The sequence below is a fragment of the Vibrio sp. CAU 1672 genome, assembly GCF_029223195.1.
GTDB lineage: Bacteria > Pseudomonadota > Gammaproteobacteria > Enterobacterales > Vibrionaceae > Vibrio.
Genome location: NZ_JARHUF010000021.1, coordinates 1 through 57,671 on the forward strand (window position 1 = coordinate 1; position 57,671 = coordinate 57,671).

Annotated in this window: 51 protein-coding genes; 32 read left to right on the forward strand and 19 right to left on the reverse strand. The window is 48.8% G+C overall.

Going from position 1 to position 57,671, the window contains the following annotated elements; all coding sequences use genetic code 11:
• Nucleotides 1-156: 156 nt before the first annotated feature.
• Complete coding sequence (locus P2G85_RS16380) at nucleotides 157-1,554, reverse strand: peptide MFS transporter (RefSeq protein WP_275865139.1); 1,398 nt, start codon at nucleotides 1,552-1,554, stop codon at nucleotides 157-159.
• 330 nt (nucleotides 1,555-1,884) lie between these two features.
• Here P2G85_RS16380 and rfaH point away from each other — a divergent pair, with 330 nt between their 5' ends.
• Complete coding sequence (gene rfaH / locus P2G85_RS16385) at nucleotides 1,885-2,382, forward strand: transcription/translation regulatory transformer protein RfaH (protein WP_275865140.1); 498 nt, start codon at nucleotides 1,885-1,887, stop codon at nucleotides 2,380-2,382.
• 92 nt (nucleotides 2,383-2,474) lie between these two features.
• On the opposite strand, the gene asnB is transcribed toward rfaH, so the two are convergent.
• From asnB to nagA, 4 genes are all read right to left on the reverse strand, one after another.
• Entirely contained in the window at nucleotides 2,475-4,139 is a 1,665-nt protein-coding gene (gene asnB, locus P2G85_RS16390; RefSeq protein WP_275865141.1) for an asparagine synthase B, read from the reverse strand.
• Nucleotides 4,140-4,368: 229 nt separating this feature from the next.
• Nucleotides 4,369-5,955: a cation:proton antiporter family protein gene (locus P2G85_RS16395; RefSeq protein WP_275865142.1), complete on the reverse strand. Its 1,587-nt coding sequence runs from the start codon at nucleotides 5,953-5,955 to the stop codon at nucleotides 4,369-4,371.
• Nucleotides 5,956-6,036: 81 nt separating this feature from the next.
• Nucleotides 6,037-7,251: an ROK family protein gene (locus P2G85_RS16400; RefSeq protein WP_275865143.1), complete on the reverse strand. Its 1,215-nt coding sequence runs from the start codon at nucleotides 7,249-7,251 to the stop codon at nucleotides 6,037-6,039.
• A gap of 2 nt (nucleotides 7,252-7,253) precedes the next feature.
• A complete protein-coding gene (nagA, locus tag P2G85_RS16405; protein WP_275865144.1) occupies nucleotides 7,254-8,390 on the reverse strand; it encodes an N-acetylglucosamine-6-phosphate deacetylase in 1,137 nt (378 codons plus the stop codon).
• 487 nt (nucleotides 8,391-8,877) lie between these two features.
• Here nagA and nagE point away from each other — a divergent pair, with 487 nt between their 5' ends.
• Together nagE and glnS are read left to right on the forward strand one after the other, a co-directional pair.
• On the forward strand, nucleotides 8,878-10,371 hold the full coding sequence (gene nagE, locus P2G85_RS16410) for an N-acetylglucosamine-specific PTS transporter subunit IIBC (RefSeq protein WP_275865145.1): 1,494 nt from the start codon (nucleotides 8,878-8,880) through the stop codon (nucleotides 10,369-10,371).
• A 230-nt stretch (nucleotides 10,372-10,601) separates the two neighbouring features.
• Nucleotides 10,602-12,269 (forward strand): glutamine--tRNA ligase, encoded by a 1,668-nt coding sequence (glnS, locus tag P2G85_RS16415; protein ID WP_275865146.1) that lies wholly within the window; start codon nucleotides 10,602-10,604, stop codon nucleotides 12,267-12,269.
• A 299-nt stretch (nucleotides 12,270-12,568) separates the two neighbouring features.
• Here the strand turns inward: glnS and fcrX are convergent, their stop codons facing one another.
• On the reverse strand, nucleotides 12,569-13,018 hold the full coding sequence (gene fcrX / locus P2G85_RS16420) for a ferric iron uptake transcriptional regulator FcrX (RefSeq protein ID WP_275865147.1): 450 nt from the start codon (nucleotides 13,016-13,018) through the stop codon (nucleotides 12,569-12,571).
• Nucleotides 13,019-13,215: 197 nt separating this feature from the next.
• On the opposite strand from fcrX, the gene P2G85_RS16425 reads away from it, so the two are divergent.
• A complete protein-coding gene (locus tag P2G85_RS16425; RefSeq protein WP_275865148.1) occupies nucleotides 13,216-13,719 on the forward strand; it encodes a DUF4442 domain-containing protein in 504 nt (167 codons plus the stop codon).
• A 56-nt stretch (nucleotides 13,720-13,775) separates the two neighbouring features.
• Here the strand turns inward: P2G85_RS16425 and fldA are convergent, their stop codons facing one another.
• From fldA to P2G85_RS16440, 3 genes are all read right to left on the reverse strand, one after another.
• Nucleotides 13,776-14,309, reverse strand: a complete 534-nt coding sequence (gene fldA, locus P2G85_RS16430) for a flavodoxin FldA (RefSeq protein WP_275865149.1) — start codon at nucleotides 14,307-14,309, stop codon at nucleotides 13,776-13,778.
• A gap of 52 nt (nucleotides 14,310-14,361) precedes the next feature.
• Complete coding sequence (locus tag P2G85_RS16435) at nucleotides 14,362-14,583, reverse strand: DUF2788 domain-containing protein (protein WP_275865150.1); 222 nt, start codon at nucleotides 14,581-14,583, stop codon at nucleotides 14,362-14,364.
• Between the two features lie 112 nt (nucleotides 14,584-14,695).
• On the reverse strand, nucleotides 14,696-15,463 hold the full coding sequence (locus P2G85_RS16440; protein WP_275865151.1) for an alpha/beta fold hydrolase: 768 nt from the start codon (nucleotides 15,461-15,463) through the stop codon (nucleotides 14,696-14,698).
• Nucleotides 15,464-15,555: 92 nt separating this feature from the next.
• Here P2G85_RS16440 and seqA point away from each other — a divergent pair, with 92 nt between their 5' ends.
• Both seqA and pgm read left to right on the forward strand, forming a co-directional pair.
• The gene (gene seqA / locus P2G85_RS16445) at nucleotides 15,556-16,098 is read left to right on the forward strand and encodes a replication initiation negative regulator SeqA (RefSeq protein ID WP_275865152.1); all 543 of its coding nucleotides are present in this window, start codon (nucleotides 15,556-15,558) and stop codon (nucleotides 16,096-16,098) included.
• An 88-nt stretch (nucleotides 16,099-16,186) separates the two neighbouring features.
• The gene (gene pgm / locus P2G85_RS16450) at nucleotides 16,187-17,833 is read left to right on the forward strand and encodes a phosphoglucomutase (alpha-D-glucose-1,6-bisphosphate-dependent) (protein WP_275865153.1); all 1,647 of its coding nucleotides are present in this window, start codon (nucleotides 16,187-16,189) and stop codon (nucleotides 17,831-17,833) included.
• A 59-nt stretch (nucleotides 17,834-17,892) separates the two neighbouring features.
• On the opposite strand, the gene P2G85_RS16455 is transcribed toward pgm, so the two are convergent.
• Nucleotides 17,893-18,669: a DUF1853 family protein gene (locus tag P2G85_RS16455; protein ID WP_275865154.1), complete on the reverse strand. Its 777-nt coding sequence runs from the start codon at nucleotides 18,667-18,669 to the stop codon at nucleotides 17,893-17,895.
• A 140-nt stretch (nucleotides 18,670-18,809) separates the two neighbouring features.
• Between P2G85_RS16455 and P2G85_RS16460 the strand changes: the two genes are divergently transcribed.
• Nucleotides 18,810-19,568, forward strand: coding sequence for a Nif3-like dinuclear metal center hexameric protein (locus P2G85_RS16460; RefSeq protein ID WP_275865155.1), 759 nt, complete (start codon nucleotides 18,810-18,812; stop codon nucleotides 19,566-19,568).
• Between the two features lie 65 nt (nucleotides 19,569-19,633).
• Here the strand turns inward: P2G85_RS16460 and P2G85_RS16465 are convergent, their stop codons facing one another.
• Nucleotides 19,634-20,923, reverse strand: a complete 1,290-nt coding sequence (locus tag P2G85_RS16465; protein ID WP_275865156.1) for a citrate synthase — start codon at nucleotides 20,921-20,923, stop codon at nucleotides 19,634-19,636.
• A gap of 395 nt (nucleotides 20,924-21,318) precedes the next feature.
• On the opposite strand from P2G85_RS16465, the gene sdhC reads away from it, so the two are divergent.
• The 8 genes from sdhC (at nucleotide 21,319) to sucD (ending at nucleotide 30,941) form a co-directional block, all read left to right on the forward strand.
• A complete protein-coding gene (gene sdhC / locus P2G85_RS16470; protein ID WP_275865157.1) occupies nucleotides 21,319-21,711 on the forward strand; it encodes a succinate dehydrogenase cytochrome b556 subunit in 393 nt (130 codons plus the stop codon).
• On the forward strand, nucleotides 21,705-22,049 hold the full coding sequence (sdhD, locus tag P2G85_RS16475; protein WP_275865158.1) for a succinate dehydrogenase, hydrophobic membrane anchor protein: 345 nt from the start codon (nucleotides 21,705-21,707) through the stop codon (nucleotides 22,047-22,049). Before sdhC ends, sdhD begins: the two co-directional genes overlap by 7 nt.
• On the forward strand, nucleotides 22,050-23,816 hold the full coding sequence (sdhA, locus tag P2G85_RS16480; RefSeq protein ID WP_275865159.1) for a succinate dehydrogenase flavoprotein subunit: 1,767 nt from the start codon (nucleotides 22,050-22,052) through the stop codon (nucleotides 23,814-23,816).
• Between the two features lie 15 nt (nucleotides 23,817-23,831).
• Nucleotides 23,832-24,542 carry a succinate dehydrogenase iron-sulfur subunit gene (locus P2G85_RS16485; protein ID WP_275865160.1) on the forward strand — a complete coding sequence of 237 codons (711 nt, stop codon included), beginning with the start codon at nucleotides 23,832-23,834 and terminating at the stop codon, nucleotides 24,540-24,542.
• Nucleotides 24,543-24,634: 92 nt separating this feature from the next.
• On the forward strand, nucleotides 24,635-27,460 hold the full coding sequence (gene sucA, locus P2G85_RS16490) for a 2-oxoglutarate dehydrogenase E1 component (RefSeq protein WP_275865161.1): 2,826 nt from the start codon (nucleotides 24,635-24,637) through the stop codon (nucleotides 27,458-27,460).
• A 28-nt stretch (nucleotides 27,461-27,488) separates the two neighbouring features.
• Nucleotides 27,489-28,697: a 2-oxoglutarate dehydrogenase complex dihydrolipoyllysine-residue succinyltransferase gene (gene odhB, locus P2G85_RS16495; protein ID WP_275865162.1), complete on the forward strand. Its 1,209-nt coding sequence runs from the start codon at nucleotides 27,489-27,491 to the stop codon at nucleotides 28,695-28,697.
• 205 nt (nucleotides 28,698-28,902) lie between these two features.
• Complete coding sequence (gene sucC / locus P2G85_RS16500) at nucleotides 28,903-30,069, forward strand: ADP-forming succinate--CoA ligase subunit beta (RefSeq protein ID WP_275865163.1); 1,167 nt, start codon at nucleotides 28,903-28,905, stop codon at nucleotides 30,067-30,069.
• Entirely contained in the window at nucleotides 30,069-30,941 is an 873-nt protein-coding gene (gene sucD / locus P2G85_RS16505; RefSeq protein WP_275865164.1) for a succinate--CoA ligase subunit alpha, read from the forward strand. The genes sucC and sucD overlap by 1 nt, the downstream gene beginning before the upstream one ends.
• Nucleotides 30,942-31,005: 64 nt before the next feature.
• Here sucD and znuB read toward each other — a convergent pair whose 3' ends face one another.
• A complete protein-coding gene (gene znuB, locus P2G85_RS16510) occupies nucleotides 31,006-31,791 on the reverse strand; it encodes a zinc ABC transporter permease subunit ZnuB (protein WP_275865165.1) in 786 nt (261 codons plus the stop codon).
• Complete coding sequence (gene znuC / locus P2G85_RS16515) at nucleotides 31,784-32,569, reverse strand: zinc ABC transporter ATP-binding protein ZnuC (protein ID WP_275865166.1); 786 nt, start codon at nucleotides 32,567-32,569, stop codon at nucleotides 31,784-31,786. The genes znuB and znuC overlap by 8 nt, the downstream gene beginning before the upstream one ends.
• A gap of 78 nt (nucleotides 32,570-32,647) precedes the next feature.
• On the opposite strand from znuC, the gene znuA reads away from it, so the two are divergent.
• The 5 genes from znuA (at nucleotide 32,648) to P2G85_RS16540 (ending at nucleotide 40,924) form a co-directional block, all read left to right on the forward strand.
• Entirely contained in the window at nucleotides 32,648-33,529 is an 882-nt protein-coding gene (znuA, locus tag P2G85_RS16520) for a zinc ABC transporter substrate-binding protein ZnuA (RefSeq protein ID WP_275865167.1), read from the forward strand.
• Nucleotides 33,530-33,729: 200 nt separating this feature from the next.
• Nucleotides 33,730-37,119, forward strand: coding sequence for an AraC family transcriptional regulator (locus P2G85_RS16525; RefSeq protein ID WP_275865168.1), 3,390 nt, complete (start codon nucleotides 33,730-33,732; stop codon nucleotides 37,117-37,119).
• Between the two features lie 1,077 nt (nucleotides 37,120-38,196).
• Nucleotides 38,197-38,424: a FeoA family protein gene (locus tag P2G85_RS16530; RefSeq protein ID WP_275865169.1), complete on the forward strand. Its 228-nt coding sequence runs from the start codon at nucleotides 38,197-38,199 to the stop codon at nucleotides 38,422-38,424.
• Entirely contained in the window at nucleotides 38,424-40,697 is a 2,274-nt protein-coding gene (gene feoB, locus P2G85_RS16535; RefSeq protein WP_275865170.1) for a Fe(2+) transporter permease subunit FeoB, read from the forward strand. The genes P2G85_RS16530 and feoB overlap by 1 nt, the downstream gene beginning before the upstream one ends.
• Nucleotides 40,694-40,924 carry a FeoC-like transcriptional regulator gene (locus P2G85_RS16540; protein ID WP_275865171.1) on the forward strand — a complete coding sequence of 77 codons (231 nt, stop codon included), beginning with the start codon at nucleotides 40,694-40,696 and terminating at the stop codon, nucleotides 40,922-40,924. The genes feoB and P2G85_RS16540 overlap by 4 nt, the downstream gene beginning before the upstream one ends.
• 73 nt (nucleotides 40,925-40,997) lie before the next feature.
• Here P2G85_RS16540 and P2G85_RS16545 read toward each other — a convergent pair whose 3' ends face one another.
• Together P2G85_RS16545 and argS are read right to left on the reverse strand one after the other, a co-directional pair.
• The gene (locus P2G85_RS16545) at nucleotides 40,998-41,426 is read right to left on the reverse strand and encodes an HIT domain-containing protein (protein WP_275865172.1); all 429 of its coding nucleotides are present in this window, start codon (nucleotides 41,424-41,426) and stop codon (nucleotides 40,998-41,000) included.
• Nucleotides 41,427-41,554: 128 nt separating this feature from the next.
• Nucleotides 41,555-43,288, reverse strand: a complete 1,734-nt coding sequence (gene argS / locus P2G85_RS16550; protein ID WP_275865173.1) for an arginine--tRNA ligase — start codon at nucleotides 43,286-43,288, stop codon at nucleotides 41,555-41,557.
• Nucleotides 43,289-43,509: 221 nt separating this feature from the next.
• Between argS and P2G85_RS16555 the strand changes: the two genes are divergently transcribed.
• Nucleotides 43,510-44,106, forward strand: coding sequence for a VOC family protein (locus tag P2G85_RS16555; protein WP_275865174.1), 597 nt, complete (start codon nucleotides 43,510-43,512; stop codon nucleotides 44,104-44,106).
• Between the two features lie 69 nt (nucleotides 44,107-44,175).
• On the opposite strand, the gene purU is transcribed toward P2G85_RS16555, so the two are convergent.
• Entirely contained in the window at nucleotides 44,176-45,009 is an 834-nt protein-coding gene (gene purU, locus P2G85_RS16560; RefSeq protein WP_275865175.1) for a formyltetrahydrofolate deformylase, read from the reverse strand.
• A 195-nt stretch (nucleotides 45,010-45,204) separates the two neighbouring features.
• Here purU and P2G85_RS16565 point away from each other — a divergent pair, with 195 nt between their 5' ends.
• The 8 genes from P2G85_RS16565 (at nucleotide 45,205) to rnd (ending at nucleotide 53,071) form a co-directional block, all read left to right on the forward strand.
• On the forward strand, nucleotides 45,205-45,402 hold the full coding sequence (locus P2G85_RS16565) for a hypothetical protein (protein WP_275865176.1): 198 nt from the start codon (nucleotides 45,205-45,207) through the stop codon (nucleotides 45,400-45,402).
• Nucleotides 45,403-45,580: 178 nt separating this feature from the next.
• Complete coding sequence (locus tag P2G85_RS16570; protein ID WP_275865177.1) at nucleotides 45,581-47,491, forward strand: ATP-dependent DNA helicase; 1,911 nt, start codon at nucleotides 45,581-45,583, stop codon at nucleotides 47,489-47,491.
• A gap of 59 nt (nucleotides 47,492-47,550) precedes the next feature.
• Nucleotides 47,551-48,252 (forward strand): tRNA (adenosine(37)-N6)-threonylcarbamoyltransferase complex dimerization subunit type 1 TsaB, encoded by a 702-nt coding sequence (gene tsaB, locus P2G85_RS16575; protein WP_275865178.1) that lies wholly within the window; start codon nucleotides 47,551-47,553, stop codon nucleotides 48,250-48,252.
• Between the two features lie 59 nt (nucleotides 48,253-48,311).
• On the forward strand, nucleotides 48,312-48,617 hold the full coding sequence (locus P2G85_RS16580; RefSeq protein WP_275865179.1) for a chromosome partitioning protein ParA: 306 nt from the start codon (nucleotides 48,312-48,314) through the stop codon (nucleotides 48,615-48,617).
• Nucleotides 48,618-48,639: 22 nt separating this feature from the next.
• Nucleotides 48,640-49,197 carry a Slp family lipoprotein gene (locus P2G85_RS16585; RefSeq protein WP_275865180.1) on the forward strand — a complete coding sequence of 186 codons (558 nt, stop codon included), beginning with the start codon at nucleotides 48,640-48,642 and terminating at the stop codon, nucleotides 49,195-49,197.
• A 12-nt stretch (nucleotides 49,198-49,209) separates the two neighbouring features.
• A complete protein-coding gene (locus P2G85_RS16590; RefSeq protein WP_275865200.1) occupies nucleotides 49,210-50,064 on the forward strand; it encodes an alpha/beta hydrolase in 855 nt (284 codons plus the stop codon).
• A gap of 105 nt (nucleotides 50,065-50,169) precedes the next feature.
• Nucleotides 50,170-51,861: a long-chain-fatty-acid--CoA ligase FadD gene (gene fadD, locus P2G85_RS16595; RefSeq protein ID WP_275865181.1), complete on the forward strand. Its 1,692-nt coding sequence runs from the start codon at nucleotides 50,170-50,172 to the stop codon at nucleotides 51,859-51,861.
• 91 nt (nucleotides 51,862-51,952) lie between these two features.
• The gene (gene rnd / locus P2G85_RS16600; protein ID WP_275865182.1) at nucleotides 51,953-53,071 is read left to right on the forward strand and encodes a ribonuclease D; all 1,119 of its coding nucleotides are present in this window, start codon (nucleotides 51,953-51,955) and stop codon (nucleotides 53,069-53,071) included.
• 158 nt (nucleotides 53,072-53,229) lie between these two features.
• On the opposite strand, the gene minE is transcribed toward rnd, so the two are convergent.
• The 3 genes from minE to minC are packed head-to-tail and all read right to left on the reverse strand — an operon-like array spanning nucleotide 53,230 to nucleotide 54,989.
• Nucleotides 53,230-53,493, reverse strand: coding sequence for a cell division topological specificity factor MinE (gene minE, locus P2G85_RS16605; protein WP_275865183.1), 264 nt, complete (start codon nucleotides 53,491-53,493; stop codon nucleotides 53,230-53,232).
• 2 nt (nucleotides 53,494-53,495) lie between these two features.
• Nucleotides 53,496-54,308, reverse strand: a complete 813-nt coding sequence (gene minD, locus P2G85_RS16610; RefSeq protein ID WP_275865184.1) for a septum site-determining protein MinD — start codon at nucleotides 54,306-54,308, stop codon at nucleotides 53,496-53,498.
• 18 nt (nucleotides 54,309-54,326) lie between these two features.
• Entirely contained in the window at nucleotides 54,327-54,989 is a 663-nt protein-coding gene (minC, locus tag P2G85_RS16615; protein WP_275865185.1) for a septum site-determining protein MinC, read from the reverse strand.
• Nucleotides 54,990-55,186: 197 nt separating this feature from the next.
• On the opposite strand from minC, the gene P2G85_RS16620 reads away from it, so the two are divergent.
• From P2G85_RS16620 to P2G85_RS16630, 3 genes are all read left to right on the forward strand, one after another.
• Entirely contained in the window at nucleotides 55,187-55,468 is a 282-nt protein-coding gene (locus P2G85_RS16620; protein ID WP_275865186.1) for a YcgL domain-containing protein, read from the forward strand.
• A gap of 47 nt (nucleotides 55,469-55,515) precedes the next feature.
• Entirely contained in the window at nucleotides 55,516-56,487 is a 972-nt protein-coding gene (locus P2G85_RS16625) for a lytic murein transglycosylase (RefSeq protein WP_275865187.1), read from the forward strand.
• Nucleotides 56,488-56,556: 69 nt separating this feature from the next.
• On the forward strand, nucleotides 56,557-57,501 hold the full coding sequence (locus tag P2G85_RS16630) for a LysR family transcriptional regulator (RefSeq protein ID WP_275865188.1): 945 nt from the start codon (nucleotides 56,557-56,559) through the stop codon (nucleotides 57,499-57,501).
• Nucleotides 57,502-57,671: the final 170 nt, after the last annotated feature.

Sequence of the window (57,671 nt, forward strand, 5' to 3'; positions counted from 1 at the left end):
AAACGAACAGGGCGGGCCTCAATAAAAGTGTTATGGGAAGGATGGTTCAAATTACAAACCATCCTTGAGGGCTACGAGTTAGCAATGTCTCTTGATTAGCAAAACTTGTGATCAAGAGACAGGCCATGGCGACCCTTTTTATTTGCAGCTGAGCGGTTAAGCGATTTGCGCCTGTGGCTCTTCAAGCTCTTCATTTTGTGCTGCGCTGCTGTGGGTGTTTTCTGCACCGTGCATCCAGCGAACCAGGGTACCGGCAAAAATCAGCAATAACGCACCACTGATGGTGGCGGTAATCGCGATGCCGCTGAAGATAGCCATTGCACCAAGTTCACCGACTTGAGAGCCGACATAGCCTGCTACGTAGTTGGCTATCGCGTTGAAGCCGAACCAGGCACCCATCATCAGTGACGCCAGGCGTAGTGGTGCCAGCTTGGTGACCAGAGACAGGCCAATTGGCGACAGGCACAGCTCACCCAGAGTGTGGAAGAAAAACGCACCGACTAACCACAGCATTGAGGTTTTCACGCTGGTGTCACCACCTTGCTCCAGTACCGCGCCAATCATGCAAACGAAGCCGAGTGCCAAGAAGAACAGTGCCAGGGCAAACTTAACTGGTGAGTTTGGTTCGCGTTTACCCAGTTTGACCCAAAACGCAGCCAGTACTGGCGCCAGGGTAATGATGAAGAATGGGTTTAAGGACTGGAACCAGGCGGTTGGTACTTCGAAGTTACCAATCATACGGTCGGTGTATTGTTGGGTGTAAATGTTCATCAGGCCACCGGCTTGCTCAAAGCCAGCCCAGAACACGATAACAAACAGTCCCATCACCAGGACAACTTTCAGACGATCGACTTCTTCTTTGGTCAGTGGCTGCTTTTGGTTTGCGTTTTTCAGTGCCATATCGCGTTTTGCCGCCGGCTCCCGACCAATGTCACCCAGCCATGATTGCGCAAAGCTCATTTGCATCACTAAGCTGATCACCATACCGATACCCGCTGCGATAAAGCCAGCTTTCCAGCCAAATGAATCGGTTACCGAGCCAGACACCACGCCCGCGAGCAGGGCACCAATGTTGATCCCCATGTAAAAAATCGTGAATGCACCATCACGGCGATGGTCGCCTTCTGAGTAGAGATCCCCGACCATGGTGGAAATGTTTGGCTTAAACAGGCCGTTACCTGCGATAAGCAGAGCCAGACCAAGGTAAAATGCATGCAGGTTACTCAAGCCGAGGGCATCGGCAGGCAGGGCAAGTGAGAACTGGCCCAGCGCCATTAGTGCACCACCGATCAGAATAGAGCGACGTTGGCCCAGCCAGTTGTCAGCAAGGTAACCACCGATAAGTGGGGTAATGTAGACCAGGCCAGTGTAGATACCGTAGAGATCCAGCGCATCTTTGGTGGACCAGCCCAACCCGCCGTTCATCGTCGTATCTGTCAGGTACAGGACTAGAATGGCACGCATTGCATAATAAGAGAAACGTTCCCAGAGTTCGGTACCGAACAGCAGGAACAAGCCACGTGGGTGGCCGAAGTATTGATGTTGGTTTGACATAAGATCAGCTAATCGTAGTTATTACATTTTCTATCGTGTCCTACATATACATGGCAATGCTGCACGTGACAAATGATAATATGTTGGCTTGAGTTGTCTCGTTACCTATAAGTAACTGCTTTGTCCCCATTTTATGGGGCTTATGACTACTTTTGATGTAATTTACAAACTTAATTTCCAATTTTGGTTCTGTATAATTTTTGTGTCTTTTTGAAGGAGTTGGGGTGGGCATGCATTTCCGTGCGCCGTTTCGGATTATTGAGCGGATTGTTCATGACTGAGGTAGTCGATGATGCTAGGATTAATCCAAAACAGAATTGGCTAGTATAAATGAAACGTTGGTACCTCCTTTATTGTAAGCGTGGTGAGCAAGCACGGGCTGTCGCGCATTTAAGTAATCAATCGGTGGAGTGCTTTTACCCCACGATAGATGTGGAAAAAATTTCGCGCGGGAAGAGAACTAAGGTCAAAGAGCCGCTTTTTCCTTCGTATGTGTTTGCCCGGTTTGATTATGAACAGGGCCCCAGTTTTACTTCGGTACGTTCAACCCGGGGGGTGATTGATTTTGTTCGTTTTGGAGCATTACCCAAAGAGGTGGACGAGGGGTTGGTTACTGAGTTGCTGCAGTTAGAGGCCAGCAGTGAAGACGCTGCCGTGGAAAGTATGCCCAAATGCGGTGATGTGGTTCGGGTCAAAAGTGGCCAGTTTGCCGGCATTGACGCCATATTTCAGGAGCAGGATGGCGAGAAGCGGTCAATTATGCTGGTCAAAATGATCTCCCAGAGTGTACCGGTCAGCATCGATAACCGGAACTTGGATTTAAACTGAATGCGGATTGAAAGATGTAAAAAAAGGTGCCATTGGCACCTTTTTTGATGGTTTTGCACAGGCCGCCTGCTTGGGCAGGTGGCCTGTACTGCTTAGTAAGAATCGTTATGCACGGTTTGTACCGCACGTCCTGATGGATCAACGCAGTTCTGGAAAGACTCATCCCACTCAATTGCTTTCGCGGAAGAACACGCCACAGACGGGCCGCCTGGTACACACTCTGCCGCTGAAGGTAGCGGGAACAACTCTTCAAAGATTTCACGGTATACGTAACCTTCTTTGGTTGTCGGTGTGTTGTAAGGGAAACGGAACTTCGCGGTCTCCATTTGCTGGTCAGAGATTTTTTGTTCTGCCACCTCTTTCAGGGTATCAATCCAGCTGTAGCCGACCCCATCAGAGAACTGCTCTTTCTGGCGCCATGCAATTGAGTCTGGCAGGTAATGTTCAAAACACTCACGCAGGATGTGTTTTTCCATCTTGCCGTTGCCACACATTTTATCTTCCGGGTTGAGTCGCATTGCCACGTCGATGAACTCTTTATCCAGGAAAGGCACCCGACCTTCGACACCCCATGCCGCCAGTGATTTGTTTGCCCGGGCGCAGTCGAACATGTTCAGGGCAAGCAGTTTACGTACCGTCTCTTCATGGAACTCTTTGGCGTTTGGTGCTTTGTGGAAGTACAGGTAGCCACCGAAAATCTCATCGGCACCCTCGCCAGACAGTACCATCTTAATGCCCATCGCTTTGATTTTACGTCCCATCAGGAACATTGGCGTTGAAGCACGGATTGTGGTGACGTCGTAAGTTTCAATGTGGTATATCACATCGCGGATCGCATCCAGGCCTTCTTGAATGGTGTAAGTCATTTCATGGTGCACGGTGCCGATTTTCTCTGCCACTTCGCGGGCGGCTTTTAAGTCTGGCGCACCCTCAAGCCCGACGGCGAAGGAGTGCAGTTGTGGCCACCACGCTTCTGACTGTTCGTCGTCTTCAATGCGCATTGCCGCAAAACGTTTGGCTACCGCAGACGTAATTGAAGAATCGAGGCCACCGGAGAGTAATACGCCATAAGGCACGTCAGTCATTAGCTGACGTTTTACCGCCGCCTCTAACGCTTCGGTCAGCTCTTCTTTGCTGGTGGTGTTGTTCTGCACTGCTGCGTATTCGTTCCAGTCACGAACATAGTAGCGGTGAGGTGCGCTGTCTCCAGAGGCGTAGTAGCAGCCCGGAGGGAACTCGCTGATGGTCTTACACACTGGCGTCAAGGCTTTCATTTCTGATGCTAAGTAGTAGTTACCATGCTCATCATAGCCTTGGTACAAAGGAATAATACCGATATGGTCACGACCCACCAGGTAGAGATCTTTTTCTTCATCATAAAGGATGAAAGCAAAAATACCGTTTAGTTCTTCAAGTAGCTTGGGACCCATTTCTTGGTAAAGCGCTAAAATCACTTCACAATCTGAGTCAGTCTGGAAATCGTATTTGTCCGCATAGCGGGCACGCAGCTCTTTGTGGTTATAGATTTCGCCATTTACTGCCAGGATGAGTTTGTTACAAGGGCTATAAAGAGGTTGGGCACCGCTGTTCAAGCCAACGATCGCCAAACGCTCGTGAGCCAGAATTGCACGATCTGAGGCGTAGATACCAGACCAGTCCGGGCCACGGTGGCGAAGCTTTTTCGACATCTCCAGTGCAATTGGACGCAATGCCGCTGCATCACTTTTAATATCTAAAATGCCAAATACTGAACACATACAACATCCTTTTTAAACTAAACACTATTTAATCGGTATGGCTTCAATTTGCCACTATGAGTAAAAAAAGCAACGTTTAGTACCGATAAAAATGATAAAAGGACTTGTTGGGTAAATATTATTTAATTTATTGCTTGTTTTGGTGAATAAAATCAAGGTTTGGTATGAATAACGCACAAAAAAGCCTTCTCTAAGAGAAGGCTTGGCGGTGACGGGCGAATTCAGGCGATTAGTTTGGCGAGAAGCTGGGATGCAACTGATCACACACATGACGGGCAAAACCGCTCCCGGCCTCGCTGTAGATATTGAATGCTGCGTCAGCGCCATTCTCGAGTAACTCGTCGCGCTGGTCCGGGTACTCGGCAATGGCGGCAATTTGGCCTTTATAATGACGTCGTTTGAGCTGCGCTAAGGCTACTTGATTTCCTTGGTGATGAGGCATGGCCAACAGCACCAGTTTGACATGGCCGGTGTCTAAGATACGTTCCCAGAAATCAGGGTCAGTGGCGTCACCGGCAATCACGTTGCGTCCTTCGTTTCGATGCTGGAGGGCGGTTTCATCCCTTACTTCGACCCCCAGGGAAATCTTACCGTAACGTGCGCGCAGTTCATCATAGGCACCAGTGCCAATCCGGCCCATCCCGAGGATCAATACTTGCGCATGCCCCGGGTTGATGAGTTGGTCACGTTGGTTGAGTTTTTCTGCTGCGGTTTCCTGTAACCACTTGCCGGAGTGCTGGTAAATCTGGTGTCCCAGGCGATTCAGTGGCGCTGCGATGATGAATGATAGCGAAACGGCGACGGCGATAGCGACCAGTATATCGTTTGTCATCCAGCCCATTTTGTAAGCAAGGCCACTGACAATCAGGCCAAATTCGCTGTAGTTAAACAGGGATAATGAGGCGAGCAAAGAAGTGCGAACGCGGAACTTGAAATGATTGATGGTTAAAAAGTACAACACACCTTTGATCGGCAGCAGTAACAGGAACAGCAGCGCTAAGCCCACCCCGGTGCTGCTGAGTGATGCCGAAAGGCCAATGTTGAGGAAAAAGCACACCAAAAACAGCTCTTTCATGTTAAACAGCGCTTTAGACAGTTCTGAAGCTTTCGGGTGGCCAGCCAGGAGCATCCCGAGTATCAAAGCGCCTAAGTCGGGCTTCATGCCGACCAGTTCAAACAAGCCGGCACCGGCGACTAACGCAAAAAAGATACCACACAAAACCAGCATCTCACCGTGGCCTACTTTGTCGAGCAGGCGGTAAGCAAGGGGGCGCAACAGCGGCAGGGCGAATAAGCCGATCGCATACCATTCGGGGATTTTGCCGGTCGAAGCGGTGAGGAAGATCACAGCAAAGATATCCTGCATGACCAGAATGCCAATCGCCAGGGTACCGTATGTGGCGTTCATCTCACCTTTTTCCTGCAGGGTTTTAACGGCAAAGACGGTACTTGAAAATGACAGGGCAAACGCCAGCAGCAAAATTTGCCCACTGTCCATGCTCGCCAGTGATGTAATCCCCAACAGTTTTAAGCCGAAACAGGATAAAGCAAAAAAAGCGGTCGAGAGAAGATTATGCACAGTCGCGCCGGCCCAGATCTCTTTCGAGAGCAGAGTTTTGATCTCGAGTTTTAAGCCGATGGTGAAGAGCAGCAGGGTCACACCGAGATCCGCTAAGGTAATAATGGTTTCGTTGCTTTGGTAGCCAAAGGTGTGTAAACCAAATCCGGCTAACAGGAAGCCAACCAGAGGCGGAAGGTGACATTTGAGAGCAATGAAGCCAGCAATAAATGCTGTGGTTATTAGAATAATTTCCATACTGTTGAGCTATATCCCTGATGTATAAAAACGGGCTGTGAATTCACAGCCCGTAATTGTAACTCAATTAGTTGTATAAACTTAGTCTTCAAGTAACTTTTGTAATAAAACACCATTAAGCATAGCGCGCTTGATCATAGCAAAAGCGCCCATGGTGGGGTGTTTGTCGATCTGAGAAGCGACGATTGGTAACTCATTATGGAATGTTTTGAGTGACTGATTTTCGACATTGCGTTGGATTGCAGGAAAGACAATCTCTTCGGCGGCAGTAATACTGCCGGCAATGACAATTTTCTGTGGGTTAAACAAGTTGACGGTAATGGCTATCGCTTTGCCAAGTTGATTACCAACGCGGACTAAGCTTTGTTTCGCCAGTTCATCACCGTTCATTGCATGGGTACAGATATCTTCAATCGTAATGCTTTCCAGCTGAGTCAGGCTCGACTCATAGCCTTGTGCGATGAGCTTTTTCACTCGTTGTACAATGGCTGGGTTTGCCGCTACGGTCTCCAGACAACCAAAGTTGCCACATTGGCATTGTTCACCCAGAGGGTCGATTTGGATATGACCGATTTCACCGACGTTGCGGTTGAAACCAAGAAATACCTGGCCATTGACGATAATTCCGGCCCCGGTGCCCCGGTGGACACTGACCAGGATGGAATCCTGACAATCCTGGCTGGCACCAAAGTAGTGTTCTGCCAAGGCCATACCGCGGACATCATTGCCGACAAAGCAGGCAGTATTGAATTTTTCCCGGATGATTTCACCCAGCGCCATATTATCGATATCGGTGTTTGGCATGTACTCAACTACGCCCGTCGTCGGGTTTACCAGGCCCGGGAGGGTGATGCCAATGGCGATCAGTTGCGTGATTTTATCCTGGAAGCGGGCGATAAACTCTTTGATGAGTTCAACCAAACCGGCAATAAGATCAGCCTGGTTGGTGTAGTGAAGTTCATGTTGATCTTCTGCCAGTGCGGTTCCACCCAGGTCATAGAGACAAAAATGGACATAATCTCGCCCTAAACGAACCGCAATGGAGTGAAACGGTTTGACTTCAGTGGTGAGCGAGATTGCTCTGCGCCCACCGGTGGATGCTTGCTGCGCGACTTCTTTGATCAGACCGCGCTCGAGAAGCTGGCGGGTGATTTTGGTAACACTTGCGGGGGCAAGTTGACTCACATCTGCCACTTGGATGCGGGAGATTGGACCTTGTTGGTCAATCAACCTATAAACAGCTGCGCTGTTTAGTTGTTTTACTAAATCTACATTACCAATCTGTCCGCCATTCATGCTTATTTTTGCTCGTATTGTCCGTTAACCACCGTCGCTTTAATGTTGAAGTCACGATCGAAAATAGCCAGGTTTGCCACCATACCTTTTCGTACCCGGCCAAGGCGATTCTCAACACCGATTGCGGTAGCAGGATACAGTGTGGCCATTCGTAATGCTTCATCTAAAGCGATGCCTGCGTGCTCAACAGCATTCTGAACTGCTTCTATCATTGTCAGTGCTGAGCCGCCGAGTGTGCCGTTTTCATCAACACACTTACCGTTTCGGTAATATACTTTCTTACCGACAAAAATAAAGTGATCAATGTTTGCACCTGCCGGAGCTGTGGCATCGGTCACCAAAACAAGCTTATCGCCTTTGATTTTATGAGCAATTCGGATGTTGGCATAATCGACATGGAAGCCGTCGGCAATGATGCCGGCGTACACGTCCGGTGTATCGTAGATGGCACCAACAACCCCCGGCTCCCGGCCAACGATCGGTGTCATCGCATTGAACAGGTGGGTCGCAAATGTAATGCCTGCTTCAAAACCGCGGCGGGCTTCGGCATACGTCGCGTTGGTATGTCCAATCGAAACGACGATGCCAGCTGCTTTCAAGCGTGCAATGTGCTCAGGATCGTTTAGTTCTGGTGCCAGGGTTACTTTCGCAATAATGTCAGCGTTAGCGCACATAAGGTCGATCATGGTGTCGTCAGAACGGCGAATGAACTCAACGTTATGAATGCCCTTTTTGGCGACGTTCAGATAGGGGCCTTCTAAGTGTAATCCCAGCGATTGATTTTGATATTTGTCGTGATAGTCACGTGCCGCACTGATGGCGGTGCGCATGTCTTGATCAGAAGAGGTGATTAACGTCGGCAAGAAACTTGTACAACCAGATTTTAAGTTGGCTTCGTGCATTATTTGCATCGTTTCTGGGGTGATTTCGTCATTGAGCATGACGCCACCACAACCATTTAGCTGGAGGTCAATGAAACCAGGACTTAGGTTCGCACCATCCAAATTTTTTGTTTCGATGCCTTCTGGTAGTTCAGTAACTGGCACGATCGAATGAATCTGATCGTGGTTGATGATGACCGCATGATCGGTGAGCACATCGCTACCGGTATAGATTTTACAGTTACTTAGCGCGTACATAGTCAGCTAATCCTTATACTAGAGATTTTCAAGTCTATCTCGTGATCTGGCGCTTGAGTGGCGAAATCAGTAGCGACTTACTTTTTACCACTGAATTAGATCACGAGTTAAATACAGCAAGGTGCGTTATATGGATATTGTTTTTACTATAAGCGCCTGAAAAATATATTATTAATTGGCTTTTACGGTTATTTTCCACAGCAAACTTACTAATTGTTACCTACTAATATACCAAAAAAACGCGGAACATTTTGAGCATTAGGTAGGAAAACCCTATCGCCAAAATGCTATTTTTTCGCATAATAAAATAAGTTTTATGATCTGGCTAGCAAAATCCATGCGGAATGAGCATTTGTGGTGACTGTGATCACAAACGAAGAGGTTTTAATTTGCGGAGCAAAATTAATTTCATAAACTGAAATGGACTAAATTGAACGACTGAAATAAGTCATTCGAAGAAGATTACATCCTATAGGGGGAACTAAAGGTGAACATTCTTGGATACTTTCAGAAGGTAGGTAAGGCGCTTATGGTGCCGGTTGCCACCCTTCCTGCGGCAGCGATACTTATGGGTATCGGTTACTGGATTGACCCAAATGGTTGGGGTGCGAACAGCGCACTTGCAGCATTTCTGATTAAAGCCGGTGCGGCGATCATCGACAATATGTCGGTACTCTTTGCGGTCGGTGTAGCGTATGGTATGTCGAAAGACAAAGATGGTGCCGCGGCATTGTCTGGCTTTGTCGGCTTCCTGGTTGTTACGACTCTGCTTTCTCCGGGGGCAGTGGCGCAAATTCAGGGTATTGATCCATCGTCAGTCCCTGCGGCGTTTTCAAAAATTAACAACCAGTTTGTTGGTATTCTCGTCGGGATTATTTCTGCAGAAATCTACAACCGCTTCTCGCATGTGGAGCTGCACAAAGCGTTGGCATTCTTCTCGGGCAAACGTCTGATCCCAATTTTAACCTCTTTTGCCGGCATTATTATTGCGTTCGCCTTGATGTACGTCTGGCCTGCGATTTACGGTGGTTTGGTTGGCTTTGGTGAGTCAATTCAGGGTTTGGGTTCTGTCGGTGCGGGTATTTACGCCTTCTTTAACCGTCTGTTGATTCCTGTTGGTCTGCACCACGCCCTGAACTCGGTGTTCTGGTTTGATGTTGCAGGTATTAACGATATCCCGAACTTCCTGGGCGGTGCGAAGTCACTGGCTGAAGGCACGGCGACGGTTGGTGTTACGGGCATGTATCAAGCTGGTTTCTTCCCAATCATGATGTTTGGCTTGCCTGGTGCGGCGCTGGCTATCTACCACACATCGAAAGCGAAGAATAAAGAAAAAGTAGCATCGATCATGTTGGCGGCAGCATTTGCATCCTTCTTTACCGGTGTTACTGAGCCACTAGAATTCTCATTCATGTTCTTGGCACCAGCACTGTATGTTCTGCACGCGTTCATGACCGGTGTGTCTGTCTTTATCGCAGCATCGATGCAGTGGATTGCAGGTTTCGGTTTCTCAGCGGGCCTGGTGGATATGTTCTTGTCAAGCCGCAACCCGTTAGCAGTGAACTGGTACATGCTGATTGTTCAAGGCCTGGTTTTCTTCAGCATCTACTATTTCGTGTTCCGCACGGTGATTGTGAAATTCGGTCTCAAAACACCTGGCCGTGAAGATGACAGTGAAGAAGCCGAAGCGGTAAGTGGCTCCGGTAATTCATCTGAGCTGGCGCGCCAATACTTGAAAGCACTGGGTGGTCACCAGAATATCGAGAACATTGATGCGTGTATTACACGTCTGCGTCTGACTATCAAAGACATCAGTGTAGTTAATGAGAAAACCCTGAAAGACTTAGGTGCGATGGGTGTGGTGAAACTGGGTACCAACAACCTGCAGGTTATTCTTGGTCCACTGGCTGAAATTGTCGCGGGTGAAATGAAAAAAATCCCGGCTGACGAAGACCTCAGCAAGGTTCAACTGTCGGTCTAATTGAACGCTTTTTCAACAAACCCTCCTTGGTTAAGGAGGGTTTTTTTGTTTCAGTCGGAGAAGAAGTCACTTTCTAGACTGAATTTCGGCAAAATATAGTAATTAGCGGCCAGAACTTATTGTCTATTTGCTTAGAATTGTGGATCATTAGCAGCAATGCGCTCTGTAAACCGTAAATGGTGGACAGAGCTTCGTTTTCTCTGACAATACTAATTTTTGAGGTGCTATAGATGAGTGAAGCTGATGCTCGTCCATCAAACTTTATTCGCCAGATCATTGACAAGGATCTAGCGGATGGCAAACACACTAGCGTGCATACTCGATTTCCGCCGGAGCCGAATGGTTACCTGCATATCGGTCATGCGAAGTCTATCTGTTTGAACTTTGGTATTGCTCAGGACTATCAGGGTCAATGTAACCTTCGTTTCGATGATACTAACCCTGAAAAAGAAGACATCGAATACGTTGAGTCTATCAAGAAAGATGTAAACTGGTTGGGCTTTGAGTGGGATGGTGAGGTTTGTTACTCATCCAACTACTTTGACAAGCTTTACGAATATGCAATTGAATTGATTAATAAAGGCTTAGCGTATGTTGATGAGCTAAGTCCAGAGCAGATTCGTGAATATCGTGGAACGTTGAAAGCGCCAGGAAAACCAAGCCCATACCGTGAGCGTTCAGTAGAAGAAAACTTAGTCCTGTTCGAAAAAATGCGTGCGGGTGAGTTTGAAGAAGGCAAAGCGTGTCTGCGTGCTAAGATCGATATGGCTTCTTCTTTCATGGTAATGCGTGATCCGGTAATTTATCGTGTCCGTTTTGCGTCTCACCATCAAACCGGTGATAAGTGGTGCATCTACCCGATGTACGACTTCACTCACTGCATCTCTGATGCTCTTGAGGGGATTACGCACTCAATTTGTACGCTGGAGTTTATGGATAACCGTCGTCTGTACGACTGGGTACTGGAAAACATTACGATTGAATGCCGCCCTCACCAGTACGAGTTTAGCCGCCTGAATCTAGAGTACACGGTGATGTCCAAGCGTAAGCTGAACCAACTGGTCACTGAAAAACTGGTTGATGGCTGGGACGATCCGCGTATGCCGACCATCTCTGGTCTGCGTCGTCGTGGTTTCACGCCGGCGTCTATCCGCGAGTTTTGTAAGCGTATTGGTGTCACTAAACAAGAGAACATGATCGAATTCGGTTCACTGGAATCGTGTATTCGTGATGATCTTAACGAAAACGCACCACGAGCTATGGCTGTGCTGGAGCCGGTGAAGATCGTTATCGAGAACTTCGCTGAAGGTGCGGTTGAGACGCTGACGGTTGCGAACCATCCAAACAAACCAGAAATGGGTGAGCGCGAAGTTCCATTTACCCGCGAGATTTGGATTGAGCGTGATGACTTCCGCGAAGAAGCGAACAAGAAGTACAAGCGTTTGGTGCTGGGTAAAGAAGTGCGTCTGCGCGGTGCATACGTGATTAAAGCTGAGCGTATTGAAAAAGACGCGGAAGGCAATATCACCACCATCTTCTGTTCTTACGATGCTGATACGCTGGGTAAAAACCCGGCAGATGGCCGCAAAGTCAAAGGGGTAATTCACTGGGTATCGGCAGATAAAGCTTTACCAGCCGAAATTCGTCTGTACGACCGTTTGTTCACGGTACCTAACCCGGCAGCGGCAGAGGACTTTACCGCAACGATTAACCCAGAGTCACTGGTCGTGCTCAATGGCTTTGTTGAGCCAAGTCTGGCGGTAGCCGAGGGTGAGTCTGGTTATCAGTTTGAACGTACGGGTTATTTCTGTGCGGACTCAAAAGACTCGTCTCCGGAGCATTTGGTGTTCAACCGTACGGTTGGCCTGCGTGATACTTGGGCAAAGATTGACTGTTAATAAGCGAACGACAATCTGATCACATTAAAATGCCAGCGTTTGCTGGCATTTTTTTATACCAATCTGGATAGTTAGGTGGTTAGGTGTCCAGAGAATTGCGCAGGAAAAATCGCCTAGAACAAGGCGTAGGTTTAGGTTACCTAGTTATTCTAATTACCAAATCTACAACACAGTTATCAGCGATTTTAACCATCAAGAATGATCAGAGATTTATGTAGACTGGTAGTAGCGGTGTCGGTAACAAAAAACGTCAGCAAGTGCTGACGTTTTGATGATGTGTTGAATAAAGCAATCGGCGCTTATTTTGCCGGTTTATGTGCGTCTGGGTTGTCTTTGCAAGTGCCATCACCACATTTACCATATAGGTACAAACTGTGGTTGGTTAACTGAACATTATACATTGCCGCAATTTCTTTCTGACGCATTTCGATGACTTCATCTGAGAATTCAATCACTTCACCACAGTCAAGACACACCAGGTGGTCATGGTGGTGTTGGGTCGAGAGTTCAAATACAGATTTTCCGCCTTCAAAATGGTGACGGGTGACGATACCGGCGTCGTCAAACTGGTTCAGAACTCGATAAACGGTTGCAAGACCAATTTCTTCGCCTAAGTCGATAAGTTTCTTATACAAATCTTCAGCGCTAATGTGCTGGCAGTCTGGCTGCTGTAGTACTTCTAAAATTTTTAGTCTTGGAAGGGTTACTTTAAGACCTGCGTCTTTCAGCGCCTTATTGTTGTCTGGCATATACTTTCCCGTTGGATCATCTGCAGCGATTTAACAGAATTCAATAGTTGTCATTATAGGTGAACCGTTGGAAACAATAAACCACGAAGTTCAAAGGGTTAATAGAATAATTTTGTAAATTGGAAATAGGTCGCTTATATTGCAGATCAGACCAGTTACAATCAGGTAACATTTTTCAAGGAAGAGCACGGACGGCAATGAACAAGCGATTAGCTAAGATCTATAAACCCGGGATCGTTAAACTGGCCCTGAATATCTGGCCGCCTTTTTGGGGGGCAGGGATAAAAATAGTTAACATTTCTAATGACTTCCGCAGTGTAAAAGTACGCTTGAAACTGCGTTGGTGGAATAAAAACGCCAATCGTACCCAGTACGGCGGAAGTATCTTTTCGCTGACAGATCCTATTTACTCGTTGATGCTGATGGGAATCTTGCGTGAGGAGTATTACGTGTGGGATAAAGAAGCAAGCATTAACTTCATAAAACCCGGTCACAGTGATCTGTATGCGGAGTTTGAAGTGACGGAGGGGATGTTGCAGGCCATCTATCAGTCGACGCGCAATGGAGAAAAGTGTTTCCCTGAATTTATCACCTATGTGAAAGATCGTGAGGGCAGGGTGGTATCAGAGGTACAGCGTAAATTGTATGTCAGAAAAAAACCGCAATATCGTGAACAAGAGGCGATAGCGCTGGATTCATAAGTGGCAAGGATAAACAAAAAGACCTTCGAATGAAGGTCTTTTGGAATGGTGAAAGGTTAATCTTCCAGCTCAGCCAGGCACATCTCGTCGTAGATTTGCTTAACCCAGTTGTTGACGCGTTCTTCAGTCAACTCTGGTTGACGATCTTCGTCAATACAGAGGCCAACGAACTGGTTGTCATCGCCTTCGACTAGTGCTTTAGAGGCTTCGAACTCGTAGCCTTCTGTTGAGGTGTAGCCAAGAATGGTGCCACCTTTTGATTCGACGATATCGCGAACTGTACCCATTGCGTCACAAAAGTACTCTGCATAATCTTCCTGGTCACCACAACCGAAAATGGCAACGAGCTTAGTCGAGAAGTCGATTTGCTCTAGCTCTGGGAAAAAATCGTCCCAGTCACATTGGGCTTCGCCGTAGTACCAGGTCGGGATGCCCAGCAGCAGCAGGTCGAAGTTGTCAATGTCTTCTTTGCTGCTTTTTGCGATGTCTTGAACATGAACCAGTTTTTTACCGAGTTGCTTTTGAATCATCTTTGCAACGGCTTCAGTATTACCTGTGTCGCTACCGAAGAAGATACCTACACTTGCCATAGAGTCTATACCTTTACATTGTGTCTGTTACTGGCAATGAAGCTGGTGGGGTTTAACCCAAACCAGTACCTTCCCAGCTGAGCTGAATTAATCCTTTGGCGATAAAACCAGCACAGCCTAAGAATAAGACTAACCATACAATACGACGACCAAAAACAGGGACATTACCTTGTTTCAACACATCTTTAATTGCCATCCCGATGAAAAAGAAGATCGCAGCAAAAAGAAGATCGAGCCCGATTGACTCGAGGATATCCATATAGTCGTATAGCATACCTATCCTTCATGCCAAAAATTGTTGCGCGCACTATACCACTGTTAAACGGTAAAGTTAATGCACTGCAAGAGTGGTTCACGCAATAATCACTGTCCATGTGTCGAATTTGTTAACTGGTAATATATTTGCGGATCACGCGTAACACTTCAGCGGGTTTTTCTGCGTGTAACCAGTGCCCGGTGTTGGCAATCACATGTGCTTTGGCGTTGCTGAACTGGCGCTGCACGGCAGCTTGGTGTTGTGGCATCAAATAATCAGAATCGCCCCCTTTTATGAACAGAGTAGGAATGTTCGTTGGGGAGAACTCTTGCCAGCCAATGATATCCGGGTAATTGTTGAGCAGGCTCAACACGTTAAAACGCCAGTCCATCTTGTCGCCGTTTTTGTACAGCGATTTGGATAAAAACTGTCTCACCCCGTCGATTTCGATATGCGCCGCCAAAATGTCCATCGCTTGCTGGCGGTTGGCAGGTCTTTGTTCCAGCACCGCTTCCAGGCCGCGGAAAACAGTATCGTGGCGATTGGTTTGGTAGGCGACCGGAGCCATGTCCAACACCACCAGTCGTTGGACTAACTGTGGCGCGAGGTCAGCCAGTTTCATCGCCACTTTTCCGCCCATTGAGTGGCCAACAATGATCGCCGGTTCTGTGTTGAGGTGCCCCAGTAACGTGGCAAGATCATCTGCCATGGAGTGGTAGTCATGGACGTCAGAGTGGAAAGAGAGGCCGTGGTTGCGCAGATCGACACTGATCACTGAATGATCTTCAGCAAGATCGCGTGCCAACAAGCCCAGATTACTGAAACTACCAAACAATCCATGAATCAAAACAACGGTTTGGCCTTGGCCTTCCTGCTTATAGTTGAGTAATGCTGACATTTTATCTTATTCGTGATGGGTTTAACGTGGAGTATCCGCAAGGATCTCGTTATAATCCCCCAGAGTTTAAACACTGAGAATGTGAAAAGCGAATGAAAACAATTGAGGTTGATGAGGATCTATACCGTTACATCGCGAGTCAAACTCGCCATATCGGTGAAAGTGCCTCGGATATTTTGCGCCGCCTTTTAGATATGGATGGCCAACCGCAGAAACAGACAATCACGACTGTAGCAGAGCAGCCACAAGGAATCGTAGTAAGTAAAGATGCTGGCAAAGCAGCGCAAGTTGATATGGTGAAAGAGATGCGCTCACTGCTTATCTCTGACGAATTTGCCTCTTTGAAGAAAGCAATTGATCGCTTTATGTTGGTATTATCAACCTTACACAAATTAAATCCTGACAGCTTCTCTCAGGCAACCAAAGTCAAAGGGCGTAAGCGGGTTTACTTTGCCGATAATGAGGCTACTTTGCTGGCCAATGGCAACACCACCAAACCGAAAGCTATTCCAGGCACGCCGTTTTGGGTTATCACCAATAACAATACCAGCCGTAAGCGGCAGATGGTTGAGCAGGTGATGGCACACATGGAGTTCCAACCAGACTTAATAGAAAAAGTCACAGGTTCAATCTAAAAACCTGATAGAAGCCTCATAATGTGTAGCAATTTGCAGATATTATGAGGCTTTTTTTTGGGTTATTTTTAAAGAAAGGATGTCAAACATGGCGATGCACCCTCGCGCTGGGCAGAAAGCACAGCAAGAAGATCTTCACAATATCCCGGCACTGGTTGCCAATTACTTCTTGCTACAACCTGATGCAGACAATTCAGAACATAAAGTTCAGTTCGGTACTTCAGGACACCGTGGTACAGCGGACAAGCACACCTTTAATGAAAACCATATTTTAGCGATCGCTCAGGCGGTGGCTGAAGTTCGTGCAGAGCAAGGTACGACAGGCCCATTGTTTGTCGGTAAAGATACTCACGCGCTTTCTGAGCCTGCATTTTCAAGCGTTATCGAAGTTTTGATCGCCAACGGCGTAAAAGTTATTGTTCAGCAGGATAATGGTTATACCCCAACGCCGGGTATTTCTCACGCGATCCTAACCTACAATATCAAGCATGACGCTAAAGCTGATGGCATTGTGATCACGCCGTCACATAACCCACCGCAAGACGGTGGTATTAAGTACAACCCAACTCATGGTGGCCCGGCAGAAGCGGAGTTGACCCAGGCAATTGAAGACCGGGCGAACGCGCTTATTGCTGAAGGCCTGCAGGGGGTGAAGCGCCTGCCATTAGCGGAAGCGAAAGCCTCGGAGCTATTTGTTGAGTTAGATTTGGTTAAGCCATACATCGATGATCTGGTCAACGTTATCGATATGGAAGCGATCCAAAAAGCGAATCTGAAAATCGGTGTTGATCCATTAGGTGGTAGCGGCATTGATTACTGGCGTCAAATTGGTCAGGCGTACAACCTGGACCTGACGTTAGTAAGCGAAGCGATTGATCCATCGTTCCAGTTTATGTCGCTGGACAAAGATGGCGTGGTTCGTATGGACTGTTCTTCTCCTTACGCAATGGCTGGTCTATTGGCACTGAAAGATCAATACGATCTGGCATTTGGTAACGACCCGGACTATGACCGCCACGGTATTGTCACGCCAAAAGGCCTGATGAATCCAAACCACTTCCTCGCGGTATGTATCGACTACCTGTACCGTCACCGTGAGGCTTGGGGTAAAGATGTCGCTGTGGGTAAGACATTGGTATCGAGTGCGTTAATTGACCGCGTGGTTGCTGATCTGGGGCGTGAGCTTTGTGAAGTACCAGTAGGCTTTAAGTGGTTTGTTGATGGCCTTTACACCGGTAAGTTTGGCTTCGGTGGTGAAGAGAGTGCCGGGGCTTCATTCCTGCGTAAAGATGGTACGCCTTGGTCAACTGACAAAGACGGTATTTTGCTTTGTCTACTGGCGGCTGAGATCACGGCTGTAACTGGTAAGAATCCTCAAGAGTACTACGAAGAGCTGGCGGCTAAGCACGGTGAATCGAAGTACAACCGAATCCAGGCGGTAGCCAACGGCCCGCAGAAAGACGTACTGAAGAAACTGTCACCTGAGATGGTGGCGGCTGAAACCCTGGCTGGTGATGCAATCACAGCTCGTTTAACACATGCTCCGGGTAACGGTGCTGCGATTGGTGGCCTGAAGGTGACCACGGAAAACGGCTGGTTTGCGGCGCGTCCGTCTGGTACTGAAGATATCTATAAGATTTACTGTGAAAGCTTCAAGGGTGAAGAGCACCTGAAACAGATTGAAGCGGAAGCTCAAGAGATCGTTAATCAGGTGTTTGCAGCCGCTGGTCTGTAACCAAGATTGATTTACGAGATGTACAATAAACAGGCGGCCATTTGGCCGCCTGTTTTTTTTTATGATTTGGATTGTTTGCCCGGGTTGTTGGGCCAGTCGTCAGGCACGATAAACCAAAATTGACCGTCACGCGTTTGTGCATGGATAAATTCATCATCCGGACAAGATGCCGGGTGAGAATACTGGCTAAGACCCGTTGCCCAGTAGGGTTTCTCCAGCTTAAACACAGGCTCGGCAATGTGCTCCCATTGGCTCCGGAAGCACCAGAACCCGGTTATTTGCTCAGGATCCAAAGCGTAGCCAAGGCATGAGTGTGGTACTGGCTCTGTGAGGAATGGGTTAATGTATAAACGCCCTTGCATCAGCAGCTGCTCTGATGCGACGTTCAGGTGTGGGAAGCGGCGGATAAACTCGTCTGAGGTACTCATTTTTAATTGGTGTGAGAGCATGCGAGCGAGCTTTTTATCAAGCTGATCATGGGCGTTGGGCCCATACCAGCTTCCTTGATACAGTAAATAGAACTTAATCGCCACTTCCCAGTGCTCAAGCTGGTTTAGCCACTGGTTGTTGACGATCAGATCAATCGCGCCCAAGGTTTGCCCGTTTTCGCGGTTGAGTTGCGCTTCCTCCAAGACAATTTCATATTGTTCGGAGTTCGCCAGTAGTTTGCTACATAAGTGCTGATAAACAAAACCAAGGCGTGGGTTACCGGCATAACCTTCTTCGTCCTGGAGCGGGCCCGCCACCAGATCCTGCAAAGAGACAAACGGTCCTTGTGGTTTGAAAATCGGTGCGCTGGATGCGATCCAATGATAGAAGCGTTGTATCTGATTCATCGCTGATTCTGCCCCTGATACGGTTGTGGCTACTCATGTTCATGGTATGGAACAATCGCGGTTAGCGGTGGCGAAAGTCTCTGGTATGATTGAGTGCATTCGACATACTCTTTAGCCACAATAACAAACTGGACGCCAGAATGAATCATTTACAGCTGGAAAAAATACTCAACGAAAAACTGTCTCCTGAGCTGATCAAAGACTACAGCCCTAACGGTTTGCAGGTGGAAGGCAAAACCGAGGTGTCTCGTATTGTGACTGGTGTCACAGCCTCTCAGGCTTTGATTGATAAAGCGATTGAGTTACAAGCTGATGCACTGCTGGTGCATCACGGTTACTTCTGGAAAGGTGAGCCAGAACCAATCCGTGGCATGAAAGGCAAGCGTATCCGCAGTCTGATCAAGCACGATATCAATTTGTATGGTTACCACTTACCACTGGATATTCATCCGCAGTTGGGTAATAACGCGGAGTTAGCGCGCTTGCTCGATATTGACGTTGAAGGTGGTCTGGAAGGCCACCCTCAATCGGTTGCGATGTTTGGTCGCTTGAAGCAGGCCATGACCGGCGGTGAATTTGCTGCCAAGATTAATCGGGTTCTCAAGCGTGAGCCGTTACACATCTCGCCAGATCATGCTGGCAAGCTGATTGAAACAGTCGGTTGGTGCACCGGAGGTGGCCAGGACTATATCGAGCTGGCGGCGCAGCGTGGTCTGGACGCATTTATCTCGGGTGAAATTTCTGAGCGTACCACCTACACGGCACGTGAACTGGATATTCATTACTTTGCCGCCGGGCACCATGCTACTGAGCGCTATGGTATTAAGGCTTTAGGAGAGTGGTTGGCAAGCGAACACGGGATGGCGGTGGAGTTCATCGACATCGATAATCCGGTATAGGGTCAAACAGTAAAAAAAGGTTGGCTAAGGCCAACCTTTTTTAATTCTACTCTGCCGAGCTATGATTATTCGCGTTCGTGCAGCGGTTTAAACTCTCGCTGGCTCTCACCGGTGTATAGCTGGCGAGGACGGCCAATACGGTTGAGTGGGTCGCTGTGCATTTCATTCCAGTGTGCGATCCAGCCGATGGTTCGTGACAGGGCAAAGATCACGGTGAACATTGAAACTGGAATACCGATTGCCTTGAGGATGATACCAGAGTAAAAATCGACATTCGGGTACAGTTTCTTCGATACGAAGTATTCGTCTGAAAGTGCGATGCGCTCAAGTTCCATTGCCACGTCGAGCAAAGGATCGTCAATGTTGAGCTCTTTCAGTACATCGTGGCAGGTGTCACGCATTACGGTCGCACGAGGATCGTAATTTTTGTACACCCGGTGACCAAAGCCCATCAAGCGGAATGGATCATCTTTGTCTTTCGCACGTTCAATGTATTCAGGAATGTTTTCTACGCTGCCGATTTCTTCCAGCATCTTCAGACAGGCCTCATTGGCACCACCGTGCGCCGGCCCCCATAGAGAAGCGATACCTGCAGCGATACACGCGAATGGGTTAGCACCAGACGAGCCAGCCAGGCGGACTGTCGATGTTGACGCGTTTTGTTCGTGGTCAGCATGCAGGGTGAAGATTTTGTCCATTGCGCGGGCTACAACCGGGTTGACTTCGTACTCTTCACACGGGTTAGCAAACATCATGTGTAAGAAGTTTTCAGCGTAGCTCAGGTCATTACGTGGGTAGATAAATGGCTGACCAATAGAGTACTTGTAACACATCGCTGCCAATGTCGGCATTTTTGACAACAGGCGATAAGCGGTGATTTCACGGTGCGTGTCGTTGTTGATATCAAGTGAATCGTGGTAGAACGCCGCGAGAGCACCTACGACGCCACACATGACGGCCATTGGGTGTGCGTCACGTCGGAAACCGTGGAAAAAGCTGGCAATTTGCTCGTGAACCATGGTGTGACGCGTAACCGTGGTTTTGAATTTCTCGTATTTGTCTCGGGTAGGTGCTTCCCCGTACAGCAGGATATAACAGACTTCCAGGTAATCGGCATTATTCGCCAGTTGATCGATCGGGTAACCGCGATGTAACAGGATACCTTTACCGCCATCAATGTACGTGATTGAAGATTCACAGGATGCAGTGGCAAGAAAACCAGGGTCAAAAGTGAAGAATCCATTGGCTCCCAGTTTACGAACGTCAATTACGGGGGTACCTAAAGTTCCGTCCATAATTGGCAGTTCGATTGGCGCTTGACCTTCAATATGAAGGGTCGCTTTCTTATCCGCCATAACAATCTCCTTTGTTAATTATTTAATCCGTCCAGGATGTTTCTGTGCCGTTTTTTTACTGGTGTTAACGATTAAAGTCAATTTTTCTCCACTTTTGTGTGCACTTGTTATGATTTTTCTCATGAAAATCGTTAAAAATCTGTTCTATGTAGCATAATTTGTTACACCAATTGTATTAGAATGTTGCTGACCGTATATTGGCACAGAAAATTTTAGTTAAATCCTTATAAGTTCGGGGCTGGAACAAAAGTGAGGTTTGTTGAAAGTGCCCGGGTGTTAACGGTTTATTTACAATGTATCCGATGTGAATTAGGCTTGTATTGTTAAATAAATGTTAACTTTTGTAGGTTTGGTAGCTGAAATTGGTTATAACAATAAATGCTCAATGGAGCTGAGTGAGCAAGCCCGTGAAAGAAAGAAAGTCAAGACCTGTTAATTTAGATTTACAGACCATTAGCTTTCCCATCACAGCAATCGCATCGATCCTGCACCGTGTGTCTGGGGTGATCACGTTTGTTGCGCTGGGTATCCTGCTTTGGTTACTGTCCATTTCTCTGTCCTCCCCAGTGGGTTTTATGGAAGCCAGCGATATCGTTGACAGCTTCCTGGTGAAATTCGTCCTCTGGGGTATCTTAACTGCATTAGCCTACCACATTGCAGGTGGCATTCGTCATTTATTGATGGATCTGGGCCACTTTGAAGAGTTGGAGTCGGGGGCAATGAGTGCGAAGGTTGCATTCGGTGCCACTGCAGTGTTGTCACTTTTGGCGGGGATTTTGGTATGGTAAAACACGTATCTTCATTCGGCCGTAATGGGGTGCACGATTTCCTCTTAATCCGTGCGACAGCCATCATTATGACCCTCTACACGATTTATCTGGTGAGCTTTTGCACTTTCTCAGATATCTCTTACGCATCATGGACGCAGTTTTTTGGCGGCACCTTTACCAAAGTTTTCACCATGCTGGCACTACTATCAGTGCTGATCCATGCATGGGTTGGCTTATGGCAGGTGCTAACTGACTATATCAAGTGTGCGAAACTTCGCGGTGGCTTACAGCTGGCCGTAATTGCAGTTTTGTTCGGTTATGTCTTCTCTGGTCTATTTATTCTGTGGGGTGCGTAAGTGTCTATTCCAGTTCGTGAGTTTGATGCCGTAGTAATCGGCGCCGGTGGTGCAGGTATGCGCGCTGCACTGCAAATTTCAGAGCAAGGCTTATCTTGTGCGTTGCTGTCTAAAGTATTCCCAACTCGTTCTCATACTGTATCTGCGCAGGGCGGCATTACTGTTGCTTTGGGTAACTCGCATAAGGACGATTGGCAGTGGCATATGTACGACACGGTAAAAGGTTCTGATTACATTGGTGACCAGAACGCGATTGAGTACATGTGTAAAAATGGTCCTGAGTCAGTTATCGAGCTAGAGAAAATGGGCCTGCCGTTTTCTCGGTTTGATAATGGCTCTATCTACCAACGCCCGTTTGGTGGTCAGTCAAAAGAGTTTGGCGGTGAGCAGGCGGCACGCACAGCCGCAGCGGCAGACCGGACAGGTCACGCGCTTCTTCATACGCTGTACCAACAAAACATTAAACACAAAACCACCATTTTCTCTGAGTGGTATGCGTTAGATTTGGTGAAAAACCAAGACGGTGCCATCCTGGGTTGTACTGCAATCTGCATGGAAACGGGTGAGATTTGTTACTTCAAGTCGAAGGCTACTATCCTGGCGACCGGTGGTGCAGGCCGTATCTACGCTTCGACTACCAATGCCCATATCAATACGGGTGATGGCGTTGGTATGGCACTGCGTGCAGGCGTTCAGATGCAAGACATGGAAATGTGGCAGTTCCACCCAACGGGTATTGCCGGCGCCGGCGTTCTGGTTACGGAAGGTTGTCGTGGTGAAGGTGGTTACCTTCTGAATAAAGACGGTGAACGCTTCATGGAACGATATGCGCCAAACGCGAAGGACCTTGCTGGTCGTGACGTTGTTGCGCGTTCAATGATGATCGAGATCCGTGAAGGCCGTGGCTGTGATGGCCCTTGGGGACCACACATTAAACTGAAACTGGATCACCTGGGTAAAGAAGTACTGGAATCGCGCCTGCCGGGTATTTGTGAGCTGTCACGTACCTTTGCACACGTGGATCCAGTCAAAGAGCCAATCCCAGTAATCCCAACCTGTCACTACATGATGGGTGGCGTTCCAACTCAGGTATCCGGTCAGGCGATTAAACAAACCGCAGACGGTAGCGAGGTTGAAGTTCAAGGCCTTTATGCTTGTGGTGAAATCGCGTCTGTATCGGTACACGGTGCCAACCGTCTGGGTGGTAACTCGTTGCTTGACCTTGTGGTATTTGGTCGTGCAACTGGTCTGCATCTTGGTGAGACACTGGCGGCTCAAGCTGAAGCCCGTCCTGCAACGGAGTCGGATATTGAAGCGTCTCTGGCGCGCACTATGCGTTGGGAGAACAGCACCGGTGGCGAAGACCCAGTGCAAATCCGTAAAGATCTTCAATCGTGCATGCAGAACAGCTTCTCGGTATTCCGTGAAGGTGAGGCAATGGCGACAGGACTGGAAGAGCTGAAAGTGATTCGTGAGCGCCTGAAAGATGCCCACTTAGCGGATAAGTCTTCAGAGTTCAATACCCAGCGCATTGAGTGTCTTGAGCTGGATAACTTGATGGAGACAGCATTCTCAACCGCTGTGGCAGCCAACTACCGTACAGAAAGCCGTGGTGCCCATGCTCGCTTCGACTTCCCTGAGCGCGATGATGAAAACTGGCTGTGCCACTCTATTTATGACCCGGAAACGGAAGCGATGACCAAGCGTGATGTGAATATGACGCCGGTTCACCGTGAAGCTTTCCCACCGAAAGTACGTACATACTAAGAGGAGGATACAACGATGAAACTGAACTTCTCTTTGTACCGTTACAACCCAGATGTGGATACTAAGCCATACATGAAGGACTACAGCCTTGAAGTGGATGAAGGTTCAGACATGATGGTATTAGATGCGCTGATCCTGCTGAAAGAACAAGATCCGAGTATCGCGTTTCGTCGCTCATGCCGTGAAGGGGTGTGTGGTTCTGATGGGTTAAACATGAATGGCAAGAATGGCCTGGCCTGTATTACCCCACTTTCGGTCTTGCAGGGGGACAAAATTATCATTCGTCCGTTGCCGGGTTTGCCTGTGGTGCGTGACTTGATCGTTGATATGACGCAATTCTATGATAATTATGCGAAAGTGAAGCCTTTCTTAATTGATGACGGCGCTCTGCCGCCATCACGTGAAAACTTACAAGCACCAGAAGACCGGGCGCATTTAGACGGTCTGTATGAGTGTATCATGTGTGCATGTTGTACGACTTCTTGTCCTTCGTTCTGGTGGAATCCGGATAAATTCATTGGCCCGGCAGGGCTGCTCGCTGCTTACCGATGGCTGATTGATAGCCGTGATACTGCAACAGAGGAACGTCTGTCTGATCTTGATGATGCATTTAGCGTTTTTCGTTGCCATGGCATCATGAATTGTGTAAGTGTTTGTCCTAAGGGACTAAATCCTACGAAAGCCATCGGTCATATTAAGACAATGCTGGTGAATCGTTCGGTTTAATGTAACAACAAAAATTGCCGGCCCCTGGGGTCGGCTCTTAATAGCTCGGCAAAGACCGCAGCAAACGTGAAAACTACTGGTTAAGGGAAAATATGCACAACGGCGTGATGAAGGCATGGCTCGAGTCTTCACACTTGGCTGGCGCCAATGCAACTTACGTAGAGGATCTCTACGAACTGTATCTAAGTGATCCCGATCTGGTAAGTGAGGAGTGGAAACGTGTTTTTGAAGGCTTACCCAAGCCAACAGAAGAAGTGGTGGAACAGCCACATTCGCGTGTCCGTGACTACTTCCGACGACTCGCTCAAGAAACAAAGCATTACAGTGTCCAAGTCAGTGATCCAGATGTCGATGCTAAGCAAGTAAAAGTTCTACAGCTAATCAACGCTTACCGCTTCCGCGGGCATGAAGCTGCAGAGTTAGATCCATTAGGTTTATGGCAACGCCCTACGGTGGCGGAGCTTGATCCTGAATTCCACACACTCACCGAAGACGATTTCGAAGAGACTTTCAACGTGGGCTCGTTTGCCATTGGTCATGAGACCATGAAGTTGAAAGACATCTACTCATCTCTGAAAAAAATATACTGCGGCTCAATTGGCGCAGAATATATGCACATGACAGACACTGAGCAAAAGCGTTGGATTCAGCAGCGCCTTGAATCAGTTGTCGGCCAACCATCTTTCGATCTGGAAGAAAAACAAACTTTCTTAGCCGAGCTTACCGCAGCAGAAGGCCTGGAGCGTTACCTTGGCGCAAAATTCCCCGGGGCAAAACGTTTCTCGCTAGAAGGTGGTGACGCGTTGATCCCGATGACCAAAGAGCTGATCCGCCATGCGGGTAAAAGCGGCATGCGTGAAGTCGTGATTGGCATGGCACACCGTGGTCGCCTGAATATGTTGGTTAACGTATTGGGCAAAAAACCACAAGATCTGTTCGATGAGTTTGCCGGCAAGCACGATGAAACCTGGGGCACTGGTGATGTTAAGTACCATCAGGGATTTTCGGCAGACTTTGCCACACCGGGTGGTAATGTTCACTTAGCACTGGCGTTTAACCCGTCACACCTCGAGATTGTTAACCCGGTGGTGATCGGTTCGGTTCGCGCACGTCAGGATCGTCTGGTTGATGAAGATGGCAGCAAAGTGTTACCGATCACTATCCATGGTGACTCGGCGATTGCTGGCCAAGGCGTGGTAGCTGAGACGTTTAACATGTCTCAGGCACGCGGTTTCCAGGTTGGAGGTACGGTACGGATCGTGGTCAACAACCAGGTCGGCTTTACCACTTCAAACCCACGTGATACGCGTTCTACCATGTACTGTACTGATATTGCCAAAATGGTACAGGCGCCGATCTTCCACGTAAATGCCGATGATCCTGAAGCGGTGGCGTTCGTGACTCGTTTGGCACTGGATTACCGGAATGAGTTTAAACGCGATGTCCTGATTGATTTGGTGTGTTACCGCCGTCACGGTCATAACGAAGCTGATGAGCCGAATGCGACTCAGCCGCTGATGTACCAGAAAATCAAGAAACATCCGACGCCGCGTAAACTGTACGCCGATGTACTGATCGATAAGCAAGAGTCTGACATCGAAACCGCTACGCAGATGGTTAATGAGTACCGTGATGCGCTAGACAAAGGTGAGGTGGTTGTTAAAGAGTGGCGTCCAATGACGATGCATTCGGTAGACTGGTCGCCATACCTTGGTCATGACTGGGATACAGAGTGGGCATCAAAATTCGATAAGCAACGTTTGGTGGAACTGGGGCAACGTATGTGTCAGTACCCGGAAAGCCACAAACTGCAAAGCCGGGTAAACAAGCTTTATAACGACCGTCAAGCAATGATGACCGGTGAGAAAGCTATCGACTGGGGTATGGCTGAGACGCTGGCTTATGCCACTTTGGTTGATGAAGGCAAGCGCATTCGAATTTCAGGTCAGGATTCCGGCCGCGGAACCTTTTTCCACCGTCATTCAGTGCTGCATAGCCAGACGGACGCCAGTACCTATATTCCGCTGGCAAATATCCACGATAAACAGGGCCCGTTTGAGGTGTTTGATTCGGTACTGTCTGAAGAAGCGGTCCTGGCCTTCGAATACGGGTATGCCACCGCAGAGCCGGGCGGCCTGACCATCTGGGAAGCGCAGTTTGGTGACTTCGCCAATGGTGCACAGGTCGTGATCGACCAGTTTATCTCTTCCGGTGAACAGAAATGGGCCCGCCTGTGTGGCCTGACGATGTTGCTGCCGCATGGTTATGAAGGCCAGGGACCTGAGCACTCTTCCGCGCGTTTGGAGCGTTACCTGCAATTGTGTGCTGAGCAGAACATGCAAGTTGTTGTTCCATCTACGCCAGCCCAGGTTTATCACATGATTCGCCGTCAGGTTGTGCGTCCAATGCGTCGTCCTTTGATTGTGATGTCACCAAAATCGCTACTTCGCCATCCACTTTGTACTTCTGCCATCGAAGATTTGGCGGAAGGTACATTCCAGGCAGCAATTCCAGAAGTGGATGACCTGGAGCCTGGCAAAGTAAAACGTGTTGTATTCTGTTCCGGTAAAGTGTATTTCGATTTGCTTGAGCAGCGCCGCAATAATGAGCAGGATGATGTCGCGATAGTACGTATCGAGCAGCTCTATCCATTCCCGATGGATGCGGTTCAAGAGGCGCTCGCACAATACACCAATGTAGTGGACTACGTATGGTGTCAGGAAGAGCCGCAAAACCAAGGTGCTTGGTATTGTAGCCAGCATAACTTCCGTGCAGCTATTCCTGCCGGTGCTGATTTGAAATATGCGGGCCGTCCAGCTTCTGCTTCGCCGGCCGTCGGCTACATGTCGGTACACTTGAAGCAACAAAAAGCGTTGGTTGAAGACGCTCTGAACGTGAACTTACAAACTTCGAATTAAGAGCTAGAAGTTAAAGGAAGAAACAGATATGACAATTGAAATTCTGGTTCCAGATTTACCTGAATCAGTTGCTGACGCAACCGTAGCGACATGGCACAAACAACCAGGCGACGTAGTCGAACGCGATGAGGTGTTGGTTGATATTGAAACGGACAAAGTGGTCCTGGAAGTACCAGCGCCGGACGCGGGTGTATTAGAAGCCATTGTTGAAGAAGAAGGTGCGACTGTACTTTCAAAACAGTTGATTGCCAAACTTAAACTTGGTGCGGTTGCCGGTGAACCGACGACAGATACGACCGAATCCTCGCAAGCCTCTCCTGATAAGCGCCATAAAGCGGCATTAACGGAAGAGTCCAACGATGCGCTCAGCCCTGCGGTACGTCGTCTTCTGGCAGAGCATGGTCTTGAAGCAAATCAGGTAAAAGGCACAGGGGTTGGTGGCCGTATTACTCGCGAAGACATTGAAGCCCATTTAGCAAAAGCGAAAGACGCACCAGCGGTTGAAGCGCCGGTTGTGGTAGAAGCGCCGGCAGCAGCCCGTAGCCAAAAACGCGTACCGATGACCCGCCTGCGCAAGACAGTGGCAAATCGTCTGCTTGAAGCGAAGAACAATACCGCGATGCTGACGACGTTTAATGAAGTGAACATGAAGCCTATCATGGACCTTCGTAAGCAGTACAAAGATCAGTTCGAAGAGCGTCATGGTATCCGTCTTGGTTTTATGTCTTTCTACGTGAAAGCAGTCACAGAAGCACTCAAGCGCTTCCCTGAAGTGAATGCTTCGATTGATGGTGATGACATCGTCTACCACAACTACTTCGATATCAGTATGGCGGTATCCACGCCACGCGGTTTGGTTACTCCTGTACTGAAAGACTGTGACAAACTCGGTTTTGCGGATATCGAAAAGGGCATCAAAGAGCTGGCGATCAAAGGCCGTGACGGTAAGTTAACGGTTGACGAGCTAATGGGTGGTAATTTCACCATCACTAACGGCGGTGTATTTGGTTCATTGATGTCAACGCCAATCATCAACCCGCCTCAGTCTGCAATCCTGGGTATGCATAAGATTCAGGAGCGTCCAATGGCGATTGATGGCAAGGTAGAAATCCTGCCGATGATGTACCTGGCACTCTCTTATGATCATCGCTTAATTGATGGTCGTGAATCAGTGGGTTTCCTGGTAACGATTAAAGAGCTACTGGAAGATCCGGCACGTCTGCTATTAGACGTTTAGTATCGCTGAAACGTCGAGTTGTCCCTGATAGCTCGACGTCTCCAGCATCCAAGGCTAGACTGGCTCAGCGTCTGGCCTTCAACTGAACTGCCCCCGATATAACCTATAAGCAGTTTATTTGAGAAGACCCTACAGACGTACCGCAATGAAAGCGGCGTTATGGAAATTATAAATCCCTTAAGGGAATAACAAACGGAATATCAAAATGAATTTGCATGAATACCAAGCCAAACAGCTATTTGCAGAATTCGGTTTGCCAGTGCCTGAAGGCTACGCATGTGATACGCCACAAGAAGCGTTTGAAGCGGCTGGCCGCATTTCTACGGAGAAAAAAGTCGTTAAGTGTCAGGTTCACGCTGGTGGCCGCGGTAAAGCGGGCGGTGTTGAACTGCACGATACCAAAGAAGGCGTAAAAGAATTCGCACAAAAATGGCTGGGTAAAAACCTGGTGACTTACCAAACAGACGCAAATGGTCAGCCGGTTACTAAAATTCTGGTCGAAGAAGCGTCTAACATCGCGAATGAACTTTACCTTGGTGCGGTTGTAGACCGTGCAAGCCGTAAGATCGTATTCATGGCTTCTACTGAAGGTGGGGTAGAAATCGAAAAAGTTGCGGAAGAAACGCCGGAGCTTATCCACAAAGCCACCATCGACCCACTAGTCGGCCCTCAGGCTTACCAGGGTCGCGAGCTGGCGTTCAAACTGGGTCTTGAAGGTGACCAAATCAAACAATTTGTTAAGATCTTCATGGGTCTTGGCACTATGTTCTCTCAGTACGACCTGGCGCTGCTAGAGATCAACCCACTGGTGATTACTGCTGAAGGCAACCTACTGTGTCTTGACGGTAAGATCAACATCGACTCAAACGCACTATACCGTCAGCCTAAGCTACGTGAAATGCACGATCCGTCACAAGAAGACGAACGTGAAGCGCATGCCGCTAAGTGGGAGCTGAACTACGTAGCACTGGACGGTAACGTTGGCTGTATGGTTAACGGTGCAGGTCTTGCGATGGGTACAATGGACATCGTAAATCTGCACGGCGGTAAGCCGGCGAACTTCCTGGACGTTGGTGGCGGTGCGACCAAAGAGCGCGTGGCAGAAGCATTTAAGATCATCCTGTCTGATGACAATGTGCAAGCAGTACTGGTAAACATTTTCGGCGGTATCGTACGTTGTGACATGATCGCAGAAGGTATTATCGGTGCAGTTAAAGAGGTAGGTGTAAATGTACCGGTTGTGGTTCGCCTGGAAGGGACTAACGCAGACCTGGGTCGCGAAGTTCTTGCTAATTCTGATGTTGATATCATTGCTGCTGAGTCGCTAACAGATGCTGCTCAGAAAGTTGTTGCTGCTGCGGAGGCCAAATAATGTCTGTACTAATTAATAAAGACACCAAAGTAATCTGTCAGGGCTTTACTGGTGGTCAAGGTACTTTCCACTCAGAGCAGGCGATTGCTTACGGCACACAAATGGTTGGTGGTGTATCGCCAGGTAAAGGCGGTCAAATTCACCTGGGCCTTCCGGTATTCAACACAGTACGTGAAGCAGTAGAAGTCACAGGCGCGACAGCCACGGTTATCTACGTACCAGCGCCATTCTGTAAAGATGCAATCCTGGAAGCGATTGATGCAGGTATTGAACTGATCGTAACGATCACGGAAGGTATTCCAACCACAGATATGATCGACGTGAAAGTGAAGCTGGAAGAAACCGGCGTTCGTATGATTGGTCCTAACTGTCCGGGTGTTATCACGCCTGATGAATGTAAGATCGGCATCATGCCTGGTCACATCCATAAGAAAGGTAAAGTGGGTATCGTTTCTCGCTCGGGCACACTCACATACGAAGCAGTTAAGCAAACCACTGACGAAGGCTTCGGTCAATCAACGTGTGTTGGTATCGGTGGTGACCCTATCCCGGGTTCAAACTTTATTGATATCCTCAAGCTATTCCAGGACGATCCAGAAACTGAAGCAATCGTCATGATTGGTGAAATCGGTGGTACGGCAGAAGAAGAAGCGGCGGCTTACATCAAAGAAAACGTAACTAAGCCAGTGGTTTCTTACATTGCCGGTGTGACTGCGCCACCGGGTAAACGTATGGGTCACGCGGGTGCGATCATCTCTGGTGGTAAAGGCACGGCAGAAGACAAATTTGCCGCACTGGAAGCGGCAGGTGTTAAGACGGTGAAATCTCTGGCAGAGATCGGTCAAGGTCTGCGTGAGGTAACCGGCTGGTAATCAGCTGAATTGAGTGACTAAAAAAGCCTGGCAGATGCCAGGCTTTTTTGTTTTACAGAGTCGTTTAAGCGTTTCGTTGGATCAGGTGGCTGAGCATAAATAGTGTTGTTGCACTGATTACAACCGAAGGCCCTGCCGGAGTATCAAAGTGCCAGGAAAGGCTCAGTCCCATCAGCACCGCGATAGCACCGATGAGCGAAGCAAAAAAGGCCATTTGCTCAGGTGTCGATGAGATTCGCCGGGCGGTTGCTGCTGGAATGATCAACAGTGAGGTCATGATCAAGGCACCGACAAACTTCATACCAACCGCGATGACTAAACCGACCATCAGCATTAAGACCAAGCGAACCAGATCGGTGTTGACGCCTTCCACCGCGGCCAGCTCTTCGCTGACCGTACTGGAAAGCAGTGGGCGCCAAAATACATACAGGCAGATACTGACGGCCAGCACGCCGGCATAAATGAACATCAGGTCGTGCAGCGATACCGCCAGCAGGTCGCCAAACAAGTAACTCATCAAGTCAACCCGTACGTTATCCAAAAAGCTGACCGAGACCAAACCGATGGAAAGTGAACTGTGTGCCAGAATACCAAGCAGGGTATCCGTTGCAACCAGCTGCTGTTTCTGCAAGGTAACCAGCAGGATAGCTAAGGCCAAACAACAGACCAGCAGCGCAAAATACAGGTTAACATCCAGTAAAAAGCCGAGGGCTAAACCCATTAGCGAGGCGTGGGCGAGGGTATCGCCAAAGTAGGCCATTTTGCGCCAGACGACAAATGACCCGAGCGGGCCGGAAATTATGGCGATACCGATGCCGGCGAGGATAGAAGGAAGCAGAAACTCAATCATGGTGATGTCCGTGACTGTGATGTGAACAACTCAAGGCGTCTCCTTGTACCGGTTGCCCGGCTAAATCGTGGTGGTGATGATCATGATCGTGATGGTAGAAAGCCAGTGACTCACGGGCTGCATGACCAAATAATGCGATGTACGACGGGTGCTGGGTGATGGCCGCCGGTGAACCGGAGCAGCAGATGTGGTGCTGCAGACAGATCACCTCATCGGTCTTCGCCATCACCAGATGAAGATCATGTGAAACCATAAAAACACCACAGTCAAAGCGGTGACGAATGCTCTCAATTAGTTCATACAGATCAATTTGCCCTTGGACATCCACCCCTTGAGCGGGTTCATCAAGCACTAATAGCGCCGGGCGTTGTAGCAAGGCTCGTGCCAGCAATACACGTTGATTCTCACCGCCGGACAAGCGGTGCATGTTATTGTGCAGCAGATGCTCGGCGCCAACCAGCTTAAGCGCATCAACACATTCCTGCTGGCTGTAGCGGCCCGCGAGGTTGAGGAACCGTTTTACGGTTAACGGTAATGAGTCGTTGAGTTTCAACTTTTGCGGTACATAACCGACTTTCAGCTTGCTTTGGCGGCTGATTTGTCCATGGGTGGGGGATTGTAAACCGAGAATAACTTTAACCAGGGTTGATTTTCCCGCGCCATTGGGACCAATCAAAGTGGTGATTCTGCCCTTATTCAACTCCAGACTGATGTTGTCGAGCACCCGACGGCCATCAAATTCGACACACAGGTTCTCCAGACGGATTAAAGACGACATAAATGAAACTCATTTGCAAATCAATAATGTTATAATGTAACATTATTGCACTTTCCATGCTATATCCCAAGTAAAACGATGAACAGAGCCATTATTCTCATTACGGCTGCGCTGTTAGCGGTGCCAGCCCATGCGGTCAACGTGTTGACCAGCATAAAACCGATTCAAATGATCGCCACGGAGTTAACCGTGGGAGTGACATCACCACACCTGCTTGTGCACGCCAACGCTTCGCCGCATGATTATGCCTTGCGTCCTTCTGACGTAAAAAAGATCAATCAAGCCGATTTGATTGTGTGGTATGGCCGTGATCTGGAGCCGTTTTTGGAAAAAATCCTCGCTGATAAAGCCAATACACTCACACTGAGTAGCATACCGCAACTGGCATTACGTGAGTTTGGTTCCGAGCACAATCACGATCATGATGGGCATGAACATGGTATGCATGATCCCCATTTCTGGTTGGGGATTGAACCAACGTTGCAAGTCGCTCACGCTCTGGCGGAAGAGCTGGCAAAAGTGGATCCTGCCAATGCACAACGCTACCAAGTGAATCTGGAAAAGTTTGAACATCAGCTGATGTTGACTGACAGTGCAATCAAAACCCAGCTGGCACCTGTCAGGCAGCGCGGCTATTTTGTGTTCCATGATGCTTACGGCTATTTTGAGGATCGCTACCAAATGACTAACCTGGGTCATTTTACGGTTTCGCCGGACCGTAAACCGGGAGCAAAAACCCTGATCCGCATTCGCAAGGCCTTATCTGAGGAAGAGGTTGCCTGTGTTTTTGCGGAACCTCAGTTTACCCCGGCGATAGTGGATAGTGTGATGAGAGGGAGTCAGGCTGGCAGAGGCACATTGGATCCGTTAGGAAGCCAACTTGAAGTCGCTCCGGGCAGTTATTTTCGCCTGTTGCACGATATGGCGGATAGCTTGAGCCAGTGCCTGAGTGACGAATAAGGCGCAATAGTTACAACGCTTTGAGGGCGAACGTGATCAAACAACAAGAATTGCAAGCTATTGCCAAGTGACGCTTTTTTCTTGTGGGAATTAAGATATCATTGCATTAATTAGCGGCTCAAAATAACAACAGTGCAACCAGGAATGGTTGCCCGGGTTTGTTATCGCCGTATTGGTTTACTCAATGATAGGTTTTACTTTTGTTGCGCCAGCTGACCCAGGTTTTATTGGGGTTTATTATTTCGTTTCAAGCGCTTGCATTGAACAGCGCCAACGCTATTTTCTACCCTTTGCCGACTCAGGTGAAGGGTACTTTTGTGGTGGCAAAAAATTTGTTTCCAGGGGAGCAAGGGGGGCTGTGGATTCATGATGTTCATGGCCGGGTGCTGTTTTATGATGGCCGGAGCATCTTGCCTAAGAATGGCAGTTTGCTCCAGGATGAAACCGTCGAACAAGTGGCCTATCAGGACGGGGCATTTTGGACCTATTTTGATAACGAAGTTTACCAAACCAAACCCAATCAAGAGCGACAACTTGTTTTTAGCTTGAGTCCGGGGGCCCAGATCCGCAAAATCGGTGCTTCCGGCCGCTTTGTCTGGGTCAGTGACGGGGCGCAGTTTTACACTTACCATCTTGATAGCAGAGAAATAGAAACTTACTCACTGTTGCAGCTTTACCAATTTAGTAACAGCAGCCGTGTTTATATTAACGACGCTATTTTTATTAAAGAAAAGTGGTTGCTGGCAACCACCTCCGGAGCTTACTTGTCGGAGAATAAGCACTTTGATCACATTAGCGCGTCAGGTCGATCTTATGTCGAGAAAGTGTACTTTTCTCATGCCCGGCGCCAGGTGTTGATCGGCTTACTGGATGGTGCTTTGGTGTTTAATATGGATAAAACCGGAGTCCGGCAGGCCAAAATTGGTAACTCACATGTATTGGCGTTTGCTGAAACCAATCAAGCCTACTGGGTTGGTACTGAACATGGCTTATACACTTATTCATTTATGACCGGAGAGACAACACGAGTTTCTTCGGCCAGTTTTCAGGAGTTGGACCTCGATCAGAGCAAAATCTATGCGTTACTGAATGATAATATGGGCGGGATGTGGATAGCGACCAACCAAGGTATTCGTTATTACTCATTATTTAGTCAACAGTTTAAGCGCATGATCTTCAACCATCATCAGCGGCAGGACACCCCGGGACGTGTTCGACAAATGCTAACCGATGAACAGGGAGTGTTGTGGCTTGCTGATGAGCGCAAGTTGTACAAGAAGGTGGATCACGATGTTAGGCCAGTTCTCGAGGTGACATCGCGAATCAATGAATTTGCCCTTTTGGCAGGAAAAATCTGGCTTGCGACCGAAGATGGGTTACAGGTTTATCAGCGTAGTAGTTTAAAGCCGGTGGTTTACCCTTACCTACAAGCCATTGCAAGTGGCTCGGTAGAGCATATTGTCTCTATGGGGCGGGATAAAGTGTGGTTGTCGAGTGGTTATAATTTGTACAGCGTCGATGTAGACCAGCAACACGTGCGAAATTTTGGCGGTGACTGGATTGTCAGTAAGTATTTACCCGCCAAAATACGGCGCCTCTATTCATCCGGTGCGTTGTTGGTGATTGGAACAGACCATGGATACTATCAGTATGATGGTGAGAGGATTCGCTTTAACCGTTTTTCTGTCAACTACGGCGAAACGCTTGATATGATAACAGCTTCTGATGGTGCGAACTGGTATGCATCCGCCTATGGGTTGTACAAAACTCGACACGACAGCGATGTCCCGCGCGTTTTGTCAATGAAAATGGAGAATGCCCGTTCGGCCTGCTTGCTCAGTGATTCAGATGGTGTCTGGCTGTCATCCTCTACGGGGCTGAGTTTTTACAATTTGGCCGGTGACCTGGTGAAACACTTTTCGTCATCATCCGGTTTGATCACCAATGAGTTCTTACCTGGCACTTGTGAGATGGCCCGGCGCGGTGATGAGCATGACCGGATAATGTATTTCGGGTCAAAATATGGTTTGGTCAGTGCAGAACCGGCTAACCTATTAGTGGCGTCTGTACCAGAGTTTCGCCTGATCATCAGCCGGGTAGCTCAAGAAAATCGGGTACTTCAAGTCGGCAGTAGTGAGTTGCAAAACGTGGAGCTGCCATACGGCGCGTCGATCAGCTTTTTGTTTGGGGTGATGCCAATGCCAGACAATCAAAACTTGTTCTACCGTTTAAGTGCACTTGATGAGTGGCAACTGCTCGAAGGGGGCTATTTGACCCTGGAACACCTCAATTCAGGTAGCTACACCCTTCAGATCAGCAATGATAGCCAGCTAGCTAAGGATCAAATTGGCGTGGAAGCGCGGTTTTTAGTCAAAAAACCGTGGTATTTATCCAAATATCCGCTGTTGGGGTTTACCTTGGCTGGGTTTACTATTTTGATGCTAGTGATGTATTGGCGTTCACGTTACATGCTTGAGGCAAACCGCCAATTAAGTGCTCAGGTAACGCTAAAAACAAACCAACTGCGGCATCAAAGCCGGGTGTTACTCACCAGTAACCAACAGCTCAGGAAGCAGATTCAAGTACGCAATCTGTTGGTCGATCATGTTGCCAGCTCGATCAAAGCTAGCGTCAATATCCTCAAAGCCCAGTTGCCGCCGTCTTTAGACCCCGTAACACAGGATCATCTTAATAAAACCTACTGGCAGTTAAATGAGTTGGAGAGCTCCTCGCACAAGAATACGCCTGAAACTCAGAGTTACAACCTGAGCCAGATCACCCAATCTGTCGTCGACGTCTGGCAAGAGGATCTGGCGAAGGCGGGGCTGTCGGTGGAAGTGGTCGATACACAAAAATCGAGCCGTATTGCGCTGAAACGATTTAATCTTGATGTGATCTTCAATAGTGTTTTGGCTAATATTCTCAAACGAGGTTATCGTGGCCAGTGTATCAAAGTCCTGATCGAGGAGGCTGCAGAAACGGTTGATTTGAGCTTTCTTGATTATGGCCAGCAAATGCCAAGCAACCCTGCTCCCGCGCGGCTGGCGACTGGTTCACCGTCCGACTTGAACATTAGTAATTTGCCTTCTCTTGTTGCTGAAAGTGGTGGCAAGTTGCTGATTTTTAGCTCAGAGGCACAAAATAAAATTCAGATTAGCTGGCCGGTTGCTGAGCCGGTCAACCATCACGAAGATACCTTTAGCTCGCTTGAGGAGATTGTTGAAGTCGTGCATTCCAAGCCAGAATCTCCGGAGCAGGCCTGGCTGAAAAAAGTCTACCAACTGGTAGAAAATAACTATCACGACCCGGATTTTGGTACCGCAACCGCGGCGAAAATGCTTTTCATGTCCGAGCGCAGCTTACAGCGGCGATTTAAGTCTGCGGCTTCACGCACACTAAAAGATTACCTGACAGAGGTTCGCCTGGAAACCGCTTGTGAAGAGCTGTTGGCGGGAGAAAAAATCAGTGATGTCGCGTTTAACTGTGGTTTTAACGATCCATCGTATTTCAGCCAAAAATTCAGGCTCCACTTCGGTTTATCCCCGTCAAAGTTTGCCAGTCATCAGGAAAGTAGTTCAGTTACCTCTTAATCGCCTGGTGAAGAGTCGTTAACCGCTTTTCTGCGGTACCCGGAATAACGGATTTACCTTTCATCTATGGTCGAGAACATTAGCTGCCCCCGACACAGCCGGGCCGTACCTGCTCCATCTGCAGTGATACTTTCCACTATCTATCGCGATTAGTGAGATGAGGTTTGGTTAGCCGATAAGCAAGTGGTGGGTAAAGTGCAGCATGCCATTGCCGATTCTATGTGTAGTGCGATGTGTTGGTTACTTAGTGCATGACAGCGGCTGTACATCGCCGTTATTGCGGGCCAGAGAATTGCTAAAACGCTTATCTACATAACAAGCCAACTCTTCACGCGGCCTCAGTTGGTGTTCGAGCTTTGATACCAATCTACATGAGTGTCAGTTCATTTTTCTGCTCAATTATCTAAATACTGACTTACCCTGATTGGTATTAAAAGGCTTCGATGACAGCACCGAGTGCCGGGCCAGGACATGTGAAATCGCGCAGATGCCATGCGGGTAAAGCTTATCTTAGAGATAGGGTGTTTAACGCTAGGAGTTGGCAAATATTGTGCAGTTTGACAGGTCAGGTATGCAGTAAATGGCGATATCTGCATCGATGTAAAAGCAGAAGAGGGTAAAAAAAATATCGTGGTATAGCCGGGGGGACTATACCACGGGTGTCAACGACACCTTCGCTTGCTGCCGGAGTGGCATGTTGCCATGCCACCTCTGGAATTCTATTGAGAGATGTCCCTCTCGATGGAATTACTATACGAAAGTTGACTTAATTTTCTTATAAAAATAACGCCATGTTACTATGAGAAACACGACAATCTTAGTTTTTAGTTGGTAAGTCATTGTATTTTAAGTTTTATTTTGCGTTTGGGAGTTGCATTCTGTCATTTGTTGTCGTTTAGAGAGATGGTAGCAGGAACGATTTTGACAAAATCGACGGAGTAGAATTAACGGAGTTAACGGGCGACAAAAATGCAATCTTTGATTTTACGCAAGGATCAGCACATAGAGAGGAGGTATTATCGCGACGCTATATTACAAATAAAAATATTTCTCATTAGCACTAACCGAAGGGCTACTATGAAGTTATCCGAACTTAAAGCTGGTGATGTCGTGACCATTACTGGATTTAAAGACCTGTCAAATGACATCCGCAAAAAGCTGATGGTGATGGGCTTGCTGCCAAACACACAAGTAAAACTGATTCGCCGTGCACCAATGGGAGACCCTCTTCAGGTAGAGGTTCGCGGAGTTTCTCTCGCCCTGCGCGAAACCATCGCATGCATGATTGAAGTGGAGCGTAGCTGATGCAATATCAGATTTTAACCGTTGGTAACCCTAACAGTGGTAAAACGACGCTGTTTAATGGTTTAACAGGTGCGAAACAACAGGTAGGCAACTGGGCTGGCGTAACCGTAGAGAAGAAAACCGGCCAATACCAACACTCAGGGGATGAGTTCCTGTTGACCGATTTGCCGGGGATTTATTCTTTAGACAGCGGAAATGACAGCAATAGTATCGATGAGTCGATCGCCTCACGTGCCGTGTTGACTCATCCAGCGGATCTGATCATCAACGTGGTAGACGCGACCAGCTTAGAACGTAGCTTGTACATGACATTGCAGTTACGTGAGTTAGGGCGTCCGATGATCGTAGTGCTGAATAAGATGGATGCACTTAACCGCGAGCGCCAGATCATCAATGTGGCCGAGTTAGAGAAAACGCTGGGCTGCCCCGTGATCAGCTTGTCTGCGACCAACAAAAAGCAGGTTGCGGAGTTTAAAGAAAAGCTGCACCGTATCCTGGTTCAGGGCGTGGCTTTAACTGAGCGGCCATTAAACTATGGTGCTGAGATGGAACTGGCGATTGCCGGCATCCAAGATCTGTTTGGCAAAGAGTCTGTTGCACCGCGTGCGTTGGCTATCCGGGCATTAGAGCAGGATGCGCTAGTGTTGAATAGCCTGTCCGATACCGATCGTAACACTGTTAATATGGCGGCGTCGGCGCTAACGGTAGACATTGACCTGCATGTGGCTGACACTAAATTCACCTTCCTGCATGAACAGTGTAAAAGGATTCGTCGCAGTGAAGGCAAGTTGAGCCGCAGCCTGACGGAGAAACTTGATCGCTTTATTCTCAACAAGTGGGTCGGTATTCCGTTCTTCTTTGTGGTGATGTACCTGATGTTCATGTTCTCGATCAACGTGGGCAGTGCTTTCATCGATTTCTTTGATATTGGTGTCGGAGCACTATTGGTCGACGGTGGTCACTACCTGCTTGATGATCATCTGCCGGTTTGGCTGGTGACGGTACTTGCTGATGGTATCGGTGGTGGTATCCAAACGGTCGCAACCTTTATTCCGGTTATCGCGTGTTTGTATTTGTTCTTAGCCTTACTGGAAAGCTCTGGCTATATGGCCCGTGCGGCTTTTGTGTTAGATAAAGTCATGCAAAAAATTGGTTTGCCAGGTAAGGCGTTTGTCCCATTGGTGCTTGGGTTTGGCTGTAACGTACCTTCGATCATGGCGACCCGGACTCTGGACCAGGAGCGTGAACGTAAGCTTGCGGCCTCGATGGCGCCGTTCATGTCCTGTGGCGCGCGTTTGCCGGTGTACGCTCTGTTTGCAGCGGCATTCTTTCCGGGCGCGGGTCAGAACGTGGTGTTTGCCCTGTACATACTGGGGATTGTGGCGGCGGTATTTACCGGATTATTCCTGAAAAAGACCCTTTATCCGGGGAGCAGTGACAGTCTGGTGATGGAACTGCCTAACTATGAACTGCCTACCATGCAAAACGTGCTGCTCAAAACCTGGCAGAAACTCAAGCGTTTTGTCCTTGGTGCCGGTAAGACCATTGTGGTTGTCGTTGCGATCCTGAGCTTCCTGAACTCTTTGGGGACCGATGGCAGCTTTGGCAATGAAGACAGTGAAAACTCAGTGCTGTCAAAAGCGGCGCAGGTGGTGACTCCGGTATTTACACCGCTCGGTATCCAGGACGACAATTGGCCGGCTACTGTCGGTATCATTACCGGTATCTTCGCCAAAGAAGCGGTAGTGGGTACACTGAACAGCCTGTACACCACGCCCGGTGATGATGAAGAAGCCGAATTTGATTTTATGGCCAGCCTGGAAGAAGCGCTGATGACTATTCCTGAAAATCTGGCTGGTTTAAGTTATTCCGATCCTTTGGGTATCGAAGTGGGTGATCTGACGGACTCAGATGCGGTGGCCGAAGAGCAAGACGTGGACGCTACTATTTTTGGTAACCTGAAAGAAAAGTTTGTATCCGGCAATGCGGCGTTTGCTTACTTGATCTTTATTCTGCTTTATACCCCGTGTGTGGCAGCCATGGGAGCCTATGTCCGCGAATTTGGTCAGATGTTTGCACGCTTTATTGCCGTCTGGACGATGGGATTAGCCTACTTTGGTGCGACCTTCTACTACCAGGCGACGCACCTGATGGAGCATCCTGTTAGCAGCACAGTTTGGATGGCGGGTATTGTGGCAATCTTCATCGCGACTTATCGCATCTGTAAGCGTGTTGGGGATAAGCAAAGAAGTTTAGAGGCACAAATGGCATGATCCTGCAGGAGCTTTATCAGTACATTGCCGACAAAGGAAGCGTTTCTCAGTCTGAGCTGGCAAAGCAGTTTGGAATGAGTGAAGACGGTGCTGATGCTATGCTGAACGTATGGATTGCCAAAGGGCGAATCTCCCGTCTGGTTGATACTACTAAAGGTGCTGATGTGACTCGTGTTCGCTATGTGGTGACCAGACAAGAAGGGTTGTCACTCACGGTGACCATGTAATCACCAGCAATAAAAAACCGCATCAGCAATGATGCGGTTTTTTTGTACCTGGCTGTATAGCAGAGCGCTCAGATCAGGCTTTACGGAAGATGGAACTCAGTGACAGCACATTCTGAATCCGGCCAAGCAGCTCGGCTTGCTCTTGCTCAGTGCGAAATTCACCTCTGGTGTTCCCCCAAACCGGACCAGGCCAGGCCACATCGTTTTTAAACCGTGCGATATGATGGATGTGCAGCTGCGGTACCATATTCCCGAGGGCACCCAGGTTGAGTTTATCTGGCTGAAACGTCGCTTCCAGCGCCTGGCTGACGGCTTGCGATTCCAGCAGGAACTGTTGCTGCTCCTGCATTGGCAGGTGGTGTAGCTCTTTCAGGTTCGCACGTTTAGGTACCAGAATGACCCACGGTACGGCATTGTCTTTATGCAGCAGCGCAACGCAAAGTGGAAAGTGACCAATAACGGTCGTATCTTTTGCCAGTTGAGGGTGTAGTTCAAAACTCATTATTGTTTTCCAACTCGTTTTTTGAATTAAGTTTGAATCAGTATACGCCAGATAAAACAAAAGGTTGACGCTTTCACGTCAACCTTTTTAATCATTAAGCTTGGTTGCTTTGAAAACTATAAAGCAGCTTACATGCGCTCTAGCGTTTCGATACCCAGCAGAGACAGGCCTTGCTTGATGGTCTTCGCGGTCAGTGCTGCAAGTTTCAGGCGGCTTTGTTTAACCGTTTCATCTTCCGCAACCAGAATAGGGCATGCTTCGTAGAAACTAGAGAACTGACCGGCCAGTTCGAACAAGTAGCTACACATGATGTGTGGCTGACCTTCGCGCGCTACAGATTGAACCGCTTCTTCAAATTGCATTAGCTTGGCGATCAGGGCTTTTTCTTTCTCGTCAGTGATCTGGATGTCACCTTGAAGCTCATCCATTGATACGCCAGCTTTAGCGAAGATAGAAGCGACACGAGTGTAAGCATACTGCATGTATGGTGCAGTGTTACCTTCAAACGCCAGCATGTTGTCCCAGTCAAACACGTAGTCAGTCGTACGGTGCTTCGAAAGGTCTGCGTATTTCACTGCCGCCATGGCCACGGTGTTTGCGATGTTCGCTTTCTCTTCTGCGTCCAGCGCAGGATTCTTTGATTCGATCAGTTTCGCTGCACGTTCTTCCGCTTCATCCAGAAGATCAGCAAGGCGAACCGTACCACCAGCACGAGTCTTAAATGGACGACCATCTTTACCCAGCATCATGCCGAACGCGTGGTGCTCAAGAGAGACAGATTCTGGCACGTAACCCGCTTTACGCACGATCGTCCAGGCTTGCATGAGGTGCTGGTGCTGACGAGAGTCAATGAAGTAAAGCACGCGGTCAGCGCCAAGCTCTTCGTAACGGTATTTCGCACAGGCGATGTCGGTTGTGGTGTAGAGGAAGCCGCCGTCACGTTTTTGCACGATAACGCCCATCGGCTCACCATCTTTGTTTTTGTACTCATCCAGGAATACAACTTGTGCGCCGTCATCTTCCACCGCAAGACCTTGTGCTTTAAGGTCAGCAACGATCTTAGGCAGCATGTCGTTGTACATGCTTTCGCCCATTACGTGTTCACGGGTCAGTGATACGTTAAGACGATCGTAGTTGCGTTGGTTTTGGATCATGGTTACGTCAACCAGCTTCTTCCACATTTCTGCGCAGAACTCGTCACCGCTTTGCAGTTTTACTACGTAGTTACGTGCTTTAACTGCGAACTCTTCGTCTTCGTCGTACAGCTTTTTCGATTCGCGGTAGAAGGCTTCCAGATCAGAAAGCTCCATTGAGATTTCACCGGACTCCTGCTGTACACGCTCCAGGTTGGCGATAAGCATACCGAACTGAGTACCCCAGTCACCGATGTGGTTGGCACGGATCACTTTGTGACCCAGGAATTCCAGCGTGCGCACTACAGCATCACCGATGATGGTTGAACGCAGGTGGCCAACGTGCATCTCTTTGGCTACGTTTGGTGCAGAGTAGTCAGCAACGATAGTTTTGGCTTGTTCTGCTGCAACGCCAAGACGTGAATCCGCCAGCGCGGCATCCGCTTGCTTGGCCAGGAACTCTTCGCTCAGGAAAATGTTGATGAAGCCAGGGCCGGCAATTTCTGTTTTGCTTGCAATACCATCAAGATCCAGAACATCCAGTACTTTCTGTGCAAATTCTCGTGGGTTAGTTCCCAGTTTTTTAGCAACGCCCATTACGCCGTTTGCTTGGTAATCACCAAATTGTGGCTTTGCTGATTGACGAACGGCTGCAGGGCTGCCTGCTGGTGCGCCAGCGGCTTCTAGAGCCTGAGATACTTTGTCATTAATAAGTGCTTGGATATTCACACGCGTTTCCTTCAGTTCAAGGACAAAGAACTCGGCAAAATAGGAGCCGAGTTCTGTTGGAGTTCACAAAAATGGGGCTAATGATAACAACTTTATTGCTTTTCATACAGAGAGGATTTGGGGAATTTTTTTACTTTTTTGATGGAATGGAAATGTGATTCGGTTTGGGTTTACTATTGCGCGCAAAGTAATGACAACATCAGTCCCAATGGAGAGCTGCCATGACGACGCAATTAGTAGAAAAACGCCTGACGCCAGATTTGATGATCCAAGATTTAGATGCCTTTATGGCTAAGATCGACGCTCTGGCCTCGATGCTTGATTTGGATGTGAGCCTGGCGCAGGCTGATCATATCGCGTTGCGTATTAACGACCCGCAGACCGCGCAGCAGGCCCATGCAGCCTGGTGCGATTACGGGAGCGTGATTTCCCAGGCGCAAATCAATGGCCGCCCGATCATTGTGATTGAGTTTGCTCACGCGCTTGAGAGCCGGGGCTGGAAAATCGAGTGCCTTGAACTGCCTTACCCGGCAGAGGGTAAGCTCTATCCGGCTGAGGGTTGGGAGCATGTTGAGTTTGTCATTCCTTCTCATGCCGAATCGGCCGAGGAGTATCTGGCGGATCTCAAACATACTTACCCGGCGTTTGGCCTGCGATGCAATGAACTGGAAAAACTGGGCGTGAAAATGAAGCTGTCCAGTCCGAAAGGCGAGGGAGAGCGACTGAGCAACCCCACCGTGGCTTTTAAATACCAGGGCGTATGTATCAAGCTTCACCCACACTCGCTGAAACACATTGTTGCATCTGAGCAAGCGTAATTAAGCCAGTTATAAATAAGAAAGGGTTACCAAATGAGTAACCCTTTCTTGTATTAGAATGTCATGCGTTTAGAGCAGGACGGTTTTATTGCCGTACACAAACACGTGATCGTTGAGCACTTTATTGAGCGCTTTACTCAATACGTTCTTCTCTACATCCCGGCCCGCCTGCGCCATATCCTGCGCGCTGAAGGTATGGTCTACCGGGATCACGTCCTGCTTGATGATTGGCCCTTCATCCAGGTCATTGGTAACAAAGTGTGCTGTAGCACCAATGATCTTCACGCCACGATCGTAGGCTTGCTGGTAAGGTTTTGCGCCGATAAACGCTGGCAGAAAGCTGTGGTGGATATTGATGATCTTATGATGGTACTTTTCCACGAATGCCGGGGTCAGTACGCGCATGTATTTGGCCAGGACTAAGTAATCCGCCTCGTACTGATCGATTACCTCCAGCATCTGCTGCTCGTGTTCTTCACGGCTGAGGCCTTCGTGAGATACACAGTGGTAAGGAATGTCAAAGCGCTCCGTCAGGCTTTGCAGCTTATCGTAGTTACCGATCACTGCAGCAATCTCGACATCGAGGCTGCCGTCATAGTTTTTCATCAGAATATCGCCCAGACAGTGGGCTTCCTTGGTCACCAGGATCACGATGCGCTTGCGTGGCGAGCTGATCAACTTGCGTTTCGCGCCAGACGGCAGCGCCTGGTCCAGATCGGCGAGAAAGGTATGATCATTGAAGTAACCTTCTAACTCCGTGCGCATAAAAAAGTGCCCACTGGTGTTATCTACAAACTCGTTGTTGTGGATGATGTTCAGTTGATGCTTATAACAGATGTTGGTGATTTTGGCGATCAGGCCGGGTGCATCTGTACAGTGAGTCAGTAGTGTTTTCTTTTCCATATATAAGGTACTTCCATGAAATAATTATTTTAGCGTACGAAAAATTGTTTACGCCAATAAGGGTGAGCTATGCCGCAATCTGACCCTCATAAATAATCTATTATCGAGTTGGTTTCAACAAATTATCGAAGCGAATTTATCCGCAGGTACTCTTGTTGGCTGATAGTAAATTATAATAACTCCAAGGTGGTGCGTATGGACAAAGAACTACTAGCACGCAAACTCTATCAAGAGCGCGTTAGCGCTTTAGTGGGAGATCTAACTATAGACGAACAGACGCTTGAGCAGATGTGGGATAGTAAAGCTCCTCCTGCTCAGGCAGCCAAAGCGCTGATGAGCACTGATGCATTTCATGGCCCGGCGTGGCTTAACCGTTATCTCAGCCGCAAATAAACGCCATTCAAAACACACACCAGAACACCTTCCGGGGCGGGGCGAGCAGTCGTCTTGCCCCGGCTCACTTATGTAAAGCGATGACGCTATGGTGTCATACGCTAAGTAACTTCACCGGGTGATCCCAAGCGTAGATTTGTTATACTCAGCGCAACTTTTTGACCACCAGTAATCAGGCATGATCGCAAAAACTTTTTCTTCGGACGGCGCACTAGGCAAAGCCATACCCGGTTTTCAGGCTCGTCAGCCGCAAATCGACATGGCGCAAGCGGTTCACCAAGCGATCCAGCAACAGAGGCAGTTGGTGGTGGAAGCCGGAACCGGAACCGGTAAAACGTTCGCCTATCTGGTGCCGGCGCTGCTTAGCGGCAAGAAGGTCATCATCAGTACCGGCTCAAAGAACCTGCAGGAACAGCTTTATCATCGTGATTTGCCGCTGATGACATCGGCGCTGGGCTTTTACGGCCAGGTGGCCCTGCTCAAAGGCCGTTCCAACTACTTATGTTTAGACCGCCTGAGCCGGCAAATGGTGGAGAGCCATTCAAATGAGGCGGACCCGACTCTGCTGACGCAACTGGTCAAAGTGCGCAGCTGGTCATCTGAGACCAAAACAGGCGATTTGGGTGACTGTGATCACCTGCCTGAAGACAGCCTGATCATCCCGACCATTACTTCGACCAATGATAATTGTCTGGGCAAGGAGTGCCCAAGCTATAGTGACTGTTTTGTCCTCAAAGCACGTAAGAAAGCCATGGATGCCGACATTGTGGTGGTCAATCACCACTTGTTTCTGGCAGATTTGGCGATCAAAGAGACCGGCTTTGGTGAGCTGATCCCGGAGGCGGATGTCTTTATCTTTGATGAAGCCCACCAGTTGCCAGATATCGCCAGTGAATACTTTGGCCAGTCCTTGTCGAGCCGACAAATTCACGAGTTGGCGAAAGATATAGAGATGGCCTATCGCACCGAAGCAAAAGACATGCGTCAGTTGCAAAAAGTCGGTGACAGGTTAATGCAAAGTGCGCTGGACATGCGCATTGTACTCGGCGAGCCGGGGTTTCGCGGTAACTGGCGTGAAGCGTTGCAATCTGAATCGATCAAGCGCGAACTGGTTCGTTTGACAGACAGTTTGGATCTGGCCATCGATGTACTTAAACTGGCGCTTGGCCGCAGCCAACTGCTGGATGCGGCCTTTGAACGGGCGAACCTGATCAAAGGCCGGATTGACCGAGTATGTGATGTCGATATTACCGGTTACTCATACTGGTATGATACTTCACCGCGCCATTTTGCGCTGCACATTACCCCTTTGTCGGTGGCGGATAAATTTCATGAGCAAATCGAGATCAAGCAAGGGGCGTGGGTTTTTACCTCGGCCACCTTAGCGGTCTCGGGCGATTTTAAGCACTTTACTGAACGCTTGGGACTCAAGCCCCAGCAGCAGTTTTCCTTGCCGTCACCGTTTGATTACCAGCAACAAGCCCGGTTGTGTGTGCCGCGCTATCTGCCAGAGCCAAACAGCCATGGTTTAGCCGATAAACTGGCCAGGCTGCTGGCACCGGTGATTGAAGAAAACCAGGGGCGTTGCTTCTTCTTGTGCACGTCTCACAGTATGATGCGTGAACTGGGGGAGCGTTTCAGAGAGCTGCTCGATTTACCGGTGTTGCTACAAGGTGAGATGAGCAAGCAAAAAACCCTGGCGGAGTTTATGGAGTTAGGTAATGCGCTGCTGGTGGCGACCGGGGCGTTTTGGGAAGGTATCGACGTTAGAGGTGATGCGCTTAGCTGTGTTATCATCGACAAATTGCCATTTACCGCGCCGGATGATCCGTTGCTCAAAGCGCGCATCGAAGACTGTCGCCTGCGTGGCGGCGAGCCATTTACGGAAGTGCAACTGCCTGATGCGGTCATTACCCTCAAGCAGGGCGTCGGGCGTTTGATTCGTGATGAGCGTGATCGGGGCGCATTGATCATCTGTGATAACCGCTTGGTTACCCGGGATTATGGTGGGATCTTTTTGGGCAGTTTACCGCCGATTCCAAGAACCCGTGATTTAGAACGGATCAAGCAGTTCTTACAGTCAGAATAACTGACCACCTTCATCAGAATGTGGTTTAACCAATTGAAAGATAAATTGTAGAGAGTTACATGAGCACAAAAATTCTTGCTATCGATACCGCGACGGAAAATTGTTCAGTCGCGTTACTGGTGGGCGACCACGTGATTTCACGCAGCGAAGTTGCACCGCGTGACCACACCAAAAAGGTATTGCCTATGGTAGATGAAGTGCTAAAAGAAGCAGGTCTGACTCTACAAGAACTGGACGCGCTGGCGTTTGGCCAGGGGCCGGGCAGCTTCACTGGCGTGCGCATCGGTATTGGTATCGCACAAGGCCTGGCATTTGGTGCTGACTTACCAATGATTGGCGTTTCGACGCTTGCCGCGATGGCACAAGGCAGTTATCGCCGCCACGGTGCGACTGACGTAGCGGTTGCTATTGATGCCCGCATGAGCGAAGTTTACTGGGCTCGTTACACCCGCCAGGACAGCGGCGAATGGACAGGCGTGGATGCAGAATGTGTTATCCCACCGGCACGCTTAGTGGAAGAAGCACAAGCAGATGAGAAAACGTGGACCACAGCCGGCACCGGCTGGGATGCTTATCAAAATGAGCTTGCTGGTCTGCCGTTCAGCCTGACCAGCAGCGAGATCCTCTACCCAGACTCACAAGACATCGTGATACTCGCGAAACAACAACTGGACAAAGGCAATACCGTTGCAGTGGAAGAGTCGAGCCCGGTCTATTTACGGGATAATGTGACGTGGAAGAAACTTCCGGGTCGCGAGTAATTGATTTTTCATTAGTATGACAAAATTCAGGGCTCTGCCCTGAATTTTTATGGAGCGTTATGGCGTCTATCAATGGTTTACCTCCTGCGTCAATACCGGGTGCAAATCGCACCAATAAGGCCGGTAAAAAAGGCCAGGTAAAGAAAGCTCAGGACAAGCAACCGGTTGGCCAGCCTTCCAAGGTGGCAAACGCCGTTGCGCATTCCATAAAGCAGGTGGATGAAGCGCAGCTCCATCGTGCCCAGGTACAGTATGACCTTCCCGAAGGCCGTGGCCGTAAGGCATTGGAAGAGTATATGGGAGTGATGAACCAGGCGAAAAGAGAGGAACTTAACCAACTACTTGGTGTCGACATTTACATCTGATCAGAATAATCACGGGGAGTGTATGAAATTATCCGGACGCACGTTACTGGCGCTGTTAGCTGCCATCGGTTTGTCTGCCTGTAGCTCATTACCCGAAGAGCTGAATGCCAGCACCGAGCAGGTGGTGACAGATTATGAAGCGTTTGCGCGGGCGCAAGGCCAAGTCCGTGAAGATGTAAGGTTGGGCGGTATTATTGCCCGGGTCGACAACATGAAAGACCAGACTCGTCTTGAAGTGGTTAATTTACCGATCAATAAATCAGGTAAGCCGAATATTGATAAGGAGCCATCGGGCCGTTTTGCGGTGTATATCAAGGGTTATCTAGAGCCGGTGGCATTCAGTCAGGGGCGCTTGATCACTGTGGTCGGGCAGCCGGGTGGTGAAGAAGCCGGTATGATTGGTGAGCATGACTACACCTTTCCGGTCGTGAATGGAACGGGTTACCGTTTGTGGAAAATCGAAGAGCGGGTGCGCATGTACGATACACCGACCTACCTTTCCCCTTGTTATTCGCTCAATTGTCGGATGATGCGCAGTGACTTTCCACAGGATGGGAAGGTAATTAAGCAGGTCAAATAAGTCACAGGAATGATTACTGAACGTCAATTTACCTTGCCGTCAGGTACGATGGCGGCACTTGAAATCGGCGACATAAAAACGACTGAAATTTCAGTCGTTTTTATTCATGGGTGGCTGGATAATGCCGCCAGCTTTTATGAGTTGATGCTCGAGCTCCATCAGTTTGAGCCGCACCTGCATTTATTGGCGATTGATCTGTTTGGTCATGGTCATTCCAGCCACAAATCTGCCGACAATTACTATCCTTTTCATGATTACATAGCTGATTTAAATCAGCTTTTGGACGTTTTATCGCCAAACAGACTGGTGTTGGTCGGTCATTCTCTTGGTGCTTTGATCGCAAGTTGTTATAGTGCTGCGTTTCCAGAGCAAGTTGACGCCCTAATCCAGATTGAAGGTGCGGGCCCCTTAGCCGAAACCCCGGCCAATAGCGTTCAGCGGATGCGTGACGGGGTGTTAAGCCGGGCGCTACAGCGTCAAAAGCCGCAACGTGCTTTGGCTTCATTTGAACTGGCGCTTAAGCTGCGTATGCAGGCGAACCGTCTGGCCGCTGATCAAATCAGGGCGGTCGTCGAACGGGGCACTGAGCAACGCGATAATCAATGGTTCTGGCGTCATGATGCCAAACTGAAATGTGATTCGTTGTACCGGATGGCGCATGAGAATGCCAATGCAATCACTCGTCAGATCCGATGCCCACATCTGCTCATTCTTGGTGAGCAAGGGTTTCAGAATTTAAAGTCTAATCCAGCAGACTGGGGCGGAAATCCACCTGAGGTGATCTCCGTTCCGGGCGGGCATCACTGTCATTTAGAGCAAAAACTCGAAGTCGCACAGCGAATTCTTGGTGTAGTTAACAAAATTTAAACAAGTGTTTGAGAGTTTCGTGCTCAAGCATAACTGCTGTGCTGTAATAGCGCTCAAGATAATAAGAGCGCTATTTTTAGCCAGTTATAAACGAGGAGTAACATCGTGGATAAACCATGGCTTTCACGTTATCCAAGTGACGTACCTGAAACCATTAACCCAGAGCAGTACGAATCGCTGGTGGAAATGTTTGAACAGTCGGTGCAGAAGTATGCCGACCAGCCGGCATTTATGAACATGGGTTCGGTGATGACCTTCCGTAAATTGGAAGAGCGCAGCCGTGCCTTTGCCGCCTATCTGCAAAATGAGCTGAAACTGCAAAAGGGTGATCGTGTGGCGCTGATGATGCCAAACCTGCTGCAATATCCGGTGGCGCTGTTCGGTATTTTGCGTGCAGGTTTGATCGCCGTAAACGTGAACCCGCTTTACACTCCTCGTGAACTTGAGCACCAGCTGAATGACTCTGGAGCGACGACGATCGTCATCGTCTCAAATTTTGCCAATACCCTTGAGCAAATCGTGGATAATACGCCAGTTAAGCACGTGGTGCTGACCAGTTTGGGTCAGATGCTACCGCGGGCGAAAGGCACCCTGGTTGATTTTGTGGTGAAGTACGTAAAAGGCATGGTGCCTAAGTACGACCTGCCGGGCGCGATCTCTATGCGCAAAGCCCTGCACAAAGGACGCCGCCTTCAGTATGTGAAGCCGTTTATGTCAGGCGATGACATCGCGTTTCTCCAGTACACTGGGGGCACGACGGGGGTTGCGAAAGGCGCGATTCTGACTCATCGCAATATGATTGCCAACGTAATGCAGGCCAAAGGGGCATACGGTCCGGTATTGAGCGCCGGACGTGAGTTAGTGGTGACCGCACTGCCGCTTTACCACGTGTTTGCCCTGACGGTAAACTGCCTGCTGTTTATCGAAATGGGCGGGCGTAACCTGCTGATCACCAACCCGCGCGATATTCCGGGTTTTGTCAAAGAACTGCAGAAGTATCCGTTTACCGCGATCACCGGTGTTAATACCCTGTTCAACGCACTGGTTAACAACGAAGATTTCCATGAACTGGACTTCAGCAACCTGCGCCTTGCCGTCGGCGGCGGAATGGCCGTGCAGCGTGCGGTTGCCGAAAAATGGCTGAAAACGACCGGCTGTTACCTGCTTGAAGGTTATGGTTTGACTGAGTGTTCGCCGTTGGTGGCGGCGTATCCGCATGATCTGATCGAATACAATGGTTCGATTGGTTTGCCGGTGCCTTCCACAGAAATCCGTATTGTCGACGATGAAGGTAACCCACTGCCGAATTCGGCCACCGGTGAACTGCAGGTGCGCGGCCCACAGGTGATGCAGGGTTACTGGCAGCGTCCGGAGGCAACCAAGGACGTGGTAGATGCAGATGGTTGGTTATCCACCGGTGATATCGTCAAGTTCGATGAGGAAGGCTTCTTACATATTGTTGACCGTAAAAAAGACATGATCCTGGTGTCGGGTTTTAATGTTTATCCGAATGAGATTGAAGATGTGGTCGCACTACATGGTAAAGTGCTGGAGGTGGCCGCTATCGGTCAGCCGCATGAGGTGTCTGGTGAAGTGGTGAAGCTTTATGTGGTCAAACGCGATCCTAGCCTGACGAAAGAAGAGATTATTTCGCACTGTCGTCAGCACTTAACTGGGTATAAGGTGCCGAAACTGGTCGAGTTCAGAGAAGAGCTGCCAAAGACCAATGTCGGCAAAATCCTGCGCCGTGTGTTGCGGGAAGAGAATGACGCCGAACTGGCCAAGAAGAGTGCCTGATAAGGTCAGTTTGTCGATGTGACAACCATTTATGGCCAAATTAATGTTAGAATGCCAGCGTTTTGCTGGCATTTTTTATAGCGAGAAGCATGTGAATTACCAAATTATTACGAAAAACAAAGACCTGGAAGAAGTGTGTGCTCTGGCCAGAGACGCAGACGTTGTGATGTTAGATACCGAGTTTGTTCGTGTCCGGACCTACTATCCGCAACTGGGTTTGATTCAGCTTTTCGATGGCCAACAGCTCTCTTTGATCGATCCCACCGTACTGACTGACATGACCCCGTTTGTGGCATTGATGCAAGACACCTCTGTGTTAAAGGTGTTGCACGCATGTGGTGAAGATCTGGAAGTGTTTCAAAATAGCTTCGGTTGTACACCACTGCCGATGGTTGATACCCAGCTAATGGCGGCTTTTTTAGGCCATGGTCTGTCAACTGGCTTTGCCACCCTGGTTGAGGAATATCTGGGCGTTGAACTCGATAAAAGTGAATCACGCGCCGACTGGGTGGCTCGTCCTTTGACGCCAAAGCAGCTCGATTACGCCGCCGCTGACGTTTATTACCTGATGCCTTTGTACGAAAAACTGTTTGAGCGTGTTGCTGATGCAGGCTGGTGGGAAGCGGTGCAGCAAGAAAGTGACTTACTGGTTGCAAAGCGTATCCGTGACGTTCACCCCGACAGCATCTATCGGGACATTAAAGGTGCCTGGCAGTTGAAGCCACGTGAACTGGCGATTCTCAAACCACTGGCGAAGTGGCGCTATAATGAAGCGCTGAAACGTGATTTGGCGCTGAACTTCATTTTTAAAGAGAACGACCTGCTGACGGTGGCGCGACTTGGCCTCACCGATTTCAGAAAGATGGAAGCGGAGGGGATTGATCCCCGTGCCATCAATCGCCACGGGGCGAAAATCGCAGCGATTGTCAAGCAAGCGAAGCAAACCCCAGCCGACGACCATCCGGCTAAAATTGAACGTCTGATGGACTATCCTGGTTATAAACAGCTGTTCAAAAACATGAAAGATGTGGTGAAGAGTGTGGCGCAGCATTCTGGACTGGCCACCGAGTTCCTCGCCTCGAAGAAACAGATCAATCAGATGATCAGCTGGGTCTGGAAACAAGATCGTGACCCGGCCAAAGTGCCCGATGTAATGCAAGGCTGGCGGCTGGAGCTGCTCGGTGAGAAAATGAACAAGGTAATGAAGTAGTTTTAGAAAAAAGGTTGGCCATTGGCCAACCTTTTTTGATATACGCGTATGCAATAAATGCCAGCCTCCGGGCTGGGATATCAGCGCGTGGAAGGCTAAAGCTGAACTGAGCAATGAGCGCCTACTTTCAGCTTTGCGCACCTCACCTGACGGCTTGGTTACTTCTCGTCGTCAGGCAGCTTCACATTAAGCTCAAGGACAGAGATATCATCGTCTTTGTGTTCAAAGGTCAAATCCACCATATTCGGATCGATGGCGACGTATTTGCTGATCACCTTCAGAATATCTTCTTTCAGTTGTGGCAAGTAAGACGGTGCAGGATCGTCCTGGCTACGGCGTTCGGCGACAATGATTTGCAGGCGCTCTTTGGCCAAGTTGGCCGAAGTTTTTTTCTGCGGGCGGAAAAATTCTAATAGTGACATGATTAGCCTCCGAACAGACGTTTAAAGAGTCCTTTCTTCTCCTCAGTAAGGAAACGAAAATCTACCTGGTTACCGAGTAGGCGTTCCACTGTATCCGCGTAAGCAATTCCCGCGTCGGTGTTCTCATCAAAAATGACTGGCACGCCTTTGTTGGACGCGTTCAGTACCGCCTGGCTTTCCGGGATGACACCGAGCAAAGAAATATGCAGGATATCCTCTACATCTTCAACGCTTAACATTTCTCCCTGGCTGACCCGCCCAGGGTTGTAGCGCGTGAGCAGCAGGTGTTGTTTGACCGGCTCCAGGCCCTGCTCGGCGCGCAGTGACTTAGAGTCAAGAATGCCAAGAATTCGGTCTGAATCTCGCACTGATGAGACTTCCGGGTTGGTGGTTACAATCGCTTCATCGGCGTAGTAAAGCGCCATTAGTGCGCCTTGTTCAATACCGGCTGGTGAGTCACAGATAATGAAGTCAAAGCCCATTTCGCCCAGTTCGTTAAACACGCGTTGCACACCATCTTTAGTCAGTGCGTCTTTATCGCGCGTTTGTGAAGCCGGCAGAATGAACAAGTTATCGGTGCGTTTATCTTTGATCAGCGCTTGGTTCAGTGTCGCCTCGCCGTTGATGACATTGACGAAATCGTAAACCACACGACGTTCACACCCCATGATCAGGTCGAGATTACGCAGACCAATATCAAAGTCGATCACCGCGGTTTTCTTTCCTTTGAGTGCTAAGCCAGAGGCGATGGCTGCACTCGACGTGGTTTTGCCCACGCCGCCTTTACCAGACGTAACAACAATAATGCGTGCCATTATATTTCCTTTTTAAACTTAAATCGTGAGCGTTTCCAAATGTAATGACTCTTCGGCTTTACTGATCATTACCTTTTGCTGCCAAAACTCACTCGCAATTTGATCGCTCAGCCAGTAGTCTCCGGCAATGGAGATAAGCTCAGCTTGTAAATCGTGACAAATAATACGTGCGTCTTTCTGCCCGCTGGCACCTGCAATAGCACGACCGCGCAGCGTACCGTGAATGTGAATCGAGCCATCCGCAATGACCTCGGCTCCGGCACTGACGTGGCTTAGTACCAGTAAATCACCATCTTTGGCGTAGATCTGCTGTCCGGAACGTACTGGAGTACGAATAACTTTGGTCGGTGCGATTTTAGCGGGGGCCTGAGTCGGCGACTTGCTGGCGGTCATGATGGCGAAGCCAGCTTCAGAGGCCAGGTTTTGCGTCCGCTTGTCTTTACAACCGCTGACACCGACTGGAATAAACCCGGCGTCAGCGATGCCTTGTTTCAATCCGGAGAAATCAATATCGCCTTCGACTTTTGCAATATTGATTACCAAAGGTGCGGATGCGAAGAAAGAGGGAGCCTGAGAAACCTTTTCTTGCAAAAATTCTACAGTTTTGACGATATTGTTGTCAGAAAGGTGTAAAACTGACAAAGTAAAACTGCTACCTTTAAGGTCAGGTGATTGGGTCATCGTGGACTTGTTGCCTCTGTTGAAAGAGCGTTGCCTTAAACTAGGTATGTCATGTTATATTTCATCCTTGAACGCAGCAAGTTATCTTGGCGGCAAATCGGTTATTTTTGTCTCAAACTTGCTATTTAGATTGCGAATATTTTACGTTTACACCACTTCCGTACCCAAGTTGCGGAAATTAGCATAAAAGGCTTGTCATGCTTTGTTCTATTTATAAAAGCGCCAAAAAAGAAGGCACTTATCTCTACATTCCTAAAAAGGATGATTTTTCCCAGGTTCCTGACACCTTGATGCAAATGTTTGGTAAGCCTATCCCGGTGATGACGATCAAGCTTGAAGGTCGCTCGCTGGCACAGGTCGATGTGGAAAAAGTGAAAGCTTCGTTAAAGCAGGACGGTTTTTTCCTCCAAGTGCCGCCACCACCAGAAAATCTACTGGAAAAGTACAAAGAACAAAAAGCTCAGCAACGCGACGAGTAATTAATTTACCCGGGTTTGAGAGCTGTCAGTTGCTCAAGGAGGGCAATATGAAAACACTACTTGCAACCATGCTCAGTATTGGCGTTTGTTGCTCGGCATTGGCTGCTGATGAAGGTTTTGAGGCTTATCTTGATAAGTTGCGGGCAGAAGCAAGGGATAAAGGTATTTCTGAACAAACCATCAGTGCGGCGTTTGCCAATGTGGAGTACAAACCGCGTGCGGTAACCGCCGATCGGAATCAGCCCGAGAAAAGGTTAACCCTGGACGAATACATTCCACGCGCGGTTCCGGATTGGAAAGTCGAACAGGCCAAAGCGCTGTATCAGACACATCAGCAGGAGCTGGCGCGTATTGGTGCGTATTACGGCGTCCAGCCGCGTTTTATTGTCGCGCTATGGGGCGTTGAGAGTAATTTCGGTAAGTTTACCGGTAACTTCCGCGTGATTGATGCGTTGTCGACCCTGGCGTTTGAAGGGCGGCGCGAAGCCTTCTTTCGCGGCGAAACCATGGCGGCGTTAGAGATCCTGGATCAGGGGCATATTGAACTGGATAATTTTAAAGGTTCCTGGGCCGGTGCGATGGGGCAATGTCAGTTTATGCCGAGCTCTTTCTTGCGTTTTGCCGCGGACGGCAATGGTGATGGCAGGAAAGACATCTGGCAATCGCAGGCTGATGTGTTTGCCTCGACGGCCAATTACCTGAGTGAGTCCGGTTGGGATGACAGCTATACCTGGGGGCGCCAGGTTAAGGTACCTAAGGGGATCAACCCGGCACTGCAAGGACGCGAGGCAGATCAAGGTAAGTACCTGCAGCAATGGAGCCAGTTGGGGATCACTAAATATGATGGTAGTCCATTGCCCAAGCTGGACAAGGATATCAAAGCCTGGCTGATCATGCCTGATGATGAAAATGGCCGGACTTATTTGGTTTACAACAACTACAACGTGTTGATGAAATGGAATCGTTCCTACTACTTTGCTCTGGCCGTCAGTCACCTGGCTGACCGAATCATCGACTAAAACTACTATCATCTTCAGGGGCTTTTCGGAGCCCTTTATTTTTTCGTTCCTAAAAATTCGAGGTATTGCGTGTTATCTGAACGTGCTGCACAGATGGTGATCTTCTCTGCGTTGATCAAACATAAAAGCTTTACCGCGGCAGCCAAAAGCCTAGGGGTCTCGGTGTCACATGTCAGTAAGCAGCTCAGCCAGTTAGAGGCATCATTAGGCATCAAGCTGGTTCAGCGTACGACCCGGAGTTTTACCCCAACGGACGCAGGTCGCACCTTTCAGCATCATTGTGAACAGGTGGTTCAAGCGGTAAACAGTGCGACACTGGAAATGGAAAGCCAGCGCGATGAGGTGGCGGGCTTAGTCCGTTTAGGCCTGTCACAGTCTTTCGGCACCTTACACATCATTCCGGCGATCCAGGAGTTGCGGGAGCAATACCCACAGCTTCAGGTCGAAGTACACTTGTTTGATTACAAAGTCGATATGCTGGCAGAAGGTCTTGATCTGTGGGTGACCAACAATGAACGTTTGCCGGAAGGTTATATTGCCCAGCGCTTGGCCGACTGCCAGTTTGTTGTCGTCGCCTCTCCCGAGTATTTACTAAAGCACAATACTCCGACTGAGCCGAATGAGCTTTCTCAGCATAATTGCTTGATTTATAGAAGCTGGGAGCGCGATTATACCAGCTGGGCCTTCACCAAAAATGAGCAAGAGCTCAATGTGAAGGTATCGGGAAACTATTCGGTTGATCTGGCGGAGGCGGTCAGAGATGCGGCCGTTTCAGGCTGGGGAATTGCTTATCTTGCGACGTATTTGCTCGGGGATGAGTTCCGTACCGGGAAGCTAATTCAGTTGCTGCCAGACTGGAAAGCCAGTCAATCCATGCCATTTTATGCGGTTTATCCCAGTCGCCAGCATATGCCGAAACGGATCTCAGCAGTGATTGATTTCATCAAACAAAAAATAGGCACCCCGTGCCATTGGGATCAGCGTTTAGCACCTTATCTCACCATTCCCAAATAAGCGGCACATAAGCTGATTGCCATCACAAAATTTTTCTCAATTCAGAAACATATTTTCCAAATGGAAATAATAATCAGAGGCAAACGTTTATATTTAATTAATTCATAGGTTTATCTGGCTGTTTAAATAGTGAGCGGCTAAACTTTTCACCCTGTTAACATCCTCAACTT

What these genes read in the sequence shown, in the direction of transcription:
- P2G85_RS16400 (WP_275865143.1), bottom strand. Translation starts at nt 7,251, where the DNA reads ATGAATGGCGGACAGATTGGTAATGTAGATTTAGTAAAACAACTAAAC.
- P2G85_RS16425 (WP_275865148.1), top strand. Translation starts at nt 13,216, where the DNA reads ATGAACAAGCGATTAGCTAAGATCTATAAACCCGGGATCGTTAAACTG.
- minD (WP_275865184.1), bottom strand. Translation starts at nt 54,308, where the DNA reads ATGGCACGCATTATTGTTGTTACGTCTGGTAAAGGCGGCGTGGGCAAA.
- P2G85_RS16625 (WP_275865187.1), top strand. Translation starts at nt 55,516, where the DNA reads ATGAAAACACTACTTGCAACCATGCTCAGTATTGGCGTTTGTTGCTCG.
- znuC (WP_275865166.1), bottom strand. Translation starts at nt 32,569, where the DNA reads ATGTCGTCTTTAATCCGTCTGGAGAACCTGTGTGTCGAATTTGATGGC.
- P2G85_RS16395 (WP_275865142.1), bottom strand. Translation starts at nt 5,955, where the DNA reads ATGGAAATTATTCTAATAACCACAGCATTTATTGCTGGCTTCATTGCT.
- P2G85_RS16540 (WP_275865171.1), top strand. Translation starts at nt 40,694, where the DNA reads ATGATCCTGCAGGAGCTTTATCAGTACATTGCCGACAAAGGAAGCGTT.
- P2G85_RS16440 (WP_275865151.1), bottom strand. Translation starts at nt 15,463, where the DNA reads ATGTCAGCATTACTCAACTATAAGCAGGAAGGCCAAGGCCAAACCGTT.
- P2G85_RS16435 (WP_275865150.1), bottom strand. Translation starts at nt 14,583, where the DNA reads ATGCTATACGACTATATGGATATCCTCGAGTCAATCGGGCTCGATCTT.
- purU (WP_275865175.1), bottom strand. Translation starts at nt 45,009, where the DNA reads ATGGAAAAGAAAACACTACTGACTCACTGTACAGATGCACCCGGCCTG.
- glnS (WP_275865146.1), top strand. Translation starts at nt 10,602, where the DNA reads ATGAGTGAAGCTGATGCTCGTCCATCAAACTTTATTCGCCAGATCATT.
- asnB (WP_275865141.1), bottom strand. Translation starts at nt 4,139, where the DNA reads ATGTGTTCAGTATTTGGCATTTTAGATATTAAAAGTGATGCAGCGGCA.
- sucC (WP_275865163.1), top strand. Translation starts at nt 28,903, where the DNA reads ATGAATTTGCATGAATACCAAGCCAAACAGCTATTTGCAGAATTCGGT.
- seqA (WP_275865152.1), top strand. Translation starts at nt 15,556, where the DNA reads ATGAAAACAATTGAGGTTGATGAGGATCTATACCGTTACATCGCGAGT.
- znuA (WP_275865167.1), top strand. Translation starts at nt 32,648, where the DNA reads ATGAACAGAGCCATTATTCTCATTACGGCTGCGCTGTTAGCGGTGCCA.
- minC (WP_275865185.1), bottom strand. Translation starts at nt 54,989, where the DNA reads ATGACCCAATCACCTGACCTTAAAGGTAGCAGTTTTACTTTGTCAGTT.
- P2G85_RS16565 (WP_275865176.1), top strand. Translation starts at nt 45,205, where the DNA reads ATGGACAAAGAACTACTAGCACGCAAACTCTATCAAGAGCGCGTTAGC.
- P2G85_RS16585 (WP_275865180.1), top strand. Translation starts at nt 48,640, where the DNA reads ATGAAATTATCCGGACGCACGTTACTGGCGCTGTTAGCTGCCATCGGT.
- znuB (WP_275865165.1), bottom strand. Translation starts at nt 31,791, where the DNA reads ATGATTGAGTTTCTGCTTCCTTCTATCCTCGCCGGCATCGGTATCGCC.
- feoB (WP_275865170.1), top strand. Translation starts at nt 38,424, where the DNA reads ATGCAATATCAGATTTTAACCGTTGGTAACCCTAACAGTGGTAAAACG.
- P2G85_RS16580 (WP_275865179.1), top strand. Translation starts at nt 48,312, where the DNA reads ATGGCGTCTATCAATGGTTTACCTCCTGCGTCAATACCGGGTGCAAAT.
- rfaH (WP_275865140.1), top strand. Translation starts at nt 1,885, where the DNA reads ATGAAACGTTGGTACCTCCTTTATTGTAAGCGTGGTGAGCAAGCACGG.
- fldA (WP_275865149.1), bottom strand. Translation starts at nt 14,309, where the DNA reads ATGGCAAGTGTAGGTATCTTCTTCGGTAGCGACACAGGTAATACTGAA.
- P2G85_RS16460 (WP_275865155.1), top strand. Translation starts at nt 18,810, where the DNA reads ATGAATCATTTACAGCTGGAAAAAATACTCAACGAAAAACTGTCTCCT.
- P2G85_RS16380 (WP_275865139.1), bottom strand. Translation starts at nt 1,554, where the DNA reads ATGTCAAACCAACATCAATACTTCGGCCACCCACGTGGCTTGTTCCTG.
- pgm (WP_275865153.1), top strand. Translation starts at nt 16,187, where the DNA reads ATGGCGATGCACCCTCGCGCTGGGCAGAAAGCACAGCAAGAAGATCTT.
- P2G85_RS16530 (WP_275865169.1), top strand. Translation starts at nt 38,197, where the DNA reads ATGAAGTTATCCGAACTTAAAGCTGGTGATGTCGTGACCATTACTGGA.
- P2G85_RS16570 (WP_275865177.1), top strand. Translation starts at nt 45,581, where the DNA reads ATGATCGCAAAAACTTTTTCTTCGGACGGCGCACTAGGCAAAGCCATA.
- nagA (WP_275865144.1), bottom strand. Translation starts at nt 8,390, where the DNA reads ATGTACGCGCTAAGTAACTGTAAAATCTATACCGGTAGCGATGTGCTC.
- P2G85_RS16455 (WP_275865154.1), bottom strand. Translation starts at nt 18,669, where the DNA reads ATGAATCAGATACAACGCTTCTATCATTGGATCGCATCCAGCGCACCG.
- minE (WP_275865183.1), bottom strand. Translation starts at nt 53,493, where the DNA reads ATGTCACTATTAGAATTTTTCCGCCCGCAGAAAAAAACTTCGGCCAAC.
- odhB (WP_275865162.1), top strand. Translation starts at nt 27,489, where the DNA reads ATGACAATTGAAATTCTGGTTCCAGATTTACCTGAATCAGTTGCTGAC.
- P2G85_RS16485 (WP_275865160.1), top strand. Translation starts at nt 23,832, where the DNA reads ATGAAACTGAACTTCTCTTTGTACCGTTACAACCCAGATGTGGATACT.
- P2G85_RS16620 (WP_275865186.1), top strand. Translation starts at nt 55,187, where the DNA reads ATGCTTTGTTCTATTTATAAAAGCGCCAAAAAAGAAGGCACTTATCTC.
- P2G85_RS16555 (WP_275865174.1), top strand. Translation starts at nt 43,510, where the DNA reads ATGACGACGCAATTAGTAGAAAAACGCCTGACGCCAGATTTGATGATC.
- sucA (WP_275865161.1), top strand. Translation starts at nt 24,635, where the DNA reads ATGCACAACGGCGTGATGAAGGCATGGCTCGAGTCTTCACACTTGGCT.
- sdhD (WP_275865158.1), top strand. Translation starts at nt 21,705, where the DNA reads ATGGTAAAACACGTATCTTCATTCGGCCGTAATGGGGTGCACGATTTC.
- fcrX (WP_275865147.1), bottom strand. Translation starts at nt 13,018, where the DNA reads ATGCCAGACAACAATAAGGCGCTGAAAGACGCAGGTCTTAAAGTAACC.
- P2G85_RS16465 (WP_275865156.1), bottom strand. Translation starts at nt 20,923, where the DNA reads ATGGCGGATAAGAAAGCGACCCTTCATATTGAAGGTCAAGCGCCAATC.
- tsaB (WP_275865178.1), top strand. Translation starts at nt 47,551, where the DNA reads ATGAGCACAAAAATTCTTGCTATCGATACCGCGACGGAAAATTGTTCA.
- P2G85_RS16545 (WP_275865172.1), bottom strand. Translation starts at nt 41,426, where the DNA reads ATGAGTTTTGAACTACACCCTCAACTGGCAAAAGATACGACCGTTATT.
- sucD (WP_275865164.1), top strand. Translation starts at nt 30,069, where the DNA reads ATGTCTGTACTAATTAATAAAGACACCAAAGTAATCTGTCAGGGCTTT.